Source organism: Micromonospora sp. NPDC000442 (assembly GCF_042898635.1).
Lineage (GTDB): Bacteria > Actinomycetota > Actinomycetes > Mycobacteriales > Micromonosporaceae > Micromonospora.
Window position 1 is genome coordinate 1 of the sequence record NZ_JBIAYZ010000017.1, and the last position, 57,671, is coordinate 57,671.

At 71.1% G+C, this 57,671-nt stretch carries 45 protein-coding genes and 3 pseudogenes (1 of these 48 running past the window's edge); 26 read left to right on the forward strand and 22 right to left on the reverse strand.

Going from position 1 to position 57,671, the window contains the following annotated elements:
* Positions 1–128 precede the first annotated feature (128 nt).
* Entirely contained in the window at positions 129–545 is a 417-nt protein-coding gene (locus ACFY2A_RS23515; protein ID WP_387174602.1) for a VOC family protein, read from the reverse strand.
* The gene (locus ACFY2A_RS23520) at positions 521–1,093 is read right to left on the reverse strand and encodes a cob(I)yrinic acid a,c-diamide adenosyltransferase (RefSeq protein WP_204010555.1); all 573 of its coding nucleotides are present in this window, start codon (positions 1,091–1,093) and stop codon (positions 521–523) included. The genes ACFY2A_RS23515 and ACFY2A_RS23520 overlap by 25 nt, the downstream gene beginning before the upstream one ends.
* Here ACFY2A_RS23520 and murA point away from each other — a divergent pair.
* Positions 1,092–2,534 (forward strand): UDP-N-acetylglucosamine 1-carboxyvinyltransferase, encoded by a 1,443-nt coding sequence (gene murA, locus ACFY2A_RS23525; RefSeq protein ID WP_387174605.1) that lies wholly within the window; start codon positions 1,092–1,094, stop codon positions 2,532–2,534. The genes ACFY2A_RS23520 and murA overlap by 2 nt on opposite strands.
* Before the next feature lie 73 nt (positions 2,535–2,607).
* Entirely contained in the window at positions 2,608–3,456 is an 849-nt protein-coding gene (locus ACFY2A_RS23530) for a 3-hydroxyacyl-CoA dehydrogenase family protein (protein ID WP_363924568.1), read from the forward strand.
* A 41-nt stretch (positions 3,457–3,497) separates the two neighbouring features.
* Here the strand turns inward: ACFY2A_RS23530 and ACFY2A_RS23535 are convergent, their stop codons facing one another.
* Positions 3,498–4,346 carry an ABC transporter permease gene (locus ACFY2A_RS23535; protein WP_363924569.1) on the reverse strand — a complete coding sequence of 283 codons (849 nt, stop codon included), beginning with the start codon at positions 4,344–4,346 and terminating at the stop codon, positions 3,498–3,500.
* On the reverse strand, positions 4,343–5,191 hold the full coding sequence (locus ACFY2A_RS23540) for an ABC transporter ATP-binding protein (RefSeq protein WP_387174607.1): 849 nt from the start codon (positions 5,189–5,191) through the stop codon (positions 4,343–4,345). The genes ACFY2A_RS23535 and ACFY2A_RS23540 overlap by 4 nt, the downstream gene beginning before the upstream one ends.
* A 107-nt stretch (positions 5,192–5,298) precedes the next feature.
* Here ACFY2A_RS23540 and ACFY2A_RS23545 point away from each other — a divergent pair, with 107 nt between their 5' ends.
* On the forward strand, positions 5,299–7,302 hold the full coding sequence (locus ACFY2A_RS23545) for a protein meaA (protein WP_387174609.1): 2,004 nt from the start codon (positions 5,299–5,301) through the stop codon (positions 7,300–7,302).
* A 39-nt stretch (positions 7,303–7,341) separates the two neighbouring features.
* Here the strand turns inward: ACFY2A_RS23545 and ACFY2A_RS23550 are convergent, their stop codons facing one another.
* Complete coding sequence (locus ACFY2A_RS23550) at positions 7,342–7,641, reverse strand: DUF1540 domain-containing protein (RefSeq protein ID WP_363924572.1); 300 nt, start codon at positions 7,639–7,641, stop codon at positions 7,342–7,344.
* Between the two features lie 84 nt (positions 7,642–7,725).
* Positions 7,726–8,346: a DUF4126 domain-containing protein gene (locus ACFY2A_RS23555; RefSeq protein WP_387174730.1), complete on the reverse strand. Its 621-nt coding sequence runs from the start codon at positions 8,344–8,346 to the stop codon at positions 7,726–7,728.
* 71 nt (positions 8,347–8,417) lie between these two features.
* Between ACFY2A_RS23555 and nucS the strand changes: the two genes are divergently transcribed.
* On the forward strand, positions 8,418–9,077 hold the full coding sequence (nucS, locus tag ACFY2A_RS23560) for an endonuclease NucS (protein WP_363924573.1): 660 nt from the start codon (positions 8,418–8,420) through the stop codon (positions 9,075–9,077).
* A 12-nt stretch (positions 9,078–9,089) separates the two neighbouring features.
* Here the strand turns inward: nucS and ACFY2A_RS23565 are convergent, their stop codons facing one another.
* Positions 9,090–10,586, reverse strand: a complete 1,497-nt coding sequence (locus tag ACFY2A_RS23565; protein ID WP_387174612.1) for an aldehyde dehydrogenase family protein — start codon at positions 10,584–10,586, stop codon at positions 9,090–9,092.
* A gap of 254 nt (positions 10,587–10,840) precedes the next feature.
* On the opposite strand from ACFY2A_RS23565, the gene ACFY2A_RS23570 reads away from it, so the two are divergent.
* The 5 genes and pseudogenes from ACFY2A_RS23570 to ACFY2A_RS23590 form a co-directional block, all read left to right on the forward strand.
* A complete protein-coding gene (locus tag ACFY2A_RS23570) occupies positions 10,841–11,305 on the forward strand; it encodes an FHA domain-containing protein (protein ID WP_387174614.1) in 465 nt (154 codons plus the stop codon).
* Positions 11,306–11,417: 112 nt separating this feature from the next.
* Positions 11,418–12,482 (forward strand): alpha/beta fold hydrolase, encoded by a 1,065-nt coding sequence (locus ACFY2A_RS23575; RefSeq protein ID WP_387174616.1) that lies wholly within the window; start codon positions 11,418–11,420, stop codon positions 12,480–12,482.
* A 161-nt stretch (positions 12,483–12,643) separates the two neighbouring features.
* Positions 12,644–14,536 (forward strand): 3-hydroxyacyl-CoA dehydrogenase family protein, encoded by a 1,893-nt coding sequence (locus ACFY2A_RS23580; protein WP_387174618.1) that lies wholly within the window; start codon positions 12,644–12,646, stop codon positions 14,534–14,536.
* Between the two features lie 74 nt (positions 14,537–14,610).
* On the forward strand, positions 14,611–14,898 hold the full coding sequence (locus ACFY2A_RS23585) for a hypothetical protein (protein WP_387174732.1): 288 nt from the start codon (positions 14,611–14,613) through the stop codon (positions 14,896–14,898).
* A 72-nt stretch (positions 14,899–14,970) separates the two neighbouring features.
* Positions 14,971–15,759 (forward strand): annotated as a pseudogene (locus ACFY2A_RS23590) (alpha/beta hydrolase); the annotation flags it as partial.
* Positions 15,760–15,837: 78 nt separating this feature from the next.
* Here ACFY2A_RS23590 and ACFY2A_RS23595 read toward each other — a convergent pair.
* The 3 genes from ACFY2A_RS23595 to ACFY2A_RS23605 form a co-directional block, all read right to left on the reverse strand.
* Positions 15,838–17,106: an AI-2E family transporter gene (locus tag ACFY2A_RS23595; protein ID WP_363924579.1), complete on the reverse strand. Its 1,269-nt coding sequence runs from the start codon at positions 17,104–17,106 to the stop codon at positions 15,838–15,840.
* A 189-nt stretch (positions 17,107–17,295) separates the two neighbouring features.
* Positions 17,296–17,478: a DUF397 domain-containing protein gene (locus ACFY2A_RS23600; protein WP_387174620.1), complete on the reverse strand. Its 183-nt coding sequence runs from the start codon at positions 17,476–17,478 to the stop codon at positions 17,296–17,298.
* Positions 17,469–18,269, reverse strand: coding sequence for a helix-turn-helix transcriptional regulator (locus ACFY2A_RS23605; protein WP_387174622.1), 801 nt, complete (start codon positions 18,267–18,269; stop codon positions 17,469–17,471). The genes ACFY2A_RS23600 and ACFY2A_RS23605 overlap by 10 nt, the downstream gene beginning before the upstream one ends.
* 251 nt (positions 18,270–18,520) lie before the next feature.
* Here ACFY2A_RS23605 and ACFY2A_RS23610 point away from each other — a divergent pair.
* Positions 18,521–18,718 (forward strand): annotated as a pseudogene (locus tag ACFY2A_RS23610) (hypothetical protein); the annotation flags it as partial.
* Positions 18,719–18,923: 205 nt separating this feature from the next.
* Here the strand turns inward: ACFY2A_RS23610 and ACFY2A_RS23615 are convergent.
* The 4 genes from ACFY2A_RS23615 to mce all read right to left on the reverse strand — a co-directional run bounded on the left by ACFY2A_RS23615 (position 18,924) and on the right by mce (position 25,012).
* Entirely contained in the window at positions 18,924–21,167 is a 2,244-nt protein-coding gene (locus ACFY2A_RS23615; protein ID WP_387174624.1) for a hypothetical protein, read from the reverse strand.
* Positions 21,168–21,352: 185 nt separating this feature from the next.
* Positions 21,353–22,639, reverse strand: coding sequence for a DivIVA domain-containing protein (locus ACFY2A_RS23620; protein ID WP_363924582.1), 1,287 nt, complete (start codon positions 22,637–22,639; stop codon positions 21,353–21,355).
* A 290-nt stretch (positions 22,640–22,929) separates the two neighbouring features.
* On the reverse strand, positions 22,930–24,285 hold the full coding sequence (gene ccrA, locus ACFY2A_RS23625; RefSeq protein WP_363924664.1) for a crotonyl-CoA carboxylase/reductase: 1,356 nt from the start codon (positions 24,283–24,285) through the stop codon (positions 22,930–22,932).
* Between the two features lie 253 nt (positions 24,286–24,538).
* Entirely contained in the window at positions 24,539–25,012 is a 474-nt protein-coding gene (mce, locus tag ACFY2A_RS23630) for a methylmalonyl-CoA epimerase (RefSeq protein WP_387174626.1), read from the reverse strand.
* A gap of 61 nt (positions 25,013–25,073) precedes the next feature.
* Here mce and ACFY2A_RS23635 point away from each other — a divergent pair, with 61 nt between their 5' ends.
* From ACFY2A_RS23635 to ACFY2A_RS23660, 6 genes and pseudogenes are all read left to right on the forward strand, one after another.
* Entirely contained in the window at positions 25,074–26,273 is a 1,200-nt protein-coding gene (locus ACFY2A_RS23635) for an acetyl-CoA C-acetyltransferase (protein ID WP_363924584.1), read from the forward strand.
* Between the two features lie 65 nt (positions 26,274–26,338).
* A complete protein-coding gene (gene meaB / locus ACFY2A_RS23640) occupies positions 26,339–27,274 on the forward strand; it encodes a methylmalonyl Co-A mutase-associated GTPase MeaB (RefSeq protein WP_387174734.1) in 936 nt (311 codons plus the stop codon).
* Positions 27,275–27,371: 97 nt separating this feature from the next.
* Positions 27,372–27,764, forward strand: coding sequence for an Asp23/Gls24 family envelope stress response protein (locus ACFY2A_RS23645; protein ID WP_387174628.1), 393 nt, complete (start codon positions 27,372–27,374; stop codon positions 27,762–27,764).
* Positions 27,765–27,868: 104 nt separating this feature from the next.
* On the forward strand, positions 27,869–29,557 hold the full coding sequence (locus ACFY2A_RS23650; protein WP_387174630.1) for a methylmalonyl-CoA mutase: 1,689 nt from the start codon (positions 27,869–27,871) through the stop codon (positions 29,555–29,557).
* A 99-nt stretch (positions 29,558–29,656) separates the two neighbouring features.
* A complete protein-coding gene (locus ACFY2A_RS23655) occupies positions 29,657–30,568 on the forward strand; it encodes a tetratricopeptide repeat protein (protein WP_387174632.1) in 912 nt (303 codons plus the stop codon).
* A 67-nt stretch (positions 30,569–30,635) separates the two neighbouring features.
* Positions 30,636–31,611 (forward strand): annotated as a pseudogene (locus tag ACFY2A_RS23660) (arginase family protein); the annotation flags it as partial.
* A gap of 411 nt (positions 31,612–32,022) precedes the next feature.
* Here ACFY2A_RS23660 and ACFY2A_RS23665 read toward each other — a convergent pair.
* Positions 32,023–33,978 (reverse strand): penicillin-binding transpeptidase domain-containing protein, encoded by a 1,956-nt coding sequence (locus tag ACFY2A_RS23665; RefSeq protein ID WP_387174634.1) that lies wholly within the window; start codon positions 33,976–33,978, stop codon positions 32,023–32,025.
* Between the two features lie 286 nt (positions 33,979–34,264).
* On the opposite strand from ACFY2A_RS23665, the gene ACFY2A_RS23670 reads away from it, so the two are divergent.
* Complete coding sequence (locus tag ACFY2A_RS23670) at positions 34,265–39,319, forward strand: NAD-glutamate dehydrogenase (protein WP_387174636.1); 5,055 nt, start codon at positions 34,265–34,267, stop codon at positions 39,317–39,319.
* Between the two features lie 125 nt (positions 39,320–39,444).
* Here the strand turns inward: ACFY2A_RS23670 and ACFY2A_RS23675 are convergent, their stop codons facing one another.
* Both ACFY2A_RS23675 and ACFY2A_RS23680 read right to left on the reverse strand, forming a co-directional pair.
* A complete protein-coding gene (locus ACFY2A_RS23675) occupies positions 39,445–40,146 on the reverse strand; it encodes a class F sortase (RefSeq protein WP_387174638.1) in 702 nt (233 codons plus the stop codon).
* Positions 40,130–41,158, reverse strand: coding sequence for a hypothetical protein (locus ACFY2A_RS23680; protein WP_387174640.1), 1,029 nt, complete (start codon positions 41,156–41,158; stop codon positions 40,130–40,132). Before ACFY2A_RS23680 ends, ACFY2A_RS23675 begins: the two co-directional genes overlap by 17 nt.
* A 533-nt stretch (positions 41,159–41,691) precedes the next feature.
* On the opposite strand from ACFY2A_RS23680, the gene ACFY2A_RS23685 reads away from it, so the two are divergent.
* A complete protein-coding gene (locus ACFY2A_RS23685) occupies positions 41,692–43,500 on the forward strand; it encodes a glycoside hydrolase family 6 protein (protein ID WP_387174642.1) in 1,809 nt (602 codons plus the stop codon).
* Between the two features lie 200 nt (positions 43,501–43,700).
* On the opposite strand, the gene ACFY2A_RS23690 is transcribed toward ACFY2A_RS23685, so the two are convergent.
* From ACFY2A_RS23690 to ACFY2A_RS23700, 3 genes are all read right to left on the reverse strand, one after another.
* Positions 43,701–44,081: a hypothetical protein gene (locus tag ACFY2A_RS23690; RefSeq protein WP_363924594.1), complete on the reverse strand. Its 381-nt coding sequence runs from the start codon at positions 44,079–44,081 to the stop codon at positions 43,701–43,703.
* Between the two features lie 153 nt (positions 44,082–44,234).
* The gene (locus ACFY2A_RS23695; RefSeq protein WP_387174644.1) at positions 44,235–45,170 is read right to left on the reverse strand and encodes a hypothetical protein; all 936 of its coding nucleotides are present in this window, start codon (positions 45,168–45,170) and stop codon (positions 44,235–44,237) included.
* Positions 45,171–45,180: 10 nt separating this feature from the next.
* Positions 45,181–45,777 (reverse strand): hypothetical protein, encoded by a 597-nt coding sequence (locus ACFY2A_RS23700; RefSeq protein ID WP_387174646.1) that lies wholly within the window; start codon positions 45,775–45,777, stop codon positions 45,181–45,183.
* 297 nt (positions 45,778–46,074) lie between these two features.
* Between ACFY2A_RS23700 and ACFY2A_RS23705 the strand changes: the two genes are divergently transcribed.
* The 7 genes from ACFY2A_RS23705 (at position 46,075) to ACFY2A_RS23735 (ending at position 55,100) form a co-directional block, all read left to right on the forward strand.
* The gene (locus ACFY2A_RS23705) at positions 46,075–48,948 is read left to right on the forward strand and encodes a nitrate- and nitrite sensing domain-containing protein (RefSeq protein WP_387174737.1); all 2,874 of its coding nucleotides are present in this window, start codon (positions 46,075–46,077) and stop codon (positions 48,946–48,948) included.
* On the forward strand, positions 48,948–49,367 hold the full coding sequence (locus ACFY2A_RS23710) for a roadblock/LC7 domain-containing protein (RefSeq protein WP_363924597.1): 420 nt from the start codon (positions 48,948–48,950) through the stop codon (positions 49,365–49,367). Before ACFY2A_RS23705 ends, ACFY2A_RS23710 begins: the two co-directional genes overlap by 1 nt.
* Complete coding sequence (locus ACFY2A_RS23715; RefSeq protein ID WP_363924598.1) at positions 49,357–49,746, forward strand: DUF742 domain-containing protein; 390 nt, start codon at positions 49,357–49,359, stop codon at positions 49,744–49,746. The genes ACFY2A_RS23710 and ACFY2A_RS23715 overlap by 11 nt, the downstream gene beginning before the upstream one ends.
* Positions 49,727–50,329, forward strand: coding sequence for an ATP/GTP-binding protein (locus ACFY2A_RS23720; protein WP_387174649.1), 603 nt, complete (start codon positions 49,727–49,729; stop codon positions 50,327–50,329). The genes ACFY2A_RS23715 and ACFY2A_RS23720 overlap by 20 nt, the downstream gene beginning before the upstream one ends.
* A 128-nt stretch (positions 50,330–50,457) precedes the next feature.
* On the forward strand, positions 50,458–51,492 hold the full coding sequence (locus ACFY2A_RS23725) for a lactonase family protein (RefSeq protein ID WP_387174651.1): 1,035 nt from the start codon (positions 50,458–50,460) through the stop codon (positions 51,490–51,492).
* Between the two features lie 145 nt (positions 51,493–51,637).
* On the forward strand, positions 51,638–53,401 hold the full coding sequence (locus ACFY2A_RS23730) for a substrate-binding domain-containing protein (protein ID WP_363924601.1): 1,764 nt from the start codon (positions 51,638–51,640) through the stop codon (positions 53,399–53,401).
* Between the two features lie 214 nt (positions 53,402–53,615).
* Positions 53,616–55,100, forward strand: a complete 1,485-nt coding sequence (locus ACFY2A_RS23735) for a sugar transferase (protein ID WP_387174654.1) — start codon at positions 53,616–53,618, stop codon at positions 55,098–55,100.
* Between the two features lie 12 nt (positions 55,101–55,112).
* On the opposite strand, the gene ACFY2A_RS23740 is transcribed toward ACFY2A_RS23735, so the two are convergent.
* A complete protein-coding gene (locus ACFY2A_RS23740; RefSeq protein WP_363924603.1) occupies positions 55,113–56,237 on the reverse strand; it encodes a PP2C family protein-serine/threonine phosphatase in 1,125 nt (374 codons plus the stop codon).
* Positions 56,238–56,329: 92 nt separating this feature from the next.
* Between ACFY2A_RS23740 and ACFY2A_RS23745 the strand changes: the two genes are divergently transcribed.
* Positions 56,330–56,881 carry a MarR family transcriptional regulator gene (locus tag ACFY2A_RS23745; protein WP_363924604.1) on the forward strand — a complete coding sequence of 184 codons (552 nt, stop codon included), beginning with the start codon at positions 56,330–56,332 and terminating at the stop codon, positions 56,879–56,881.
* Between the two features lie 70 nt (positions 56,882–56,951).
* Here the strand turns inward: ACFY2A_RS23745 and ACFY2A_RS23750 are convergent, their stop codons facing one another.
* Positions 56,952–57,671 carry the 3' portion of a PP2C family protein-serine/threonine phosphatase gene (locus tag ACFY2A_RS23750; protein WP_387174657.1) on the reverse strand. 960 nt of this gene lie beyond the right edge of the window, so only the last 720 of its 1,680 coding nucleotides appear in the window; its start codon lies off the right edge, out of view; it ends in the stop codon at positions 56,952–56,954.

Below are 57,671 nucleotides of genomic sequence, written 5' to 3' on the forward strand. Positions count from 1 at the left end.
CGCGGGGGTGGTCCCCCTGTCGGGGGGGGGGGCCCCCCCCCCCGGCCGCCCAACCCCCCCCCCCCCCCCGCCGCGGCCCCCGCTCGCCCCCAGCCCAAACCCGCAACCACCCAGAAGCGCAGGACAGCTCAGCCCGAGGCCACCAACTCGACCTCGTACCCCTGACCATCCGCCAGATACCCGGCGTACGTGTCGGGTCCGCCGGCGTAGGGGTGCCGGTCGGCGAAGAGCAACTCCCAGCCGTACGCCGGTGCCTGCTCGACCAGCCGGTCCACGGCGGCGGCCGAGCCGGCGTGGAAGGCCAGGTGGTTGAGGCCCGGGGCGCGCCGGTCGTGACGTCGGCCGGTGAGCGCGGGTGACGTCTCCAGCACCAGATACGTCGGGCCGAGTCGCCAGGAGCGGCCGACCGGCCACTGCTGGAACGACGTCCAGCCCAACTCACCGAGCAGCCAGCCCCAGCTACGCATTGCGGCGGTCAGGTCGGGTATCCAGACCTCCACGTGGTGCAGTGCACCGAGCGTCACCGGCCTCCGCCCGGCACCCATAGCACGTCTCCGTCCGGATTTGCCGTTCTTGACAGGATAAAGAGCAGATCCGAAAGACGGTTGAGATACTTTGCCGGGAGGTGGCTGGTCCGGTCGGGATCGTGTGCGATGAGCGCCCACGCCGACCGCTCGGCGCGCCGGGCGATCGTCCGCGCCGCGTGCAGCAGCGCCGCGCCTGCGGTGCCGCCGGGGAGGATGAAGGAGTCGAGCTTGCTCAGGCGCGCGTTGTACTCGTCGCACCAGCCCTCGAGGCGCTCGACGTACTCCTCCGTGACCCGCAGCGGCGGGTACTTCGGGTCCGGTTCGACCGGGGTGGACAGGTCGGCGCCCACGTCGAACAGGTCGTTCTGGATCGAACCCAGCACCCGGCGCAGTTCGTCGTCGAGTTGGCCCAGGGCGAGTGCCACGCCGAGCGCGGCGTTGCACTCGTCGACGTCGGCGTACGCGGCGATCCGCGGATCGTTCTTCGGCACCTGCTCGTTGTTGCTCAGCCTGGTCATGCCGGCATCGCCGGCCTTGGTGTAGATGCGCGTGAGGTGGACGGCCATGACGCACAGCCTACGGATACCGGACCTGACGATCCCGGCCCGGCCGGACGCCGGCACGGGTTGGCCTGCGGGCGTCGGCCCGGGTGACGCCGGTGACCCCGCGCTCGCCGACGTCGACGTCATCCGGGTACGCGGTGGCGCCCGGCTCGCCGGCACCGTGCACGTGGTCGGTGCGAAGAACTCGGCGCTGAAGCTGATGGCCGCCGCGCTGCTCGCTCCCGGCCGCACGGTGATCACCAACGTGCCCCGGATCACCGACATCGCCATCATGGGTGAGGTGCTGCGCCGCCTCGGCTGCGGCGTACGGTTCGACGCCGACGATCCGGTGGACCCGATGGTGGCGGTCGGCGGGGTGGCCCGGTCCCGTTCGGTCACCATCGACGTGCCGGAGCAGCCGGGCGTCGAGGCCGATTACGACCTGGTTCGCCGACTGCGGGCGTCGATCTGCGTGCTGGGCCCGTTGCTGGCCCGACGCGGGTACGTGCGGGTGGCCCATCCGGGCGGCGACGCGATCGGCTCGCGGGGTCTGGACATGCACATCTCCGGGCTGACCCGGATGGGTGCCGACATCTCCGGCGAGCACGGCTTCGTGATCGCCTCGGCCTCGGACGGACTGCGTGGCGCGGAGATCGTGCTGGACTTTCCCAGCGTCGGGGCGACCGAGAACCTCATCATGGCGGCGGTGCTGGCGGAGGGCACCACCGTGATCGAGAACGCGGCACGCGAGCCCGAGATCGTCGACATCTGCACGTTGCTCCAGCGGATGGGTGCGCTGATCGACGGCGAGGGCAGCTCGACCATCACCATCGTCGGCGTACCCCGGCTGAGTCCGGTCCGGCACGCCACGGTGGGGGACCGGATCGTCGCGGGGACCTGGGCGTTCGGCGCGGCGATGACCCGTGGCGACGTCACCGTGACCGGCCTCGACCCCGCGTTCCTGGAGGTCGCGCTCGACAAGCTGGTGACGGCCGGCGGCATGGTGGAGACCCGGGCGGACAGCTTCCGGGTACGCATGGACGACCGACCCCGGGCGGTGGACGTGGTGACGCTGCCCTATCCGGGCTTCGCCACCGACCTGCTGCCGATGGCGATCGGGCTCGCGGCGCTCAGCGAGGGCGCCTCCCTGATCACCGAGAACATCTTCGACGGCCGGTTCATGTTCGCCAACGAGATGATGCGGCTGGGCGCGGACATCAAGACCGACGGGCATCACGCGGTGGTACGCGGCCGGGAGCAACTCTCCGGCGCTCCGGTCCGCGCGACCGACATCCGGGCCGGTGCCGGGCTCATCATCGCCGGGCTCTGTGCCGACGGGGTGACCGAGGTGTCGCACGTGCACCACGTCGACCGGGGCTATCCCGACTTCGTGGCCGACCTGCGGGCGCTCGGCATCGAGGTGGAGCGGGCGACTGCACCGGAGGAACCCGAGCTGACCATCTGAGCGCCTTATTCATCGTTCAGGCTCGCCGACTAGGGTGCAGACAGACACTCATTCGCAGCGAGGGAGAAGCAGCATGGCGGGTCGACTCGCGGTCGTCGGTGCCGGTTTGATGGGGTCGGGTATCGCCCAGGTGGCGGCCCAGGCCGGCTGGCAGGTGGTGCTGCGGGATCTGGACGAGACGGCGACGAAGCGCGGTCTGGACGGCATCCGGCGGTCGCTGGCGAAGTTCGCGGAGAAGGGCAAGCTCTCCGACGAGGACGTCGAGGCGACGCTCGGGCGGATCACCCCCACCACCGAGCTGGAGGCGGCCGGCGACGCGGACATCGTGATCGAGGCCGTCTTCGAGAAGCTGGAGATCAAGCACGAGGTGTTCCGCGCGCTGGACAAGATCTGCAAGGCGGACGCGGTGCTGGCCACCAACACGTCGGCGATCCCGGTGACCCAGATCGCGACGGCCACCGAGCGTCCGGAGGCGGTCGTCGGCACCCACTTCTTCTCGCCGGTGCCGATGATGAAGCTCTGCGAGCTGGTGCGCGGCTACAAGACCAACGACGCCACCCTGGAGCGGGCGAAGTCCTTCGCCGAAGAGATCGGCAAGACCGTCGTGGTGGTGAACCGCGACATCGCCGGCTTCGTCACCACCCGGTTGATCTGCGCCCTGGCCATGGAGGCGGTCAAGCTGGTCGAGGCGGGCGTCATCTCCGCCGAGGACCTGGACACCGCCTGCCGGCTCGGCTTCGGGCACGCGATGGGCCCGCTGGCCACCGTCGACCTGACCGGTGTCGACGTGTTGCTGAACGCGACCCGCAACATCTACACCGACACGGCGGACGAGAAGTTCTTCCCGCCGGAGCTGTTGCAGCGCATGGCCACCGCAGGCGATCTGGGCCGCAAGACCGGCCAGGGCTTCTACTCGTACTGACGCCGCTGTTGGGGGAGGGCCCGGCCGGGCCCTCCCGTGGCTCAGCCGTCGCGGCGGGTGGTCCAGCGGAAGGTGGTCAGACAGAGCACCAGACCGATCACGCACCAGACGCCCAGCACCAGGGCGACGCGGGTCAGCTCGAACGAGCCGCCGGGCTCGTCCGCGCCGAAGCTCTCCGGCAGGAAAACCGACCGTAGCCCCTGGCACATCCACTTGAGCGGAAACAACGCCGCCACCTGCTGCATCCAGGGCGGCAGGTTGGTGAAGACGAAGAACACCCCGGAGATGAACTGAAGCACCAGCGCGACCGGGGTGACCACCGCCGAGCCGCTGCGGGCGGTCCGGGCCAGCGACGAGATGGCGATGCCGCAGAGCGTGCAGGCGGTCACGCCCAACGCACTGACCCAGCCGAAGGTCAACCAGGCCGTGGTGGTGGTCGGCAGGTCCAGGTCGAACAGCGTCACCGAAACCGCGAGCAGCAGCGCGGTCATCACCACACCGGTCACCAGCACCATGATCACTTTGCCGGCGAACCACACCCATTTCGGCATCGGCGTGCCCCGGTAGCGCTTGAGCACACCCCGGTCCCGCTCGATCGGGATCCAGATGCCGAGGTTCTGGAAGCTGACCGTCATCAGGCCGGTCGCGATCATGCCCGTGATGAAGTACTGCGTGTAGCTCACCCCGGGCGCGATCTCCTCGTCGAAGATCGACGCGAAGATCAGCACCATGATGAGGGGGAAGCCCAGTGTGAACACGACGGACTCGCGGCTGCGCAGGAACTGCCGGATCTCCAGGCGCCCCTGACGCAGGGCGAGGCCGGTCGGGCCGCTCCGACGGGCCGGGGCTGCCGCGCTGACCGGCTCCGCCGGTTTCGTCGTGGTGGTCATCGGTGTCCGATCATCGTCAGGTAGATGTCTTCGAGGGTGGGCCGGGTGACGGTCAGGCCGGGCACCTCACCGCCGAAGCGCGCGGCGAGTTCCGCCACCAGCGCCGTCGGCGTCGCGCTCTGCGCGCTGTCCAGCGTGCCGTTCGGGGTACGCCAGGAGACCGTGGCCAGCGCCTCCTGCCGGTTGCCGAGCTGGTTCGGTGCGGCGACCTCGACCAGCCGGCCACCGGCGATCACGCCCACCCGGTCGGCGAGCGCCTCGGCCTCGTCCAGGTAGTGGGTGGTCAGCACGATGGTGGTGCCGGCGGCGGCGAGATCGCGGATCAGCTCCCAGAACTCCCGCCGGGCCTCCGGGTCGAAGCCGGTGGTCGGCTCGTCCAGGAAGAGCAGTTCCGGACGGCCGACGATGCCGAGCGCCACGTCGAGCCGGCGCTTCTGGCCACCGGAGAGGGTGTGTGTACGGGCGCGGGCCTTGGCGGTCAGCCCGACCCGTTCGATCACCTTGTCGGGGTCGTCGGCGTCGGCGTAGAAGCCGGCGAAGTGGTGGACCACCTCGGCGACGCAGAGTTCGTCGAACTCTCCGGTGCCCTGGAACACGATGCCGACCCGCCCCCGCCAGTCGCGCGTCGGGTTGGCCGGGTCGACGTCGAGGACGCGTACCTCGCCGGCGTCGCGCTGGCGGTAGCCCTCCAGGATCTCGACCGTGGTGGTCTTGCCGGCGCCGTTCGGCCCGAGCAGGGCGAACACCTCGCCCCGGTGGACGTCCAGGTCCAGGCGGGCGACCGCGAGACTGTCGCCGTACGTCTTGCGCAGCCCTCGGACGCGGATCGCGACGTCGTCACTCATGCCGTCAAGTGTGCGGCCCGCCGACACCCGACGTCCGCACCGGGGGCGGTGGTGGCTGTGTGGTTTTGCACAGCCCGTTCTACTGGACGGTAACTTAAACTCCGGCCATGGACGAGAAGGCACTCCCGGGCCGGCTGCCGGAGCGCGACCGCCCCTGGGTGATGCGCACGTACGCGGGCCACTCCTCCGCCGCCGCGACAAACGCGCTCTTCCGCCGCAACCTGGCCAAGGGGCAGACCGGCCTGTCGGTCGCCTTCGACCTGCCCACCCAGACCGGGTACGACCCCGACCACGAACTCGCCACCGGCGAGGTAGGCCGGGTCGGCGTCCCGGTGTCGCACCTGGGCGACATGCGGGCGCTCTTCGACGGCATCCCGCTGGCCGACATGAACACCTCGATGACCATCAACGCGCCGGCGATGTGGCTGCTCGGCCTCTACGGCACGGTCGCCGCGGAGCAGGGCGTCGAACTGGCCCGCTGCGCGGGCACCACCCAGAACGACATCATCAAGGAGTACCTCTCCCGGGGAACGCACATCTTCCCGCCGGCCGCCTCGCTGCGACTGACCGCAGACGTGATCGCGTACACGCTGCGCGAGATGCCGCGCTGGAACCCGGTGAACATCTGCTCGTACCACCTCCAGGAGGCCGGGGCCACCCCGGTGCAGGAAGTGGCATTCGCGCTGGCCACGGCGGTGGCGGTGCTCGACACGGTGGGTGAGAGCGGCCAACTGCCGGCGCGGCGGATGGGCGACGTGGTTCAGCGGATCTCGTTCTTCGTCAACGCCGGGGTGCGGTTCGTCGAGGAGATCGCCAAGATGCGCGCGTTCGGCGCGTTGTGGGACGAGATCACCCGCGACCGGTACGGCGTGCAGGATCCGAAGCAACGCCGCTTCCGGTACGGCGTGCAGGTCAACTCCCTCGGCCTGACCGAGGCCCAGCCGGAGAACAACGTGCAGCGCATCGTGCTGGAGATGCTCGGGGTCACCCTCTCCCGCCAGGCGCGGGCGCGGGCGGTGCAACTGCCGGCCTGGAACGAGGCGCTCGGCCTGCCTCGCCCGTGGGACCAGCAGTGGTCGCTGCGCATGCAGCAGGTGCTCGCGTACGAGTCGGACCTGTTGGAGTACCCGGACCTGTTCGACGGCTCGCACGTGATGACCGCGCTGGTCGACGAGATCGTCACCGGTGCCCGGGCCGAGTTGGCGACGGTGCTGGAGATGGGTGGCGTGGTCGCCGCCGTGGAGACCGGGTACCTCAAGAGCGCCCTGGTTACCTCCCTGGCCGGTCGACGGCGACGGATCGAGGCCGGCAGCGACGTCGTGGTCGGCGTCAACCGGTTCACCGAGACCGAACCGTCACCGCTGACCGCCGCCGGTGCCGAGGCGGTCGTGCAGGTCGATCCCGCCGTCGAGGTCGCCGCCTCGGCGGCCGTACGCGCCTGGCGGGCCGACCGCGACGCGCCGGCCGTGGACGCGGCGCTGGCCCGGCTGCGTGCGGACGCCGCGACCACGACGAACCTGATGACAGCCACCCTGGAGTGCGTCCGGGCCGGGGTGACCACCGGCGAGTGGGCGGCGGCTCTGCGCCAGGTCTTCGGCGAGTACCGGGCCCCGACCGGGCTGGCGGGCGGTTCGGCGAGCGGCGGTGACGAGGGTCTGGCCGAGGTCCGCGCCCGGGTCGCCGCCACCGCCCGCGAGTTGGGCAGCGGGCGGCTGCGGCTGCTGGTCGGCAAGCCCGGCCTGGACGGGCACTCCAACGGTGCCGAGCAGATCGCGGTACGCGCCCGCGACGCCGGCTTTGAGGTGGTCTACCAGGGCATCCGCCTCACCGCCGGGCAGATCGTGGCCGCCGCGGTGGAGGAGGACGTGGACCTGGTGGGGCTCTCGGTGCTCTCCGGCTCGCACCTGGCGGCGGTACCGGCGGTACTCGACGGGTTGCGGGCCGCCGGCCGGCCGGATCTGCCGGTGGTGGTCGGCGGCATCATTCCCGCCCGGGACGCCGAGCACCTGCGCGCGGCCGGGGTGGCGCGGGTGTTCACCCCGAAGGACTTCGCCCTCACCGACATCATCGATGAGCTGGTCACCGTCATCCGGCAGGCGAACGACCTCTGACGCGCGGATTCCGCCGCGTGGGCCGGGACCCGCGGGGCGTCAGCGGTGGTCGTAGGTCATGCAGTCGGCCATGTCGGCGTCGGGGCCGACCCGGATCGCCGGTGCCTGGCACTCCAACTGCTCGTTGTGCCGGCAGTCGGCGCGCTGGCACGCCCCGACCTGGGCGATCTGCCCGTCGGCACCGGCCCGGACGGCAGGCATCTCGATGAAGGTGTGGCAGTGGGCGTGGTCCATGCTGCCGATGGTGATGGCGAAGGCGTGACAGTCGCCGGTGTGGTTGTACGCGCAGGCGGCGACCACACACTCCTGGACCCGGGGCATCTCCATTGCTGCGGTCATGACCCAACCTCCTCCGTTGATTGCCCCAATTTTAGGCTTTAGGGCGGGTTGAGGTGGCGCTTCGGCCGAGCCAGTGGTGCGCGGTCAGACGCGGAAGCCCGCCTCGCGTGCGGCCTGCCGCTCCCGACGCCGGTCCGCCCGGCGGCGCAACATCCACGGGAGGAAGAGCAGGATGCCGACCAGGAGCACCAACACCAGCACCGGCAGGATGATCGCGACGAGCGACATGGCCACGCTTGTGGCGTCCTCGGCGGTGCTCGCCACCGGCGCGCCCACGCCGGCCGTGGCCGCGTTGATCACCGGACGGGCGGTCGACTTCAGCAGGTGTACGCCGAGCGCGATGAGCACCCCGACCAGCACCGGCAACCACTGGCCGCCACTGGCGAAGAAGCTGTCCGGATCGCTCACCGTCACGGTCTCGGACGCGGACCCGGCCCCGAACGCCAGCCCGCCGGCCGTCGGTCGGACGACCGTCTGCACCAGGTCGTTGACGTGGTCCACCACGGGCACCTTGTCCGCCACGACCTCGACGACGAGCAGCACCGCGAGAATGCCCAGCACCCACTCGTTGCCGAGCCACTGCCACCCGCCAGGCAGGTCGATGACGCTTGTGTAGCGGGCCAGCGCACCCGTGATGAGAAGCGGGATGTAGGCGTTCAGCCCTGCCGAGGCGGCGAGGCCGGTACCGGTGAGCACTTCGAGCACCATCACAGCATGGCACCGGCACGCCAGTGCCGCTCGGTGGCGATGCCCGGTGACTCCGCTACCCTGCTCGGGTGCGGTTGGTGATTGCGAAATGCTCGGTGGACTATGTCGGACGGCTCTCGGCCCACCTCCCGCCGGCCACCCGGCTGTTGATGGTGAAGGCGGACGGATCGGTGTCCATTCACGCCGATGACCGGGCGTACAAGCCGTTGAACTGGATGAGCCCGCCGTGTCGGCTGGAGGAGGCCCCCGGCGTCTGGCGGGTGGTCAACAAGGCCGGCGAGGAGCTGCGGATCACCCTGGAGGAGATCTTCCAGGACACCTCGTACGAGCTGGGTGTCGATCCCGGGCTGCGCAAGGATGGCGTGGAGGCCCACCTCCAGGAGTTGCTGGCGGCCAACCCCGAGGCGCTGGGTGACGGGTACACCCTCGTCCGTCGCGAGTACATGACCGCGATCGGCCCGGTCGACCTGCTCTGCCGGGACGCCAACCAGGGCACGGTCGCCGTCGAGGTGAAGCGCCGGGGCGAGATCGACGGGGTGGAGCAGCTCACCCGCTACCTGGAACTGCTCAACCGGGATCCGCTGCTCGCCCCGGTCGCCGGGGTGTTCGCCGCGCAGGAGATCAAGCCGCAGGCGCGGGTACTCGCCACCGACCGGGGGATCCGCTGCGTGGTGGTCGACTACGACCGGCTGCGTGGCATCGAGCGCGACGAGCTGACGCTCTTCTAGGGAGTGCTGCGGTCACCGGCCGTAGAGCAGCTTGACCGCCTTCACCAGCCGGGCGACGTCGGCCGGGGTGCGCTCGAACGTGGTCGAGGGCAGCAGCGAACGACCCCGGCGGCGGGTGACGGCCTTGGCCCGGGCGAACTCGCGCAGCCCGTCCGCGCCGTGGATCCGGCCGAAGCCGGACTCGCCGACCCCGCCGAACGGCAGGGTGGACATGCCGGCGAAGGTGAGCGTCGAGTTGACCGAGGCCATGCCGGAGCGCAACCGCCGGGCGATCGCGACCGCGCGCTGCTGACCGAAGACCGAACCACCAAGCCCGTACGGCAGGGCGTTGGCCCGGGCGAGCGCCTCGTCGACGGTGCGGACCCGGTTGACCGTCAGGGTGGGTCCGAAGGTCTCCTCGCGTACGGCGGCAGCCTCCTCCGGCACCCCGACCAGCACTGTCGGGTACGCGTACGGCGGTTTCACCGCGTCCGGCCCGCCGAGCACCGCCCGACCGCCGCGGGCCACCGCGTCCTCGATGTGTCGCCGGATGACGTCGAGCTGACTCGGCATGGTGATCGGGCCGATGTCCGCGTCCTCCGGGCCGACGGTGAGCCGCCCCGCGCGCTCGACCACCTTGTCGACGAACGCGTCGAAGACCGGCTCCACGGCGTAGGCGCGTTCGATGCCGATGCAGGTCTGCCCGGCGTTGGTCATCGCTCCCCAGACACAGGCCTCGGCGGCGGCGTCCAGGTCGGCGTCGGCGTCCACGATCATGGCGTCCTTGCCGCCGGCCTCCAGCAGCACCGGGGTCAGCGACTCGGCGCAGGCCGCCATCACCTTCTTCGCGGTGGCGGTCGAGCCGGTGAAGGCGAGCTTGTCGACGCCGGCCCGGCACAGGGCCGCGCCGACGTCACCGAGGCCGTGCACCGCGGTGAGCACCGGGTGCTCGGGCACCACCTCGGCGAAGCTGTCGACGAGCCACTGACCGACGACCGGGGTGTATTCGCTCGGCTTGAAGACCACCGCGTTGCCGGCCGCGAGTGCGTACGCGATGGAACCGATGGGGGTGAAGACGGGATAGTTCCACGGGCCGATCACGCCGACCACGCCGTGCGGCTGGTACTCCAGGTGAGCCGAGAACTCGGCCAGGACGAGCCGCGAGCGGACCCGCCGGGGGCCCAGCACCCGCCGGGCGTTACGGGCCGCCCAGTCCACGTGCTCCACCGCCGTCACGATCTCGACGAGTGCGTCGGCGACCGGCTTGCCACCCTCGGCGTGCATCAGGCCGGCCAACTCTTCCATCCGCTGCGCGAGCAGCCGCCGCCAGCGCAGCAGCCGCTCCCGCCGCCCGGTGAAGCCGAGCCCCGCCCACCACTGGCCGGCGGCGCGGGCCCACTCGACGGCACGTTCGACGTCCACCGCGGCGGCGACCGGAACGCGCCCGGCCTCGTCGCCGGAGGCCGGGCTGGTCGAGATCAGGTGGTCGTCCTGGACCGTTGGGGTGCCGGGGGGTAGCACAGCCGTCATGGCGGAAGTCTAGACGCGAGAATTACTCGCCGGTAGGGGTGGGGAAACGGGCGAATCCTCCCGGCCGTCCGGGCGGTTGAATCGGACGAACCTCTCGTCCGGCTCGACAGTTCCGTTACTGGCAGCCGTGGAAGATGTGAACATAAAGCACCCGGACGGTTACCGGTACGCATCCGGCTGGATGGTGGAGGTGGGCACCCGGTGGTGACACGCTGACCCGGGATCGTCGCACGGGTGGAGGGGCTGAGACGTCCATGGAGGAACATCCGCAACTGATGCCGCTGCTGACGGTGGCCGCCGGGCCGATGCGGGGGCGGCGGTTCCGGCTGCTCCGCCGGCCGCAGGTGATCGGCCGGGATCCGGCGGTCGACATCGTGGTGCACGATCCGCACCTGAGCCGGCGACACGTCGAGATCTGGCGGGCCAGCGAGGGGACCGCCCTGGTGGATCTCGGATCCACGAACGGCACCTGGGTGAACGACCGCCGGGCCACCGAGGTCATCCACCTCAGCGACGGCGACGTGATCCGGATCGGCAGTACCGAGCTGAGATTCTTCGACCCGGGCGTGGCCCGGACGGACCCGGTGGGCCTGAGCTTCGAACTGCCCCGCCAGGAGCGGCGACCGATCCGACCGCTGCCCGCCACGGTCGCGACGCCGGTGGTGCCTGGGCAGGCCGGCACACCGGACACGGCAGCCGTGGTCGGCGTCCGCCGCTGACGACCGAGCCTCGATCACCACGCCGGCCAGGGAGGCGTGGGCGTCGGGCACCCACGGCGGCCCGGACCCGTGGGTGCCGACCATATGGACCAGCGGTGTCGATCGTGGCAGCATGCCGCGGATGGAGACCCAGCAGCAGGTCGTCACCGCGAACGGAATCACCCAGGCCATCCGGGTGGCCGGACCCGCCGACGGGGTGGCGGTGCTGCTCGTGCACGGCAACTGCTCCTCGGCCGCCTTCTGGGAGCCGCTGGTACGCCGCCTGCCGGAGACCTTGCGGGTGGTCGCGCCGGATCTGCGCGGCTACGGCGCCACGCAGACCGCCCCGGTCGACGCCAGCCGCGGCCTGACCGACTTCGCCGATGACGTGGCGGCGCTGCTCGACGAGCCGTCGCTCTTCGGCGAAGGTGCCCGGCCCGTGGTGGTCGGTCACTCGCTCGGTGCAGGAGTGGCGATGCGACTGCTGGCGGACAATCCCGACCGGATTTCCGGGTTGCTGCTCGCGGCCCCGGTTTCCCCGTACGGCTTCGGAGCCACCCGCGACCTGGCCGGCACCCCGACCACGCCCGACCTCGCCGGCTCCGGCGCGGGCACGGCGAGCGGCGACTTCACCGCCCGACTCGCCGCCGGTGACCGCAGCGCCGAGGCGCGGACCAGCCCGCGCAGTGTGCTGCGGGCCGCGTACGTGGCGGACCCCTCCTGCCTCGGCGACGACGAGGAACTGCTGCTCGACAGCGTGCTCTCCACGGCCACCGGGACGGACAACTACCCCGGCGACACGGTGGCCTCGCCGAACTGGCCGGGTAGCGCGCCGGGTGGTCGTGGCGTGCTCAACGCGCTCGCGCGCTTCCGGGTCGCCGAGGAACTGGTGGCCGTGACGCCCAAGCCGCCGGTCACCTGGATCCGCGGTGACGCCGACGTGATCGTCTCGGACACCTCGCTGTTCGACCTGGCGCAGCTCGGGGCGCTCGGCGTGGTGCCCGGCTGGCCCGGGCCGCAGGAGTGTCCGCCGCAGCCGATGATCGGGCAGACCCGCGCGGTGCTCGACCGGTACGCCGAGGCTGGCGGCAGCTACCGGGAAGTGACGCTGCCCGGCTGCGGGCACAGCCCACATCTGGAACGCCCGGCGGAGTTCGTCGCGGAGCTGCTCGCCCTCGCCGGGGTCGCACCGGTCTGACCAGCCCCGTCCACCCGTCGACCGACCGGGTGGGTAAACCGGGGCATCGGTGACATGTGCCACGGCGCCTCGACAACCGTGCGTCACGTGGCAGACTCGCGCGCATAACCTTAGCGGCCGTTCATGTTGGGCCGTGTCGTTGCGGACAGGGAGGCCGGGTCGTGGCGCGCGAGTTCACCAGCGTGGGTGTGGTGGGTCTGGGCACCATGGGTGCCGGCATCGTCGAGGTCTTCGCCCGCAACGGCATCGACGTGGTGGCCGTGGAGGTATCCGACGCCGCGCTCGACCGTGGCCGGGTGATCCTGACCGGCTCGACGGACCGGGCGGTGGCCAGGGGCAAGCTCGCCGAGGCCGACCGGGACGCCCTGCTGGCCCGGGTCACCTTCGCCGTCGGGCTGGACGCGCTCCACTCGGTGGACCTGGTGATCGAGGCGGTCCCCGAGCACCTCGACCTCAAGCAGCGGATCTTCGCCGAGCTGGACCGGGTCTGCAAGCCCGAAGCCATCCTCGCCACCAACACCTCGTCGCTGAGCGTGACCGAGATTTCCGTGGCCACCGCGCGCCCCAACCAGGTCGTCGGCATCCACTTCTTCAACCCGGCGCCGGTGATGAAGCTGGTCGAGGTGGTACGCACGGTGGTCACCTCAGCCGACGTGGTGGCCGACGTGGAGGCGCTCTGCGGGCGACTCGGCAAGGTCGACGTCACCATCAGCGACCGGGCCGGGTTCATCGCCAACGCACTGCTCTTCGGCTACCTCAACCACGCCGTCGACATGTTCGAATCCCGGTACGCCACCCGTGAGGACATCGACGCGGCCATGAAGCTCGGCTGCGGACTGCCCATGGGGCCGCTCGCGCTGATGGACCTGATCGGCTTGGACACCGCGTACGAGATCCTGGACACCATGTACCGGCGCGGCGGCCGGGACCGGCGGCATGCCCCGGTGCCGTTGCTCAAGCAGATGGTGACCGCCGGGCTGCTCGGGCGAAAGTCCGGCCGGGGTTTCTACACCTACGAGCGGCCCGGCTCGCCGAAGGTCGTACCGGACGAGCAGACGCCGACCACGACGGACCCGGCGCTTACCGACGCAGTCGTGACCAAGGTTGGCATCGGGAGCGCGAGGAGTGAGCTTGCGAGCCCCGCAGTCGTGACCAAGGTTGGCATCGGGAGCGCGAGGAGTGAGCTTGCGAGCCCCGCAGCCGTGACCAAGGTTGGCATCGTGGGTTCCGGGACGATGGCCACCGGGATCATCGAGGTCTTCGCCAAGGCCGGCTACGAGGTCGTCTCGGTGACCCGGGGTGCGGAGCAGTCGGCCAAGGTCTTCGAGGCGGTGCAGACCTCGCTCAACAAGGGTGTGGTCCGGGGCAGGCTCAGCGAGGCGGACCGGGACGCCGCGCTCGGCCGGATCAACTGGTCGGCGACGCTGGAGCACCTGGCCGACGTCGATCTCGTGGTCGAAACGGTGGTCGAGGAACTCAGCGTCAAGAAGGCCCTCTTCGCCAGCCTGGACGAGATCTGCAAGCCGGGCGTGGTGTTGGCGACCACCACCTCCTCGCTGCCGGTGATCGAGGTGGCGATGGCCACTCAGCGCCCGGCCGACGTGGTGGGTCTGCACTTCTTCAACCCGGCCCCGGCGATGCCGCTGGTGGAGATCGTCCGGACGATCCGTACCTCCGCCGAGACCATCGCCACCGCTCAGGCCGTCAGTGCCACGCTGGGCAAGACCGGTGTGGTCTGCGGCGACCGGTCCGGCTTCATCGTCAACGCGCTGCTGTTCCCGTATCTCAACGACGCGGTGCGGATGCTGGAGGCCAGCTACTCCACCACCGACGACATCGACCACGCGATGAAGCTGGGCTGCGGCTACCCGATGGGTCCGTTCGAGTTGCTCGACGTGGTGGGCCTGGACGTGGCGCTGGCCATCCAGCGGGAGCTGTACCTGGAGCTGCGCGAGCCCGGGTTCGCCCCGGCGCCGCTGCTGGAGCACCTGGTCACCGCGGGCTACCTGGGCCGTAAGACCGGCCGCGGTTTCCGCGACCACACCCGCCGCTGACCGGGTGCCGGCAGCTCGACCGTACGCTTGACGACGTGAGTCCCCGTCGCAACCGTCCCCGCCGTGACGACGCGGTGCACCTCGACACCGAGCACGCCCGGCACGGCGTCGCCGCGGTCCAACAGTGGCGGGACGGCGAGTGGCAGGTACGCGGCATCAGTGGCGGTGCGTCCACCAAGACGTACCGCTGTCCCGGGTGCGACCAGGAGATCCGGCCCGGCGTGGCGCATGTGGTGGCCTGGCCGGCGGACGGCCGGGGCGACCTGACCGACCGGCGGCACTGGCACACCGGCTGCTGGCGCGCCCGCGACCGGCGGGCCCCGGTGATCCAGCGCGGGCGCAGCGCCCCCCGTCACGGTTGACGACGCTGAGTCACCTTCGCGATCTTGGTCACGTGGCGGGCGGGGTGGTGGGTGGCACGGGACAATGGGCGGGTGAGTACACCGATCCGTGCCTCCTCGATTCTGCCGGGGCACCGGGAGGACATCGAGCTGCACACCGCGGATGACCTGCGGTTGGTCGGCGAGCTGGCCCGCCCGGTCCACCGGGAACCGGCCGCGACCCTGGTCTGCCTGCACCCGCTGCCCACCCACGGCGGGATGATGGACAGCCACGTGTTCCGCAAGGCGGCCTGGCGCCTGCCCGCCCTGGCCGACCTGGCCGTGCTCAGGTTCAACACCCGGGGCACCAGCAGTGTGCGCGGCACCAGCGAGGGCAGCTTCGACTCCGCCGTCGGTGAGCGCTTCGACGTCGCCGCCGCCATCGAGTACGCCGAGTTCCACGAGTTGCCGAACGTGTGGCTGCTGGGTTGGTCGTTCGGCACCGACCTGGTGCTGCGCCACGGCTGCGACCCGGCGGTGACCGGCGCGATCCTGCTCTCTCCGCCGCTGCGTTACTCCGGCCGGTCCGACCTCGCGCAGTGGGCCGAGTCGGGCAAGCCGCTTACCGCGCTGGTGCCGGAGTTCGACGACTACCTGCGCCCGGAGCAGGCCCGCGAACAGTTCGCGGCGATACCGCAGGCCGAGGTCGTCGGCGTACCCGGTGCCAAGCACCTCTGGGTCGGCGACGCCGAGACGGTGCTGGACGAGGTGGTCCGGCGGGTCAACCCGGCGGTGGCGGTGCCGTTGCCGACCACCTGGGACGGCCCGATGGAGACCGGCGACGCCAGCGCGTACGCGGACCGGACGGTCGCCGCGTTCGCGGACACGCCGGTGTCGGGTCCGCCGCAGCGCCGGGCCGACCGAGCTCCGCCTCAAGGTCGGGGCGACGGAGGCTGGTGCCGATCCGCTCTGGTCGGCAGGTCAGCGGGCATCCTGGCGGGGGAGGACCACCTCACGGAGGATGAGCTGGATGGCGGCCACCGTCGGGATGGCGATCAGCGCGCCGATCACCCCCACCAGCGACACCCCGAGCAGCGCGGCCACCAGCGCCGCGACCTCGTTGACCTGCACCGAACGTCGCATGATCTTGGGGTAGATGAGGTAGTTCTCGACCTGCTGGTAGACCACGAAGAAGATCACGCAGGCGATGCCGACCGAGAGGTCGGTGGCGAAGCCGACCAGGCTGACGATCACGGCACCGAGGGTGGCACCGATCTGCGGGATGAGGTCGGTCACCGCGACCACCACCGCCAGCGCGAACGGGTACGGCAGGCCGACGATCAGCGCGAACACGAAGGTGCTCGCCCCGGCCAGCACCGCGATGGCGAGCGCGCCGACCATGTACGCCCCGACCTTGGTCAGGATCTCGTCACCGATCAGTTGCACCCGCTGGCGACGGGAGCGCGGCACCAACGCGTAGCCGAGGTTGCGGAGCCGGTCGAAGTAGACCAGGAAGTAGATGGTCAGTACCAGCACGGTCAGCACCCGGAAGACGGTGCCGAAGACCAGTTGGGCGCCGCCGAGCACCCCGCCCAACGCCCGGCCGACCACATCCGCGCTGGCCGCCTCCTGGGCGCGGCGCATCAGGTCGAACTGCTCGACCAGATCGTTGACCGTCTCGTTTCGGCGTAGCGACTCCAGGTAGCTCGGCAGCTGCTCGATGAACTGCCCGGACTGGGTTACGATCGGCGGCACCAGCGCCAGCACCCCGGCGGCGAGCAGCGCCAGCACGATCAGTACGACTGTTGCCACGGCCAACCCGCGCGGGAATCCCCAGGATCGCAGCCGGACCACCGCCGGGTGCAGGCCCACCGCGAGGAAGAGCGCGATCACCACCAGGACCAGGATCCCGGCAGCGTTGCGCACCCCCAGATAGACCGCGTACGCGAGCAGCACGCCGAGCGCGCCGGTGAATCCGACCAGGAAACTGTTGCGCCTCAGCGGACGCCCGGGGGTGCCGAAACGATTGCTTTCCGTCCCCTCCGATCGCTGTGCCACGCCGGCCGTTGCGGTCTCCCCGGCTGGCACCGCGTTCTTCGTACCCCCGCCGGAGCCTGTCGCCGGCGCGCCCGGCGGCGTCGTCTCGCGGGTCTGTGTCGTGTCACCTCGACCTGCTTCGGGCTGTTCCGGCTCGTGCTGGTCGGGCTCGGCCGGCCTCGGCTCGGCCTCGTCGGGCTCGTGCTGTGCCATCCGGTCTCCCCGTCGGTCCTCCGGCGGTGCCGCCGGATCGTGCTGCCCCGGCCGGCGAGCCCTCTGCGCCGACCCGAGTTGGCGGTGCGGGCGCGTTGGCGGCGAGCCGCCTGCGTCGACCCGAGTTGTGGTGCCGGCACGCTGTCGAGCTGAGGGCGTGGGTGGCTCAGCGTGCGACGGTGCGGCGAATCATGGTCGCTTGACCTTGTCGACGAAGGACCGCCAGGTCGACGGGGTGAACGCGAGCACCGGACCCTGCCGGTCCTTGCTGTCCCGGACGGCCACCACGCCAGGCAGGTTGTCGGCCACCTCCACGCAGTCGGTGTTGCCGCTGCGGGTGGAGGTGCGCCAGGTCGCGCCGTTCAGGGCCATGACTTCACCATCTCGTTGAGGAGTGCGATCGACTGCTGGCGGGACAGTGCCTCGTTGCGCACCGTCTCCCAGCGCGCCAACAGGGTAGCCAGATTCGCCTCGTTGTCGGTCGGTGACGCGGTCAGTTGGGTCTCCTGGCTCGCCACCCAGCCACCGTCCACACCTCGGGCCAACGAGAACGAGCCGGAGAGGCCGATGTGCAGCCCGACGCTGAGTGGCACGACGTGGACGCTTACGTCCGGGCGCTCAGCGTAGGCGATCAGGTGCTCGATCTGGTGCGCCATGAGCGTCCGGAGACGCTCCTCCCGCCGATGCAGGATGGCCTCGTCGACGACAGCTATGAGCTGCGGCGGGTCGGGCTGGTCGAGGATGGCCTGCCGGTCCAGCCGAGCGGCGACCCGCTGCTCCACCTCCTCGTCGCTGAGCAGGTCGTCGCAGCGGATCACCGCGCGGGCGTAGCCCTCGGTCTGGAGCAGCGCTGGGACCAGCGTCGGCTGGAAGACCCGGAGCTGCCGGGCCTGGCGTTCGGCGTCGAGCCAGGGCAGGAACCAGGACGGCTGCCCTTCCCGCTCGGCGATCCGCAACAGCGACGCCAGCAGCCCGCCGGAGGTCAGCACCTCGTCGGCCCGGGCCAGGAGCTGACGATCGTACGGCCGGGCGCCGGTCTCGACGGCGGAGACCATGGACGCCGAGTAGTGCACCAGTTTCCCGAACTCCTCCTGGCTGTGCCCGGCGGCGACGCGTAGCCGGCGTAGCTGTGACCGGATCAGATCCGCCGTCGTCTGCTCCACACTGCCTCCACAATCACCTGCCGAGAAACACTCGGCGTCCCTCGGCGGCCTCCGGGTCACGCACCAGGGCCACCACCAGCCTCGATGCCTTCCGACAGTAGTGGTCCCGTCACCAAACTGTCAGCCATGCCGGATTCGTTCGTTGCCCGGAGGGCGCGGACGGGTTCAGGCGGGGGCCGCTCGCAATCCCCCTGCGAGCGGCCCTACCCAGACCCGCTCCGGTGCATCTGGTGCCACTCCGGTGACACCAGATGTGTCCGGAGCCCTCCTCGCCGGAGCTTGATGTGTCAAATGCGCACGCCGCCGTGCCGGCTCGACCACCACACACTCCGCTACGGCCGACCTGGTGCTGCCGCACCGACGGGCAGCCCTGGCCCTGCGGGGAGGCGCGACTACTACTGCGGGCGGAGTACGAACACAACCTGACCGGCCTGTCGATCCACCTCGCCGCCCGCCGCCACCCCCACCGACTCGTCGATCTTGCAGTTGTGGTCGCTGATTCGTCCACTAACACCCGATATGCCCCGACCACAACTGCAAGATCGCGGGTGCGGGGTGCGGGGCAGCGTCCTCGACAACGGCGAGCCGGCCTCGGCGGCGGCTCGCTGTTGGGGGTGGGCCGTAGGTGATCCGGGCCCAATCTGGGGCGAGGTGTCAGTCGGAGGTGACCTTGCTGGGCTTGGCGCTGCGCTCGTCGGTGGTCGGCTTGGTCGGGCGCTTGCCGTTCTCGCCGGTGCTGGTGATCTTCGTCGGGGTGGCGCCTCGGCCGCCCTCGCCGGGTACCGCCGCCACCGTCGGCTCGCCGTCCAGTCCTTCGCTCGCGGTGCCGCCGTCGACGCTTGTCGGCTCGGCCACCGGCCGGCTCGGCGCGGGATCCTCGACAGTGGTGACCGGTTCCGCCACCGGCCTCGTCGCCGGCCCGGCATCGTCCCCGCTCGGCCGGTCACCGGCTCGGCCGCCCCCTACCGGGGCGTCGTCGCCGGGGCGGCTGGCAGCGCCGCCGGAGGGAGTGACCGCCGGCGTGTCGCCGGAGGGTTGAGTGCCGTTCGTTGAGGCGCCGGTAGGACGTGCTCCGTTGGTGGACGCGCCGGCAACCGCCGGGGCGGTGGAGCCGTCGGGCGCCGATGTGGCCTGTAGCCGCAGGCCGAGCAGCTTGCGCTCCAGATCGTCGGACTCCTGTCGGGATTTCCACGTCTCCTGCCGCAGGTCGGCGAGCTGCTGCTGGGCCTTGGCGATCTCCAGCATCACCTGAGCGAGTTGCTGCCGGCTGGCCGCCGCCTCCTGCTGCGTGGCGGCGAGGTGCTGCTGGGTGGTGGCTAGGTGCTGCTGGGTGGTGGCCGCGTACTCCTCGAACTGGCGGCGGGACGCGGCGACGTACTCGTCCGCCTCGCGCCGAACGGCGGTGACGTGCTCGTCCGCCTCCCGCCGGGTGGTTTCGGCGTACTGGTCGGCGTCGCGGTGGGTGCCGGCCGCGTACTCGTCGGCCTCGCCCCGCACGGCGGAGACGTACTCGTCGGCCTCGCGTCGCTTCGCGGCCGACCCGGTCTCCGCCTGACGCAGCAGCTCACCGGCCTGCTCCTCGGCCCGCCCGCGCACCGTGGCGGCCTCCTGCTCGGCGGCCTGGCGGATCTGGTCGGCGCCCTGCTCGATCTCGTTCTTCCGCGCCGTGTACTCCGACTCCAGCTGGGACCGGCGGCTCTCGAAGCCTGACTCCAGCTCGGCGGTACGGGTGCGGATCCGCTCGTCCAGCTCCGCGTTGCGGGTCTTGTACTGCTTCTCCAGCTGATCGCGGCGGGCGGTGAACTCGCGTTCGGCGGTCGCCTTGCGCTCGGTCAGTTCCCGGTCGGCCGCCTCGCGTCGGCTGTTGACCTCCTTCTCCACCCCGGCCCGCCAGGCACCCAGCTCCTGCTGTGCCTGTGCCCGAGCGTGCTGCACGTACGCCTCGGTCTCGCCGCGCATGCGCTGGGCGTACGCCTCAGTCTCGGCGCGGGTGCGCTTGGCCGCCTCGGTCGCCTGGGTGCTCAGCCGCTCGGCCTCCTGGCGGGCCTTGTTGCGGGCGGCCCGGCCGGCCTCGGCGGCGTCGTCGATGATCTGCTTGGCCTCCTGCTGGGCCTTGGCATGGGTGGCCCGGCCGGCCTCGGTGGCCTGATCGACCAACCGGCGCGCCTCCTGCTGGGCCTTTGCGTGCACCTCCTTGGCGGCATCGCGAAGCTGGGTCGCCTCCTGCTGGGCGGTGGCGAGCGCCTCGCGGGCCGCGTCGCGCAGCTTGGTCGCCTCCTGCTGGGCCCGGCTGTGGATCTCCTTGGCCGCGTCCCGTAGCTGCGTCGCCTCCTGCTGGGCCCGGGCCAGGGCTTCCTGAGCGGACTTGCGCAGCCGGGCGGCCTCCTCCTTCGCAGACTTCGCGGCGGCCTCCGACTCGGCCCGGCGGGCCGCGGCCTGCCGCTCCTCCTCGGCCCGGCGGGCGGCCAGGGCGATCTCGAAATCCTTGAGCGCGGTGGCCGCCGCGACGCGGGCTTCCTCGATGATGTGCTCGGCGGCGGCCCGGCGGGCTTCGATCTCCTCGTTGGCGGCGGAGAGGATGTCCTCGGCCTGCTCCTCGGCCAGCGTGAGGATCTGCTCCACCCGCGGCCCGAGGTGCCGGAAGGCGGCCCGGTCGACGACCCCGACCTGCTTGCGAACCTGGGCGAGGTCGCGTTGCAGCACCTCGACCTGACCGGCCAGCTTGTGGATCTGGGTGTACGCCTGTTCCCGTTCGGCCGCGAGCGCGGCGATCTCGTGCTCCGCACGAGCGACGTATCGGTCGACCTGTCGTTTCTCGTACCCCCGCAGGGCGGACTCGAAGCTGGGCTCCGTAGTCACGTCCCCGCCGAGTGCGAACAGTTCCTCGCCGTGCGACATGCTCCCATCCTCACACGCATCGGGCCCTCCTGGGGCGATACGGACGCCCCTGTTGGGACCTACTTCACGGCTCGGGGAAGGCGACGCTGGTAGCCGGCCAGGCCCCGCAAAACGCAGGGCGGCGCGGGGTGTCACCGGTCACCCGATGTCACCCCGCGCCGTGGATCATGCCCCGGTGTACCTGGTCAGCTGGACGTTTCCGCGGCCACCTTGCCGTCCGCCCCGTCGGCCCCGTCCGCGCCGTCCGCCTTCTTGGCCGCCGGCTTGTCCGCCCCGGCAGCGGCGGCGTTGTTCGGCACGCCCGGAACGATGCCGGCCAGGCCGGAGAGCATCTGCCCGAGCTGCGAGGTGACGGCGTCCTTCTGCCGGGTGAGGTCCTCGACCTCGCGGCGCGCCGCCTGGGTGGTCAGCTCGGCCTCGGTGCGGGCCTCGTTGAGCAGGCGCTGCGACTCGGCGCGGGCCTCGCTCAGCGTCCGCTCGGACAGCGCCTTGGCCTTCTCCACCGTCTCGGTGGCGGTGCGCTCCGACTCGACCCGGCGGGCCTCGGCGCGCTGCTCGATCTCCTTGGCCCGGTCCTGCGCGGCGCGGGCCCGCTGCTCGGCCTCGTTGACCAGCTTCTGGGTCTGCGCGACCTGGGCGGCGTGCCGCTCCGACTCCTCGCGCTCGGCCTTCTCGCGCCGCTCCGCGAGCTGCAGCTCCAGGGCCTGGAGGTCCTTGTCGCGCTTGTCGCGGGCGTCGGTGAGCAGCTTCGTCGCCTCGGCGCGCTTCTCCTCGGCCTCGCGGGCGGCCTTGGCCCGCTGCTGGGTGATCTCGCGTTCGGCGGTGGCACGCAGGGTGGCCACCTCGCGTTCCACGGTGGACTTCAGCTCGGCGACCTCGTGGGCGGTCACCGTACGCAGCTGCTTGGTCTCCCGATCCGCGTCGGCGCGCAGCGTGTCGGCCTCGCGGCGGGCCTGGACGCGCACCTCGGCGGCCTCGCGCTCGGCGGCGGTACGGACGTTGCCCGCCTCGCGCTCGGCGGTGGCCTTCATGGCCGCGGCCTCGGCGCGCGCCTTGTCGGTGATCTCCCGCGCTTCGAGGCGGGCGGCCGAGAGGATGCCCTCCGACTCGCGCTTGGCCTCGTTGCGGTGGTCGTTGGCCTGCTCCTCGGCGAGCCGGAGGATCTGCTCGACCCGGGTGCCGAGGCCGGACAGCGTGGGCCGGCTGTTCTCCTCCAGCTGCTTGCTGGTGTCGGTGAGCTTCTGCTCAAGGGCAGTGAGTCGCTGCTCGGACTGCCGGAGCCGGCGCTGCGCGTCGTTGAGCGCCTGCTCGGCGTCGGCGCGGTCCTTGTTGGCCTGGCTCAGCGCTGCGTTGAGCCGGCCGATGAAGTCGTCGACCTGACCGGTGTTGTATCCGCGCAGGCCAACCGTGAAATCTGGCTGCGAGTTCGCGTTATCGAAGAACGCGAGAGGGGAGGACTGCTGCTGGGGCATTGGGACATACTGGCAGACTCCCTGGGGTGCTTCGCAAGAGCGTGCCGCCCTTTGCCGTCCGCATTACATGGTCAACTCCGGGTGGTGGTCGACCACCGGCGCGACATGCGATCTTGCCAGCTCCGGGGCGAGCCGGATGGCACGGAGCGTGACATGGAAAAGGGCCGTGGCGCGGTGGCGCACGGCCCTTTGTTTCCGGTGTCGCCCTCTCGCACGAATGGGCGTCGGGCCGCCCGTGTGGAAAGCCAATCGGCGATCACCGAATGGCCATCGGTGCCTCGGCCGTCAGGTCAGCGCCCACGGAACCGGTTGATGGCCTCGGCGTGGCGGGCGCGCAGCTCGGGGTCGCGTACGCCGAGTCCGTCCTCTGGGGCCAGACAGCGGACGCCGACCTTGCCCTGGTGGGCGTTGCGGTGCACCTCGTACGCGGCCTGGCCGGTCTGCTCCAGCGCGTACGTCCTCGACACCGTGGGGTGGATCTTCCCCAGCGCCACCAGCCGGTTGGCCTCCCACGCCTCACGGTAGTTGGCGAAGTGGCTGCCCACGATGCGCTTGAGATGCATCCAGAGGTAGCGGTTGTCGTACTGGTGCAGGAAGCCGCTGGTGGAGGCGCAGGTGACGACGGTGCCGCCGCGCTTGGCGACGTAGACGCTGGCACCGAAGGTCTCCCGGCCCGGGTGTTCGAAGACGATGTCCGGGTCCTCGCCGCCGGTGAGTTCCCGGATCCGCTCGCCGAAGCGGCGCCACTCGTCCGGATCCTGGGTCTGCTCGTCGGACCAGAACCGGAAGCCCTCGGCGGAGCGGTCGATGACCAGCTCGGCGCCCATCCGCCGGCACAGCTCCGCCTTCTCCGGCGAGGAGACGACGCAGACCGGGATGGCGCCACCGTTGAGCGCCATCTGGGTGGCGTAGCCGCCCAGGCCGCCCGAGGCGCCCCAGATCAGCACCACGTCGCCCTGCTTCATGTTCGCGCCGTGGTGCGACACCAACTGGCGGTACGCGGTCGAGTTGACCAGCCCGGGGCTGGCCGCCTCCTCCCAGCTCAGGTGTGCCGGCTTGGGCATGAGCTGGTTGGCCTTGACCACGGCCAGCTCGGCCAGGCCGCCGAAGTTGGTCTCGAACCCCCAGATCCGCTGCTGCGGGTCGAGCATCGTGTCGTCGTGACCGGCCGCGTCCTCCAGCTCGACCGACAGGCAGTGGGCCACCACCTCGTCGCCGGGGCGCCAGCGACTCACCCCGGCACCGACCCGTAGCACCACCCCCGCCGCGTCCGAACCGACCACGTGGTACGGCAGGTCGTGCCGGCGGGCCAACTCGGAGGTGCGGCCGTAACGCTGGAGGAACCTGAAGGTGGACAGTGGCTCGAAGATGCTGGTCCAGACGGTGTTGTAGTTGATGGCGCTGGCCATCACCGCGACCAGTGCCTCGCCCGGGCCGAGTTCGGGGGTGGGCACCTCCTGGAGGTGCAGTGCCTTGCGGGGGTCCTTGTCCCGGGTGGCCAGGCCGTCGAACATCCGGGTCTCTTCGGCCCGGACGACCACACCCCGGTAGCTCTCCGGTACCGGCAGTCCGGCGACGCCGGCCAACTCGCGCGCCGGGTTGACCGACCCGTCCGCCGCCATGATGGCTTCGAGGATGTCGTGCACGGTGACCTCCGGTTCTCGCCGCGCCAGCGGCGGGCCTGGGGCTGCCATCGTCGACGCTTGTCGGCGGCGATCACCATGTCGGCCGCCACCACATCCCGCGTCTTCGGGCTACCTGTGAGGCCGGAGGTTACTGAACGGTAGCTAGGGTCGGAAGCCTCCTGTGAAAAAGTGCATCGGCCGCTGCGCGGAGGTGCATGCTCGTTCCGGTAAGCGCACACCTCCGTGCTCGCGGCGGCCGTGCCCGGCCGGCGAGTCAGTGGGACGCGGCCGGTTGCACCAGCTCGATCAGCACGCCGCCGGCGTCCTTCGGGTGCACGAAGTTGATCCGTGAATCTGCGGTGCCACGCTTCGGGGTCTCGTAGAGCAGCCGTACGCCACGTTCGCGCAGCGCCGCGCAGGCCGCGTCGATGTCGATCACCGTGTACGCCACCTGCTGAACGCCCGGGCCGTTGCGGTCCAGGAACTTCGCGATCGTCGACTCCGGGGTCAGCGGCGCGAGCAGTTGCACGCAACCGCCCTCGGTGCTCGGGCCGACCGCCAGCATCGCCTCCCGGACACCCTGCTCGGTGTTGATCTCCGTGTGCACGCAGCGCATCCCGAACGTGCGCTGGTAGAAGTCGACGGCGGCGTCGAGGTCGGGTACCGCGATCCCGACATGGTCGATGCGGCGCAGCCCGATGTCTGTGACATAGTCGGCAGCGGGCTCGACAGGGGAGTTCTGAGGCATGACGTTAGTCTGGCCGAACAATCGTTAAGGCGTACAGGTCGGCACCCCCTCGGAGGCAGGTATGGCTTCGGTGATCGTCAGCGGCGCGCGGACCCCGATGGGGCGCCTGCTGGGCAACCTCAAGGACCTACCGGCGACGAAACTCGGCGGCATAGCGATCTCCGCCGCGCTCGAACGGGCGGGAGTCGCACCTGACCAGGTGCAATACGTGATCATGGGGCAGGTGCTCCAGGCGGGCACCGGGCAGATCCCTGCCCGGCAGGCGGCCGTCGAGGCGGGCATCCCGATGTCCGTACCGGCCCTGACGATCAACAAGGTCTGCCTCTCCGGGCTCGACGCGATCGCCCTGGCCGACCAGCTGATCCGGGCCGGTGAGTTCGACATCGTGGTGGCCGGCGGGATGGAGTCGATGACCAACGCCCCGCACCTGCTGCTCGGCCAGCGTGGCGGCTACAAGTACGGCGATGTGGTGATCAAGGACCACATGGCGCTCGACGGGCTGACCGACGCGTGGGACTGCTGCTCGATGGGGGAGTCCACCGAGCGGCACGGCAGCACCCGGAGCATCACCCGTCAGGAGCAGGACGAGTTCGCGGCCAGCAGCCACCAGCGCGCGGCCGCCGCCCAGAAGAACGGCCACTTCGCCGAGGAGATCACCCCGGTGGTCATCCCGCAGCGCAAGGGTGACCCGCTGGTGATCAGCGAGGACGAGGGCATCCGGCCGGACACCACCGCCGAGTCCCTGGCCAAGCTCCGTCCGGCGTTCACCGCCGACGGCACCATCACCGCCGGCAGTGCCTCACCGATCTCCGACGGGGCCGCCGCCGTGGTGGTGATGAGCAAGGCCAAGGCCAAGGAGCTGGGCCTGGCCTGGTTGGCCGAGGTGGGTGCGCACGGCAACGTGGCAGGCCCGGACAACTCCCTGCACTCGCAGCCGTCGAACGCCATCCAGCACGCCCTGCGCAAGGGCGGTCTGGCCGTCTCCGACCTGGACCTGATCGAGATCAACGAGGCCTTCGCGCAGGTCGGTATCCAGTCGACCCGTGATCTCGGGATCAGTCCGGACAAGGTCAACGTCAACGGCGGGGCGATCGCGCTCGGCCACCCGATCGGCATGTCCGGCGCCCGGCTGGTGCTCAGCCTCGCGCTGGAACTCAAGCGGCGTGGTGGCGGCACCGGCGCGGCAGCGCTGTGCGGGGGTGGCGGCCAGGGTGACGCACTGATCATCCACGTTCCCGACCCCAGCGAAACCGATCTGTGAGCGAGTCGAACACCCGCGTTCCGGCGACGGCCACCGGTTCGGTGCGCCGCAGCCGGGACGTACCGATGCTTGTCGAACGGGCCCGCGACGGTGACCCTCGCGCGGTCGCCCGGCTGATCACCCTGGTCGAGTCGGGCGACGAGACCGTGCCGGCCATCGCCGCGGCGCTCGCCCCGTACACCGGACGGGCCCAGGTGGTCGGACTGACCGGCTCGCCGGGGGTGGGCAAGTCCACCACTACAAACGAGTTGGTCCGGGCGCTGCGGGCCCACGGCCACCGGGTCGGCGTGCTGGCCATCGACCCGTCCAGCCCGTTCACCGGCGGTGCGATCCTCGGTGACCGGGTGCGGATGCAGGACCATGCCACCGACCCGGGCGTCTACATCCGCTCCATGTCCAGCCGGGGGCACCTCGGCGGGCTGTCGGCGGCGACCCCCCAGGCGGTGCGGGTGCTGGAGGGCGCCGGCTGCGACGTGGTGCTGGTGGAGACCGTCGGGGTCGGGCAGGCCGAGGTCGAGGTCGCCTCCCTGGCCGACACCACGCTGGTGCTGCTCGCGCCGGGCATGGGCGACGCGATCCAGGCGGTGAAGGCCGGCATCCTGGAGATCGCCGACGTCTTCGTGGTCAACAAGGCCGACCGGGACGGTGTCGACGCCACCGTCCGGGACATCCAGGGCATGATCGCCCTCGGCGAGCGCGGGCCGGGTCAGTGGCGTCCGCAGGTGGTGCGGGCGATCGCCGCCCGCGGTGAGGGCATCGACGATGTCGCCGCCGCCATCGACAAGCACCGCGCCTGGCTGGTCGAGCACGACGAGTTGCGGCGTCGGCGCGAGGCGCGGGCCGCCGCCGAGGTCGAGGCGATCGCGCTTGGCGTGCTCCGCGCCCGGATCGGCTCCCTGCGCGACGGTACGCAACTGCCGGCGCTCGCCGCCGAGGTGGCGGCCGGTGCGACCGATCCGTACGCCGCAGCCGAGGCCCTGCTCGCTCAGCTCTCCGGCTGACCGCGTCCACTGCGGACCGCCGGGGACGGTTAGGCTCGCACCGCCGCGCGGGTGCGCGGACACTGCGACGGCCGCTGGGGGACGCATGGACCACGAGATGACGCAGGAGTTGGCGATGACGCCAGACGCGGTGGCGGGCGGGCGTACGCACATCTCGGACGAGGTGGTGGAGAAGATCGCGGTGGCCGCGGCGAAGGCCGTGCCCGGCGTGGTCGAGCTGGGTGGCGACATCGCCCGGTTCTTCAACGCCGTGCTGGACCGGGTGGGGCTCGACCAGGTCGGCGACGCGCGCCGGGGCTGCTCGGCGCACGTCACCAACGGCGGTGCCGTGATCAACCTCGTGATCGTGACGGACGCCGGGCATCCGGTCCCCGAGGTGACCACGGCGGTGCGGGTCGAGGTGACCCGTTCGGTCGAGGCGTACGGACTGCGGGTCGACGAGATCAACATCCGGGTGGACGACGTGGCCATCGACGGTCCCGCCGCCTGAGTTCGCGCAGCTCGGGTTACCGGGCGGTACGAACTGCCTTATCGATCGTTCAGGTAAGGGCTCTACACTCGATTGCAGTCGAGGACTCGAGGAGGAGCCCGGGGATGAACGCCGACGACATCGCGGCCGGGCGGGCCCGCTGGCAGGCCCGCTACGACTCTGCGCGCAAGCGGGACGCCGACTTCACCACGCTCTCCGGGATGCCCGTCAAGCCGGTATACGGTCCGCCGGAGGGCGCCGCGTACCCGGGCTTCGAGCGGATCGGCTGGCCCGGGGAGTTCCCCTACACGCGGGGCCTCTACCCGACCGGCTACCGGGGGCGGACCTGGACCATCCGGCAGTTCGCCGGGTTCGGCAACGCCCGGCAGACCAACGAGCGCTACAAGATGATCCTGGGCGCCGGTGGCGGCGGCCTCTCGGTCGCCTTCGACATGCCCACCCTGATGGGGCGCGACTCCGACGACCCGCAGTCGCTCGGCGAGGTGGGCCACTGCGGGGTGGCGGTGGACAGCGCCGCCGACATGGAGGTGCTCTTCGACGGCATCGACCTGGCCGGGGTCACCACGAGCATGACCATTTCCGGCCCGGCCGTGCCGGTGTTCTGCATGTACCTGGTCGCCGCCGAGCGTCAGGGCGCCGACCTGTCGAGCCTGGACGGGACGCTGCAGACCGACATCTTCAAGGAGTACATCGCGCAGAAGGAGTGGCTGTTCGACCCGGAGCCGCACCTGCGCCTGATCGGCGACCTGATGGAGTACTGCGCGGCGGAGATCCCGCGCTACAAGCCGCTGTCGGTCTCCGGGTACCACATCCGCGAGGCCGGCTCGACGGCCGCGCAGGAACTGGCGTACACCCTGGCCGACGGCTTCGGCTACGTCGAGCTGGGGCTCTCGCGCGGGCTCGACGTCAACGTCTTCGCCCCCGGGCTGAGCTTTTTCTTCGACTCGCACGTCGACTTCTTCGAGGAGATCGCCAAGTTCCGTGCCGCCCGCCGGATCTGGGCCCGCTGGCTGCGCGACGTCTACGGCGCCACCAGCGAGAAGGCGCTCTGGCTGCGGTTCCACACGCAGACCGCCGGCGTGTCGCTGACCGCGCAGCAGCCGGTCAACAACGTGGTACGCACCGCCGTCGAGGCGCTCGCCGCCGTGCTCGGTGGCACCAACTCGCTGCACACCAACGCCCTGGACGAGACCCTCGCCCTGCCCACCGACGAGTCCGCCGAGATCGCCCTGCGTACGCAGCAGGTGCTGATGGAGGAGATCGGGGTGACAAACGTGGCCGACCCGCTGGGCGGCTCCTGGTACGTCGAGGCGCTCACCGACCGGATCGAGGCCGAGGCGGAGGAGATCTTCGCCCGGATCCGCGCGCTCGGCGGCGACGGCCCGCACCTGATCGGGCCGATGACCTCCGGCATCCTGCGCGGCATCGAGGACGGCTGGTTCACCGGACAGATCGCCGAGGCCGCGTTCGCGTACCAGCAGGCGCTGGAGAAGGGCGACAAGAAGATCGTCGGCGTCAACTGCCACACCGGCACGGTCGCCAAGGAACTGGAGATCCTGCGCATCTCGCACGAGGTGGAGCTGGAACAGCGCCGGATGCTGGCCGAGCGCAAGCACGGTCGGGACGACGCCCGGGTACGTGCCGCGGTCGAGGCGATGGTGGCGGTGAGCCGTACCGGGGAGAACATGATCCCGGCGATGCTCGACGCCGTCCGGGCGGAGGCGACCCTCGGCGAGATCTGCGACGCGCTGCGCGCCGAATGGGGCGTTTACCGCGAGCCCGCACGGTTCTGACCTTCGCCCCACCGGCGCGGCTGGGCAGGGGTGACAGTGGCAACTGTGCGGGCCGAGGCTGATCCGAGTTCGGCGAACTGCGTGCGAGACTAGATAACCATGAGCGACCCACGGATCACCTCGTCGATCTTTACCCGCGGCGCGGTCGACCTCAGCGCGCTGCGCACCCCTGCCCCCAGTTCCACACCGGCTCCGGTCCAGGCCGGCCCGCCCGCCGGGGCACCCGGTGGTGCCGTCGGCGGGGTCACCGTCGTCGACGTGACCGAGGCGACCTTCCAGTCGGAGGTCCTGGAGCGCTCGTTGACCACACCGGTCGTGGTCGACTTCTGGGCTGAGTGGTGCGAGCCCTGCAAGCAACTCTCTCCGGTGCTGGAACGGCTGGCGGTGGAGGGCGGCGGTGCGTGGGTGCTCGCCAAGGTCGACGTGGACGCCAACCCGCGGCTCGCGCAGATGTTCCGGGTCCAGGGCATCCCAATGGTGTACGCGGTGGTCGGCGGGCAGCCCGTCGACGCCTTCTCCGGCGTGGTACCCGAGGCGCAGCTTCGCCAGTGGATCCAGGCCGTGCTCAAGGCCGGCGGGGTGAGCGTGGCCGAGCCGGAGGACCCACGGCTCGACGAGGCGGACGACGCGCTGATGAGTGGCGACCTGGACGCCGCCGAGCAGGCGTACCGGAAGATCCTCGCCGAAACCCCGGCGGACGCTGCGGCCGAGGCTGGGCTGGCCCAGGTGGGACTCGCCCGCCGGGTGGCCGGGGCGGATCCGCAGGCCGCGCTCACCGCTGCGGCGGCCGACCCGGACGATGTCGACGCCCAACTGCTCGCCGCCGACATTGAGGTGCTCAGCGGCCTGGCCGATCAGGCGTACCAGCGCCTGGTCGGGCTGGTCCGCCGCACCGCTGGCGACGACCGCGAGAAGGTCCGTCAGCACCTGGTCGGCCTGTTCGCCATCGCCGGGCCAGAGGATCCCGCAGTCGCCTCGGCCCGCCGGGCCCTGGCCAGCGCCCTGTTCTGAGTACCTGCCACGCCAGCGCGGGCCGGCGTGTCGCCGGCCCGCCTTCACACCACGAGGACGGGAGCCCATGATGCGCCGGATCGCCGTCCTCGACGCCCCGAGCAACCTCGGTCTGCGCCCGCCCACGCCTACCTCCGTTCCGGGCTGCGGGAAGGCGCCCGGTGCGCTACGGGACCAGGGGCTGCTGCCCCGGTTGCGCGCCCGTGACGCGGGTTGCCTGACCCCGCCCCGTTACGACGCCGGTGACTGGCGACCCGGCGACGGTGTCTGCCACGCGCGGGACATCGCCGGCTACTCGGCGGCACTGGCCGACCGGATCGGCGCGATCATCGACCGGGGCGAGTTCCCGGTGGTCCTCGGCGGTGACTGCTCGATTCTGCTCGGCTCGGCGCTGGCCATGCACCGGCTGGGTGAGGCGGTCGGCGGCCGGATCGGGCTGGTCTTCGTCGACGGCCATTCCGACTTCCGGCACCCCGGAAACGCCTCGTACGTGGGTGCGGCGGCGGGTGAGGATCTCGCCCTGGTGACCGGTCGGGGCCAGGCCGACCTGGCGGCCATCGAGGGCCGGCGACCCTACTTCCGGGACGTCGACGTGGTGGTGCTCGGCATCCGTGCCCAGGATGAGTACCGGCTCGACCTGCAGGCCGCCGGGATCATCACCCGACCGGTGCCGGCGCTTCGCGCCGAGGGCGCGGCGCGTACCGCCCAGTGGGCGCACGAGCAGCTGGCCGACTGCGCCGGCTACTGGGTGCACGTCGACGTGGACGTGCTCGACCCCGCCGTGATGCCGGCGGTCGACGCACCCGATCCGGGGGGCATCGCCTTCGCCGAGCTGGAGATTCTGCTCGCCGGTCTGGTCGACACCCCGCACTGCCTCGGTGTCGAGCTGACCGTCTTTGACCCCGACTACGACCCGGATGGCGCGTACGCCGCAGAGATCGTCAACACCGTGGTATCCGGCCTGCGTCCGGTGACCGCCCCCGGCTCGGCGCCGCCCCGGCTGCGTCCCGAGGAGAGGCCCCGCCCCACCCCCGGCCCGCGCCGGAGCATCGACCAGCTCGCCCCGGCGGCTGCACCGGCACCGCTCGACCTCGGCCAGGTCTACGGCGATGACCCGAGCGGCGATGACCCGAGCGGCCGTCGCCCGACCGGGGGTGAAGCGGGCGGCGGTCGTCCGAGCGGCGGTGGCGTGGGCGGCGGTGGCGCGGGCGCGGACGGCGGTGACCTGGTCGAAGGGGGCCTAACTGACTGTGACCTGGCCGATGGTGGTGTAGCCGATGGTGACCTGGGCGGCGCCGGTGTCCCGACGGAGGCCACTCGTCCGGCGAACGCCACCGGCGGTCCGGCCGCCTGACCACCCACGACCGCTTCCGGCTGGCCGCGCTTTCCAGCGGTTGCCGTTGGGCCTTTCTTGCGGGCGGACCGAGGCGGCAGGGCGCGAAGGGGTGCGGCGTTCAGTCGGCCAGAGCGCGCAGGAAGCGCTCGGCGATCGGTACCGCGGTGCCGCTGCCCGAGCCGCCCTTCTCCACGAAGACGGCGAACGCCACCCCGCCCTGCCAGCCGACGAACCAGGCGTGGGTGTTCTCCGGGTTGTCGTCGTACTCGGCGGTGCCGGTCTTGCCGTGCACCGGCTCGCCCGGCACGTCCCGCAGCGCCGTGCCGGAGCCGCTGGTGACCACCTCGCGCATCATGTCCTGAACCGCCGCGACCGCCTCGGGCTTCAACTGCGGTCCCGGCCCGGCGGCCGGGGTCGGCGCCGGATCCGACAGCAGCTTCGGCGGGACGAACTGGCCCCGGGCCACCGCTGCGGTCGCCGCCGCCATGGCCAGCGGGCTGACCACGGTCGTACCCTGGCCGATCGCCGCGGCGGCCTGTTCGGTGGCGCCGCCGCCCGCCGAGACCTTGCCGGTGAACGCGTCGAGGCCCAGGTCCCCCCACTCGCCCTCCAGACCCAGGGTGCGTCCGGCGGCGGCCAGACCATCCGCGCCCAACTGAGGGGCGAGCGCGGCGAAGGCGGTGTTGCACGACTCGGCGAAGTCGGTGCGGAACGGCACCTCGCCGAGGGCGAAGTCATCGGAGTTCTTGAAGGAACGTCCGTCCACGACGAACCTCTTCGGGCAGGCGACGGTGGTGTCGGGGGTCACCGCTCCGCGTTCGATCAGCCCGAACGCGCTGACCATCTTGAAGGTGGAGCCGGGTGGCACCTGCGCGGTGAAGGCCAGGTTCTCCCCGGCGGCACCGGGGCCGTTGGCGGCGGCGAGCACGGCACCGTCGGTGACCCGTACGGCCACCAGGGCGGACCGTCGGCGTTCCCCGCGCAGCGCCCGGTCGGCGGCGTTCTGGGTGGCCACGTCGAGCGTGGTACGAACCGGCTGGCCGGGCTGGGGCTCACTGCGGAACACCTCGGTGCCGGTCGGCTCCACCGTGCCGTCCGGCCCGGCGCGGTTGATGACGACGGCCAACCCCGGTACGCCGCGTAGCCGTTCGTCCCAGCGGCCCTGCAATCCACCGTGACCGACGAGGTCGCCGGGGGAGTAGCGGTCTGGATGGTTGGTGAGGTCCTCGGCGTACGCCGGGTCGACGCTGCCGAGCACCGCCCGGGCGAACTCGCGGGTCGGTGCGAGGTCCAGCGTGTCGGTCGGGAACTTCGTCCCCGGCAGGTCGTAGATGCGTGGCTTGATCTGCCGGTACGCCTCGTCGCGCAGGGTGACCACCTCGACGAACGCGTCCGGTTTCGCGTCCTTCAGCCGTTTGGGGAGGTCCGACAGGTCGACCGGCGGGGTGATCGCCGGCCGGATGGCGCGGAACGCGGCGTCCAGCTCGCGGACCATCGCCTTGACGTCGGTCACCTCGCTCGGCCGCAACCCCACCCGGACCACGTCGCGCGGCGCCACGATCGGCTCGCCGGCACCGTCGAGCACGGTCGCCCGGGGCGCGCGGTCCCGCCGCAGCCCCAACCGGTCGCCCCGGGTCAGTTGTTCCTGGACGATCTGGGGCTCCCAGATTACCTGCCACTGGTCGTCCTGGCCCTGGGTGAGTCGCACCGGCCGGTCGTACGCCCAACTCGTCCCGCCCGGCAGCGTCCACTCCGCCCGGATGCTGGCGGTGGCGGTGTCCCGGACCACCTCGGGATCGCCCTGACGGGTCAGCGCGAGCGGAGCGTCGACAAGTTCGCCGGAAAGCTCGCGGATCTCCCGGACGACGTTGGCGGCGGAAATCTTCGCGCCGGTCGCGTCGACGAAGCCGACCGAGTTGAGGTCGCCCTTGCGCCAGCCGTCGAGGAAGGCGTCGACGGTGCGCTGCGGGCCGTCCTCGCCGGAGCAGGCCACCAGACTGGTCGCTAAGACCAGGCAGGCGACGGCGACGGTCAGTGGCGACCGGCTGTGGCGTTGTCGGCGCGGAACGTACATCTGGTGCTTCCTCCTGGTCGGCTGCTCCGCACGCTAGTACGGCGAGGCGACAGCCACTGTCCCGGCCGGGCCCGGTCAGGTGAAAAGACGGTCTCGTGACGGTGTGATGAACAACATCAGGCGGGGTACTCCGAACCCGGCCGAACCTCGTACCGCAACGGGTGAAAGGACGACGTCGGAGATCCGGATGTCCGGCCGGTGGTCCGCTGACGGAGAAGCCGATCGGTCGGCCTAGGCTTGGCGGCAGAGTGACCCACAGCGTTGTGGGTCGAGGGGAGTGGCACCGATGGACCGGCGTCCGGCGATCAAACCGGAACCCGACCTCCGGCAGGTTGACACCGGCCGGGACGACAGTTTCGACACCACGACCGACGGGGACGGTTTCGGTCGGCTAGACACGGGTGCGACCGGGATGACCGGTTCGAGCATCGACACCCTCTACGATCTGGGACTACCGCCGGAGGCGCTTGCCGGCGACGTCGAGGACGCCGAGTTCGACGAGCCGGTGCCCAACGCCGAGCGACTGGTGGCCCAGGCCGTGTTGCTGGCTGGCGACGACCACGACGCGGCGACCCTGGTGGGCAGGTTCTGGCGGTTCGCGCCGGACGAGGAACTGATCGGGTTCACCGCCGAGGAGATGCTCGACGCCGCCCGCGCGCACCGGGAACTGGCCCGGCAGCGGGTGCCGGGTGAGTTGAAGCTGCGAATCCACTCACCCGACGCCGAGCAGCACCACAGCGTCATCGAGATCGTCACCGACGACATGCCGTTCCTGGTCGACTCGGTCACCGCCCTGCTCAACACCCACCATCTGGACGTGCACCTGCTGGTGCACCCGCTGGTCGTGGTGCGTCGGGAGCCGTTGGGTCGGCTGGTCGAGGTCGCCGCCGACGTGGAGCCGGACGACGCGATCTCCGGCGACCTGGTGGAAAGCTGGATGCGGATCGAGATCGACCCGGTCCGCGATCCGGAGGAGCGGGACAAGCTACGCCGGGAACTGCAACGGGTGCTGACCGACGTGCGGGAGGCCGTCGAGGACTGGCCGAAGATGCGCCAGAGTGCCCTCGCCCTCGCCGACGAGTTGGCCGCCGCGCGAACCAGTGACAACCGGCCACCGGTCCCGGAGAAGGACATCACCGACTCGGTCGAGCTGTTGCGCTGGCTCGCACACGACCACTTCACCTTCCTCGGGTACCGGGAGTACCGGCTGGTGCCGAATTCGGCCGAGGGCGGGCCGGCGCTGGAAGCGGTGCTCGGCACCGGCCTGGGCATTCTGCGTCAGGACTCGCCGGAGGCGCGGGCGCTGTCCTCGATGACACCCGAGGCGCACGAGAAGGTCACCGAGAAACGCCTGCTGATCATCACCAAGGCGAACTCGCGGGCCACCGTGCACCGCTCGGCATACCTCGACTACATCGGCTTCAAGATCTTCGACGAGAACGGCGAGGTGGTGGGCGAGCGGCGCTTCCTGGGCCTGTTCTCCACCGCCGCGTACCGGACCAGTGTCCAGGAACTGCCGGTGGTCCGACGCAAGGTCGCCGAGGTGCTGGACCGTTCCGGGCTGAGCCTGCGCAGTCACTCCGGCAAGGATCTGATGCAGATCCTGGAGACGTACCCGCGCGACGAGCTGTTCCAGATCAAGACCGACGACCTGTACCACGCGGTCATCGGGGTGCTGCGGATGGCCGGCCGCCGGCAGTTGCGGGTGTTCCTGCGCCGGGACGCGTACGGGCGGTTCATCTCCTGTTTGATCTACCTGCCCCGGGACCGGTTCACCACCCAGAACCGGCTGCGTATGCAGGACATCCTGCTGCGCGAGCTGAACGGTGTCGGGGTGGACTACACCACCCGGGTGACCGAGTCGATGCTGGCCCGGGTGCATTTCATCGTGCGTACCGACCCGACCAGCCCGCCCGGCGACATCGACGCCGACCTGCTCGCCGAGGAGTTGGCCGACGCCACCCGGTTGTGGGACGACGACTACCGGCTGGTGCTGGAACGCAAGCTCGGCGACGAGCAGGCCAAGCACCTGTTCGGCCGGTACGCCGACGCGTTCCCGGAGGGCTACAAGGACGGGCACACGCCGTACGAGGCGATGAAGGACCTGGCCAAGCTGGAGCTGCTGGAGGAGCCCGGCCAGCTGGAGATGCACCTGTTCCGCAAGCAGTTGGCGCCGCGTGCCGTTGGCCGGGGTCCGGACGTCGACGAGTCGATGGACGTGCGGTTCAAGGTGTATCGCTACGGCGAGCCGATGATGCTCTCGGCGGTGCTGCCGGTGCTGCACTCGCTCGGCGTGAAGGTCGTCGACGAGCACCCGTACGAGGTGGAGCGGGTCGACGGCCGGATCTGGCTGTACGACTTTGGGCTACGGCTGCCGGAGGGGCACCAGGAACTGGCCGAGGTGCGTCCGCACGTGGAGAACGCCTTCGCGGCGGCGTGGCGGGGCGAAGCCGAGGTGGACCGCTTCAGCGAGCTGGTGCTGCTCGCCGGGCTGACCTGGCGCCAGGTGGTGGTGCTGCGGGCGTACGCGAAGTACCTGCGTCAGACCGGCACGGTGTTCTCGCAGGACTACATGGAGTCCACCTTCATCGCGTACCCGCACCTGGCCACGTTGCTGGTGCAGCTGTTCGAGGCGCGGTTCGAGCCGGGCCCGGTCGACGCCGAGCAGCGCCAGCGGCGCGGCGCCGAACTGGTGGCCGAGATCCGCGCCGCGCTCGACGACGTGGCCAGCCTCGACCAGGACCGGATCCTGCGGTCGTACCTCTCGTTGATCCAGGCCACTCTGCGGACCAGCTTCTACCAGCGGCCGGTGGGCGGGCGGCCGAAGCCGTACGTCGCGTTCAAGCTCGACCCGCAGGCGATACCCGAGCTGCCCGCGCCGCGACCGAAGTTCGAGATCTTCGTGTACTCGCCCCGGTTCGAGGGTGTGCACCTGCGGTTCGGGCCGGTGGCCCGGGGCGGCCTGCGCTGGTCCGACCGGCGGGAGGACTTCCGTACCGAGGTGCTCGGCCTGGTCAAGGCACAGATGGTGAAGAACGCCGTGATCGTGCCGGTGGGCGCGAAGGGCGGCTTCGTGCTCAAGCAGAAGCCGGGTGACCGCGACGAGGCCGTGATCTGCTACAAGGAGTTCGTCTCGGCGCTGCTGGACGTCACCGACAACATCGTGGCCGGTGAGATCGTGCCGCCGGAGGACGTGGTCCGGCACGACGGCGACGACCCGTACATGGTGGTGGCGGCGGACAAGGGCACCGCGACCTTCTCCGACATCGCCAACGAGATTTCGACGGCGCACAACTTCTGGCTGGGCGACGCGTTCGCCTCCGGCGGTTCGGCCGGCTACGACCACAAGAAGATGGGCATCACCGCCCGGGGTGCGTGGGAGTCGGTGAAGCGGCACTTCCGCGAGATGGGGCACGACACCCAGAGCCAGGACTTCACCGTGGTCGGGGTCGGCGACATGTCGGGTGACGTCTTCGGCAACGGCATGCTGTTGTCGGAGCACATCCGGCTGGTGGCCGCCTTCGACCACCGGCACATTTTCCTGGACCCCGACCCGGATGCGGCCACCTCGTACGCCGAACGGAAGCGGCTGTTCGAGCTGTCCCGGTCCACCTGGGAGGACTACAACGCCGAGCTGATCTCGGCCGGTGGCGGGATCTACCCGCGTACCGCGAAGTCGGTGCCGGTGTCACCGCAGGTCCGTGCCGTGCTCGGGCTGGACGACGCCGTCGACCAGCTCAGCCCACAGGAGCTGATGAAGGCCATCCTCACCGCGCCGGTCGATCTGTTCTGGAACGGCGGCATCGGCACCTACGTCAAGTCGTCCAGCGAGACCAACGCCCAGGTAGGCGACAAGTCCAACGACGCGATCCGGGTTGATGGTCGCAACCTGCGCTGCCGGGTGGTCGGCGAGGGCGGCAACCTGGGCTTCACCCAGCACGGTCGGATCGAGTACGCCCAGGCGGGCGGCCGGATGTACACCGACTTCATCGACAACGCGGCCGGGGTGGACTGCTCCGACCACGAGGTGAACATCAAGATCCTGCTGAACACCGCGGTCGCCGACGGCGAGCTGGCCCTCTCCGAGCGGGACGAGCTGCTCGCCCGGATGACCGACGAGGTCGCGGAGCTGGTGCTGCGGGACAACTACGACCAGGCCCGGGCGATCAACAACTCCCAGGCCCAGGCGACCTCGTTGCTTCCGGTGCACCGCCGGATGATCACGGAGCTGGAGCGTGCCGGCGTCCTGAACCGGTCGCTGGAGGCGCTGCCGCCGGACGAGGAGCTGGCGGTACGCACCGAGTCCGGGTTGACCGCGTCGGAGTTCGCCGTGCTGCTGGCGTACGTGAAGATCGCCTTGGAAAAGGAGATCCTCACCGACGGGCTGCCCGACGAGGAGTGGACCGGTGACGTGCTGGTCAACTACTTCCCGACGCCGATGCGGGAACGGTTCGCCGACCGGATGAACCGGCACCGGTTGCGCCGCGACATCGTGACCACGGTGCTGGTCAACGAGGCGATCAACCGGGGTGGTATCTCGTTCGTCTTCCGGGTGGTCGAGGAGACCGCCGCGACGGCGGCGGACGTGATCCGGGCGTACGTGGTGGTCCGCGAGGTCTTCGGATTGCGCGAGCTGTGGGACGCGGTCGAGGCGCTGGACAACCGGATCGATCCGGAGTTGCAGACCAGCGTCTATCTCGACACCCGGCGGCTGCTCGACCGGGCCGTGCGGTGGCTGGTGACCAACCGCCGCTCGCCGATCGACGTGCCGGCGGAGATCGCCCGACTGCGGGACGGGATCACCCGGCTGCTGCCCCGGATGGAGACGCTCTTCTACGGCAGCGAGCGTGAGTCGATCGTGGCGCACATCGACTCGATGACCGAGCGTGGGGTGCCGCGTGAGCTGGCCGAGCGCAGTACCCGGCTGATGTACAGCTTCGGTCTGCTGGACGTGGTGGAGACCGCCGCCGGCACCGGGCGGGACGTCGGCGAGGTCGCCTCGGTCTACTTCGTGCTCTCCGACCGGTTCCGGGTGGACTCGCTGCTGTCGAAGATCTCCCTGCTGCCACGCGAGGACCGGTGGCAGACGCTCGCGCGCATGGCGCTGCGGTACGACCTGTATGCCGCACTCGCCGCGCTCACCGCGGAGGTGCTGGACTCCACGCCGGGCGATCTTCCGCCGCAGGAGCGGGTACAGCAGTGGGAGCAGTCGAACGCCACCTCGATCCACCGCGCCGAACGGGCGATGGGCGAGTTCGACGAGTCCCGGGCGGACCTGGCGGCCCTGTCGGTGCTGCTACGCCAGATCCGCACCCTGGTCCGCACCTCCGCTGCCACCTGACCGCTCCAACCGTCGCGATCATGCAGTTGTGGCGGTCCGAACCCGTGGAAACGCGGCTTTCGTTCGGTGCCACAACTGCATGATCGGCTAGCGCGGGCGGAGTGGTGGGTCGCGGCCTGGTGGGGTCAGGCCACGAGGGAGGCGAAGACGATCACGTTGTCGGGATAGTCGCCGGTCGCCTCGTCGAACTGGCCGCCGCAGGTGATCACCCGCAGACCCGGCCGGTCGCTGGGGCCGTACACCTGCTCGGTGGGAAAGGCGTCCTTCGGGTACGAGGCCACCGAGTCCACCCGGAAGGTCGCCGCCCGGCCGTCGGCCCGGTCGACGGTGACGGTGTCGCCGGGTTGCAGGGCACCGAGGGAGAAGAAGACGGCGGGACCGATCGCGGCCGAGTCGACATGGCCGACGATCACCGAGTTTCCCGGCTCGCCCGGGCTCGGGCCGGGCTCGTACCAACCGGCGAGCAGCGCCTGGTCGAGCGGGGGCACCTGGACGGTGCCGTCGGGGTTGGTGCCGAGCGTCATGATGCCGGCGCGGACTCCGATGCGGGGGATGGTGATGGTGGTGGGAGTGGCCCGGGGGAGTCCCGTCGGTACCTGCTGGGCGCCATTGAGGTCGGTCTCGGCGAACGGACTGTTCGGGGACGGATCGCTCGTCCCCGCCACGGGCTGCGGTGGGCGCGGGGAGTCGGTGGTCTTCAGCGAGGCGCCGATGAGGCCGGAGCCCATCATGGCGAGCAGGACGACGACGGCGGTGCCGACGGCACGCCACGGTCCACCGTGACGGCCGCCGGCCCGTCTCGTCGTCGCGTCAGGCCGCGAACTCATCGGCCCGACGACGGCGCATCAGCACGAGGCCACCGAGGGCGGCCGCGCCTACCAGGCTCGCCCCGGCGGTGGCCAGGCCACGGTCGGCACCGGTGGCGATGCCACCGTCACCGCCGTCGACCCCACCGTGCGGCAGGACGACCAACTCGCCCGTGCCGCAGGAGCCCTCCAGCTTGTACGTGCCGGGCTTGGCGTCCCGGGCGACGCGGGCCTCGCCGTAGTAGACGAAGTCCTTCTTGTGCTCCCAGCTGTCGGCCTTGCCGCGCTCGTCGGCCTCGTCCGCCGCCCAGTCGCGCTTGCCGGACCAGTCAGCCTCGCCGGAGCGGTCTTCGCTCCCGCCGGACCAGTCGCGCTTGTCCGACCCGCCCGACCAGTCGCTCTCGCCGGACCAGTCGCTCTCGTCCGAACCGCCCGACCGCTCGCCCTTGCCGGACCAGTCGTGCTCGGCGGAGTCCGAGCCGTTCTCGTGCCGACCGGACCAGCCGCCGGTGGACTCCTCATCGGCGGATTCGCCGTTCGCGTTCTGGCCCTTCCAGTCCTTCTTCTCGTGGTCCTTCGAGTCGCGGCCACCCTCTGCGTCCTGGCCGTGCTCCTCGCCCTTCCAGTCGTCGCGGACGTCAGCGCCGCCGCCCCAACCACCCTCGGACTCGCCCTCGGCCGGCTGCGAACGCTCGTGGCCGGACCAGCCCTCGCTGTCCGTGCCGCCTTCGGCGGCGCCGTTCTCCTCGCGCCAGTCCTTGTGGTCGCCACGCGAGTCGCCGCCCCGAGCCGGTTCGAGCTTCACCTTTCCGGTGACCTTGGACCAGACGAAGGGGTGCTCCTGGGGCTCGGTGCAGATCTGCACGAGCTTGACCTCTTCGCCGGCCTTGACCGCGTGCGGCTTGGCGAAGACCTTGCCTTCGTCGGTCTGCGGTTGGCCGTCGGCGTACGCGGCCCCCGGCGCGAACACCAGCAGCGAAGCGCTGCCGAGGGCAGCACCCGCAACAACCTTCCCCAGCATCTTCTTAGCCATGACCTGTGTCACTCCATCCCTGTTGTCCTGCGGCCGGCAACAACCGAGCCAGAACCGACGTTAGACCGTTTCATGACTTATGCAGGGAAAAATTCGTGTTCTGGCATTAGTTCGGTCTGCCGGGTTCTGCTGGTCCACCTGGCCGGAGAGTGCCGGCCTGTCCGGCACCTGGTGGGATGGGTGGCGCGGCGCTGGCCAGGGTGGTCCGCTGACGGTTGCTGGGGAGATGGGGCATTTGCCCGGTAGGGTTTCGAAAATATCGAACCATTGCCATGGAAGCGCTCCCATGCAAGAATCGCTGCACGCGGTGAGCAGAGCCACATCGCGTAGGCAGGTGTCGAGGGCATCCGGTTCGCCGGACGACCACCTGGCCGCCGACCGGTGACGCCGGTCGTCGCACCACCACCAACGCCCGTCCGGGTCGGGCGCTCCCGAAGAATCCCGTTGGCACCGGCGGTCGTCCATGCAGGACGCCCCTCGGGCCACGTGCCGGGCCGTACGCGGATCCGGTCTCGCCCAAGGAGATCAGTGGCATGAATGTGTGGAGAAGGCTGTCCGGTCGACGCCGGGCCGTCGCGCTGGCCGGCGCGAGCGCGCTGGTCGCGGGCGGTTTGGTGACGCTACCGGTGACCGCGGCGCACGCGGCGACGCAGTGCGACGTCGCGTACACGACCAACGACTGGCAGGGCGGCTTCACCGCCAACGTCACCATCAGGAACGTCGGCGACGCGCTCAGCAACTGGACGCTCGGCTTCACGTTCCCCGACGCCAACCAGCGTCTCGTGCAGGGCTGGTCGGCCCGGTGGAGCCAGTCGGGCCGCAACGTGACCGCGCAGAACGAGTCGTGGAACGGCAACCTGGCCACCGGCGCCAGCACGAGCATCGGCTTCAACGGCTCGTGGAGCGGCAGCAACCCGAAGCCCACCTCGTTCACCGTCAACGGGGTGACCTGCAACGGCGGCACGCCGCCGACCAGCACGCCGCCGACCAGCACGCCGCCGACCAGCACGCCGCCGACCAGCACGCCGCCGACCAGCACGCCGCCGACCAGTACGCCGCCGACCAGCCCGCCGCCGCCCGGTACCAGGGTGGACAACCCGTACCTGAACGCCCGGGGCTACGTGAACCCGGAGTGGAAGGCCAAGGCCGAGTCGGTAAGCGGTGGCAACCGGGTGTCGAACATCTCGACCGCGGTCTGGATCGACCGGATCGCGGCGATCGAGGGCACCGACAACAGCCAGTCCAACGGTCCGATGGGGATCCGGGACCACCTGGACGAGGCGCTGCGGCAGAACGCGCAGTACATCCAGTTCGTCATCTACAACCTGCCCGGCCGCGACTGCGCGGCGCTCGCCTCCAACGGTGAGCTGCAGGCGGACGAGCTGCCCAAGTACAAGGCCGAGTACATCGACCCGATCGCGGCGATCCAGGGTGACGCGAAGTACCGCGACATCAGGATCATCAACGTCATCGAGGTCGACTCGCTGCCGAACCTGGTGACCAACACCTCCGGCAACCCGGGTGGCACCGTCATGTGCGACACGGTCAAGGCCAACGGCGCGTACGTGCAGGGTGTCGGCTACGCCCTGGCCAAGCTGGGCGCGTTCTCGAACGTCTACAACTACGTGGACGCCGGACACCACGGCTGGCTCGGTTGGGACAGCAACTTCACCCCGACCGCCCAGATCCTGAAGGAGGCCGCGACGGCCTCCGGCAGCACCGTGAACCACGTGCACGGCTTCATCACCAACACGGCGAACTACTCGGCCCTGATCGAGCCGTACGCGAAGGTCACCGACTCGGTGAACGGGCAGACGGTGCGGCAGTCCGACTGGATCGACTGGAACCAGTACAACGACGAGCAGAGCTTCGCTCAGGCGTTCCGCCAGGAACTGGTCCGGCAGGGCTTCCCCAGCAGCATCGGCATGCTGATCGACACCTCCCGTAACGGCTGGGGCGGCCCCAACCGGCCCACCGCCGCGGGACCGACGACCAACGTGAACACCTACGTGGACGGTGGTCGGGTCGACCGTCGTATCCACAAGGGCAACTGGTGCAACCAGTCCGGTGCGGGTATGGGCGAGCGGCCGAAGGCCGCGCCGGCGTCCGGCATCGACGCGTACGTCTGGGTCAAGCCCCCGGGCGAGTCGGACGGCTCCAGCCGCGAGATCCCGAACAACGACGGCAAGGGCTTCGACCGGATGTGCGACCCGACCTACACCGGTAACGACCGCAACGGCAACAGCATGAGCGGTGCGCTGCCGGACGCCCCGATCTCGGGTGCCTGGTTCGCGGCACAGTTCGCCGAGTTGATGGCCAACGCCTACCCGCCGCTGTCCTGACGGGCACAGGCATACCCGCCGCCGACAGTAGGTGAGGCGCTGCGGCGGCAGGTCACCCGGGCCCCTGGTCCGACCGCACCGGTCGGACCAGGGGCCCCTCGCGCCGCCTGCGTCACGGTTGCCGTCACCCGCCCGACGGCTTCGGTACGCCGCAACCGGCTACCGCCGCCTCGGCGAGGGCGCACCGTGGCGCGGGCGGATCAGGGAACCGTCTTCTCGACCGCCGCGCGGCCGGTCTCGTCCAGCTCGCGCCGGGCCCGCTCGATGTTCTCGGCGGTGAGATCCTGCCCCCGGGCCATCACCAGGTCCTCCGGCTCCCAGGGCTGCTCCGCGCCGGTGCGGATGTTGTCCCCACCGGCACCGGTGCCGGTCCCCGTCGCGCCGGTCCCGGCGGCGTACGGATCGGCGATGATGTCGTCGGTCGACCCGCTTCCGGTCCGATCATCCGGTTCGGCGAACGCCGGATCGTCCCGGTCGGGACCGCCTCCGGTCATCAGCTGAGGAACGGTGCTGTCGTCGTCGACCGCCGCGGCCGCCTCGGGGCGCTCCTCCAGCGGTCGTTGCCGATCACGGTCCGTCATCGCTGCTGCCCTCCTGTCCGCGGCGCTCTCCGGCCCTGTTGGGCGTACCCGCCCCACCGGTGGCCATGCCTGCCGGTGGTACGCCGAAGGCGGGTGCCCCGGATCCGGGGCACCCGCCTTCGGGGTGGGGTCGTGGTGCTGGGCTGCCGCGAATCAGCGGCCGAGTACCCGGTCGAGGAAGTCCCGGTACTCGCGTACGGCCACCCGCAGCTGCTCGGTGTCGGCGGAGCCGGCCTCCTGCCAACCGCCGAGCTTGTTGCGGTGCTCGGCCAGCGCGGCCGAGAGCGCCTCCATGGCCTCCTCCACCAGCGACTGCGCCTCGCCGGCTGCCGCCCGGGGGTCGTCCACGAAGCGCAGCTGGACGTCGCGCCAGCGGTCCCGGAAGCCCTGTGCGGTCGCGTCGTCGAAAAGCGTCGCCGCCCCGGCCGGAACCGCCGCCCCGGGGCTGGCCGTGCCCTCGCCCGAGGTCTGCGTGTCGGGGTCGACCATCGCGGGGGTGGCGCTGCCGTAACCGGCCCCGCCCGCCGCCGCCGTGTCGTCGTCCACCGTCGTCAGTCGGGTGTCGTCGTCCGTCGCCCGGTCCACGTCGACGGGGTCGTCGGTCAGGCGGTCGGCCGCCGTCCCGTCGGCGGGGGCCGAAGCCTCGACGTCGTTGTCGTCGAAGTCGTCGTCGACCTCGTCGTCGGTCCGGTCGAACTCGGCCGTCGGGTCCGCCCGCCGTCCCTCCCGCTCCCCGTCGACCGCGCCGTCACCAGGTCGGGCAGTGTCCTCCTCGCGCGGGTCGCGCTCGTCCTCGGGGCGCGGACTGGCCAGGGCGGACGCGGCGACCGCGCCACCGACCGTGGTGGCGCCGAAGGCGGTCGGCACGGGACCCGGCTCGTGGAACTCGGCCCGCTCGCTGTCGGAGCCGGGGCGGTCGTCCCAGGGGCGGCCCCGGTCGGCCTCCGACCGGTCGCGGTCCGTCGGCTCGTCGACGGTGTCGACCCCGTCGCCCGACTCCCGATCGTCCTCAGTGGCCGGCACCGCCACCGGGGAGGAATGGACGTTCTCCGGGTGGTCGTTGTTGAGCTGCTGCTCTTCCTGCCGCATGGTGATCTCCTCAGCGGTTGGTGGCGTCGTGGGCGGCGTCGGGCTGGCGCTGTTCCGGCGTCCCCGCAGCGACCGGCGGCTGCTCGCCGAGCAGATCGCTGAAGAGGGCGCGGTAGTGGACGACGGCCTGGCGGAGATCCTCGGTGCTGGCCTCGCCCCGGGAGTTGCGCAGGTGGATCTCGTGCGCGTCGCGGTAATGACTCAACGTGCGTGCGTGCTCGACGGAAAGATGGGCGATCTGGTCGTCGAACTCACCGGTGGGGTATCCGCGTTCGGCGATGAGCCGGCTGACCAGTTCGTCGGCGTGCCCGACGGTCTCGGCGGGGGAGTCGACGAAACGTACCTGAAGCTCCTCCCATGCCTCGGTGTACCGGGCACGGGATTCGGGGGTGAGCGGGACCAGTTCGAGTTCGGCGTGCCGGCGTTCCCGGTCCCGCAGCTCGCGCTCGCCGGCGCTGCGGCTGTCCTGCTCGGCGACGACGTGGTCGTACTCGGGGCCGAAACGCTGCCGGAGCGCCCGGCGGCGGCCGGCCACGACGACGGCGGCGGCGATGGCGGCGACCACCAGGATGACGAGGACGGTGACGACTATCTGCGTGGGCGACATGGCTCCTCCTTCGCCCGCAGGTATTCCCGCCACGCACTGATCGCCAATCCCGTTCCGGAGCGTTTTCCTGGCCCGACTTCTTGCCGGAGGGGCGGAACGCGACAGGTGGTTCGTCACCGGGACGTTCGGCAACGTACCGGTAGTCTCGACGGACGGTAGTGCGACCGGCGCGGATTACGTATCCTGCCCAAGGCGCCCGAGCCGGCGTCCCCGGCGGGACGACCGGGGTGCGCCCCGGTGACGGCGCTGCCCGGCTGCGCCGGAGCCCTTCCAGCCACCCTTCCGGGCGAGGTCCGATTGAACACCCGCGACTGGCCGATCCGCTCGAAGCTGACCGCGTTGGTCGTCGTGCCGGTGACCGCGCTGCTGGCACTGTGGATCTTCGCGACCACGCTCACCTTCGGGCCGGCGCTCGACCTGCTCGCCGCCCGTACTCTCCTGTACGACCTCGGCAGGCCCGGTGAGACCGTGGTGGCCGAGTTGCAACGGGAACGACGGCTCTCCGTGGTGCATCTCGCCTCGCCCCGCACCGAGTGTGGACAGCCGCCGGCCAACTGCGTGCTACCGGCCCTGGTGGAACAACGGGCCCGCACCGACGCGGCGATCGTCGAGTTGCGTCGGCGGGTCGACGGGGAGCAGTTGCGGGACGCCGCCGGAGAGCTGCTCGAAGCCCGGCTTGATCGGTTCATCGGCGAGCTAGACGCGCTGCCGGCCGGTCGCGGCTTCATCGATCGTCGGGATCTCGACCGCGCCGGTGCGGTCGGCCTCTACAGCGGAATAATCGCCTCCGCCTTCCAGACCTTCACCGCCCTGGCCAACCTTCCGGACCACGACCTCAACCGTGAGGCGTTGGCGCTGACCAGCCTCGGTCGCTCGCGGGAACTGCTGGGCCAGACCGACGCGCTGTTGGCCGGTGTGCTGACGGCCGGCAGGTTCGCCGAGGGTGAGCACATCCTGCTCGTGCAGGGCATCGGCAATCAGCGGTTCCTGGCCGACACCGCGGTGGCCGACCTGCCCGAGGCGGACCGGACCGCGTACCAGCGGCTGACCGAGCAGGAGGCGTTTGGTCGGCTGCGGGCGATGCAGGACGACATCGTGGCGGCGGATCCGTCGGCCCGTCCCCGGCTCGACCCGCAGGCGTGGCAGACGAGCTACGACACGGTGCAGCAGTCGCTGCGGGAATTCGAACTGTCCCAGGCGGACGGACTGGCCGACCGGTCCGTGCCGATGGCGGTACGGACCATGGTGCGGCTGGCCGCCGCCGGACTGCTCGGCCTGATCGCCGTCGTGCTCTCGCTGGTGGTGGCGGTCCGGGTCGGCCGCTCCCTCGCGCAACGGTTGACCCAGGTACGCGGCACCCTCGCCGATGCCGAACGGCGCCTGCCGGAGGTGGTGGACCGGCTGCGCAACGGGGAGCAGGTCGACCTGGCGCGGGAGGCATCGGTGGCCGACCGGGGCGCCGACGAGATCGGCCGGGTCGCGCAGGCGTTCACCGAGGTGCACAAGGTCGCCATCCGTTCGGCCATGGTCGAGGTGAGCCTGCGACGCGGCCTCAACGACGTCTTCCTGAACATCGCGCGGCGCAGCCAGGGGCTCGTGCACCGGCAGTTGGCCCTGCTCGACCGGCTGGAGCGCGACGCGGAGGACCCCGATCACCTGGCCGAACTGTTCCGCGTCGACCACCTCGCCACCCGGCTGCGTCGGCACGCGGAGGATCTGGTCATCCTCGCCGGTGCCGCACCGGGACGGGGCTGGCGTAACCCGGTCGCCATGGTGGACCTGATCCGCGGGGCGATCTCCGAGGTCGAGTCTTACGACCGGGTCGACATCACCACCGTGCAGCCCGCCGGCACGGTCGGCCGGGTGGTGGGCGACATCATCCACCTGCTGGCCGAGCTGATCGAGAACGCCACGACGTTCTCACCACCCGATTCCCGGGTCGAGGTCTCCGGCGAGCACGTGGCCCATGGCTACGCCCTCTCCGTCACCGACGAGGGTCTCGGCATGAGCGAGACGGCCATCGAGGAGGCGAACCGGAAGCTGGCCCGGTCGCCGGAGTTCGATCCCAGCGAGACCGCCCGGCTGGGGCTGTTCGTGGTGGCGCGACTGGCCGCCCGGCACGACGTCCGGGTGCGACTGCGTCGGTCGGAGGGCACCGGCCTCACCGCTGTGGTGCTCATCCCGACCGAGCTGATCACCGAGGAACCGTCGCCGTTGCCCGGCCCGGAGGCGCTGGCCGGCGACGACCGGGGTACCACGCCGGAGCAGCGGAGGTTGGTCCGGGCGACGCGGCTGACCACGGTGCCCCGGCCCCGGACCCGCACCGTCGAACGCGGCACGGCGGTATCGTCCGACGGCCCGGCCTCCGGCGCTCCGACGTCCGGCTCGGGTGTCCGAGCTCCGGGCGGACGCTCGACGGTCGGGCCGGCGGAGGCCGACGGCCTGCCCCGTCGGATCCGTCGCCGCGATCCCGCCACCGCCACACCCACCGCCGACTCATCGGGCCCGCCGCCAGTGCCGGACACCGAGGCTGCCACCGTCGTCCGGTCCGGTACCGAGGTGGCTCCCGCTGGCCCGCCCACCGCCCGGACCGGGACGGAACCCCAGCGGGCACCGGCGCGGCCACCCGGGGCCGATTCACCCGGACCTGGGGCCGAGGCATCGGCCGGACCGGTCGCCGCCCACCCACGCAACGGTGGCCGCGGGCTGGACGCGCCCACCGTTCAACTGCCGGCGATGACCGCGCCGCCCACGCGGACGGCCGCGATCGACGGTCCGACCGTCCGACAACCGCTGGTGACGTCCCGGACGACGGCCCGGCCGCACCGTGATCCGACACCCCGAAGCCCGGAGGAGGCACGTCGGGTCATGTCGGCGCTACAGGCGGGCACCGCGCGGGGCCGGCGTGACGCCGCTCGCACCTCGAACCCGGAACCGGGTGGATCCCCACCCGAGAACGCGACCGACCAGGCCGTGCCGACCCCGGCGGAACCGAACCACCAGGTCGGCGCGGCTGCCGTGCGCCCGACCGACCAGGCCGGGTCATCGGTGGAGGTTCCCGACCGGACCGGGGCAGGCCCGGTGGACCAAGACCGGACCACCGTACCGCCCGGCTCCCCGCCGGGCACCGCACCGGTGGATTCCCCGACCGCGACTGAGAGGGACGCCTGATGCAATCGACGAGGCAGAACGCAGATCTCGACTGGTTGCTGGACGATCTGCTGGAGCGGGTACCGACCGCGCGGCACGCCGTGGTGCTGTCGGCGGACGGGCTCCTGTTGGGCTCCTCCGCCGGCATGGACGCCGCCGATGCCGAGCACCTCTGCGCGCTGGCGTCCGGCCTGTCCAGTCTCGCCCGGGGCGCGAGCCGGCACCTCACCGGTGGACCGGTCCGGCAGACCGTGGTGGAGATGGAGTCCGCGTACCTCTTCGTCACCGCGGCGGGGCAGGGCGCGTGCCTGGCGGTCGCCAGCGACGCCGACGCGGACATCGGTCTGGTGGCGTACGAGATGGCGATGCTGGTGACCCGGGTGGGCGAGAACCTGCAAGCGCCGGCCCGAGCGTCGGCGGGTGCCACCGATGCGGACTGACTTACCCGAGCATCGACACGAGTGGCTCGACGACGATGCCGGGCCGGTGGTGCGGCCGTACACCCTCACCGGGGGGCGCGTCCGTGCCAGCACGGACGGATTCGACCTGGTCGCGTACGTGTTGGCGAAGCCGGACCCGGACCTCGCGGCCTACCCGGAGCTGCATCCCGAGCACCGGCTGCTGGTGGAACTGGCCGGCCGCGGTACCCCGGTCGTGGAACTCGCCGCCGACCTGGACCTGGCGGTCGGCGTGGTCCGGGTGCTGCTTGGTGATCTGCTGTCCCGGGGACTGGTCGCCGTGCACCAGCCGCCGCGCGCCACGTACCTACCCGACAACGACATCCTCAAGGCGGTGGTCGATGGACTCCGTGCGTTATGACGGCGAGCAGCGGGGGCATCGGGTTCCCATCGCGCTGAAGATCCTCATCGCGGGTGGCTTCGGTGCCGGCAAGACAACGCTTGTGAGCGCGTTGAGTGAGGTCCGGCCGTTGCAGACCGAGGAGATCCTGACGGGTGCGGGCGTCGACACCGACGACCTCTCCGGGGTGGAGACCAAGTCGACCACCACGGTGGCGATGGACTTCGGACGGATCACCATCAACGAAGACCTTCAGCTGTATCTCTTCGGTACGCCGGGACAGGACCGGTTCTGGTTTCTCTGGGACGAGCTGGCGTTCGGTGCGCTCGGTGCGGTGGTGCTCGCCGACACCCGACGGCTGGCCGACTGCTTTCCCTCGATCGACTACTTCGAGCAGCGGGGCATTCCGTTCGTGGTGGGGGTGAACTGCTTCGACGACTCAAGGCGGTTCAGCCTGGAGGCCGTGCGTAGGGCCCTCGATCTGGACCCGGACGTGCCGATGGTGCTCTGCGACGCCCGGGACCGGCAGTCCGGCAAGACCGTGTTGATCTCCCTGGTCGAGCACGTCGCCCGGCATCGGGGCGAGCCGGTGCCGACGGCCTGAGTTGACCGGCCGGGTGGCGGTCGGCGTGGCAACGGGCGGGTGGGTCGCGGTGGGGAGGTCTAATCCGCCGGTGTCGGGGGAAGGCTTCTGAGGTGGGTTCGACGGAAACGAGCGGAGGGCGGCAACCGGTGGCAGGTCGGGGCGAGATCGTTCACATCGGCGGGTACACCGCGCCCAGCGGAGGGCGTGGCACCGGCATCGTCGCCGCCCGGCGGGAGCCGCGCACGGGCGAGCTGACGTCGCTGGGCACCGTCGCGGTCACCGCGTCGCCCTCCTTCCTCGCCCGCCACCCGGCGCGGCCCGTGCTGTACGCGGTCAACGAGCTGCCCGACGGCCAGGTCAGCGCGTGGCAGGTCGGGCCCGACGGTGACCTGTCGCCCCTCGGCTCGTGGCCCACCGGCGGTGCGGAGCCGTGCCACCTGGCGGTCGCGCCCGAGGGCGGGCACCTGTTCGTGGCCAACTACGGTGGCGGCAGCCTGACGGTCTTCCCGCTCGACGCCGACGGAGTGCCGGGCGAGCGCACTGACGTGGTGGAGCACCAGGGGCACGGGGCCGACCCCGACCGCCAGGAGCGTGCGCACGCTCACATGGTCTCGCCGGGCACGGGCGGGTCGCCGTTGCTGGCGGTCGACCTGGGCACCGACTCGATCTACCGGTACGACCTTGACGGCGCCACCGGGCGTCTGGTGCCACGAGCGCCCCGGGTGCGAACCGCGGCCGGGGTGGGCCCCCGGCACCTGGCGCGGCACCCCGACGGGCGGCGTTGCTACGTCTCAGGTGAGCTGGACGGTTCGGTGCTGGCCTACGACCTGATCGACGGGGCGCTGCACCAGCGGGGCCGGGTCGACGCCAGCGACCGGGGCGGGCATGTGCAGCCGTCCGAGATCGGAATCGGTCCCGACGGCCGTTTTCTCTACGTCGCCAACCGGGGCGTCGGCACGGTGACCGTCTTCGCCCTCGGTGCGGGCCTGCCGGAACTCGTGGCGGAGGTGGAGACCGGCGGCGAGTGGCCCCGTCACTTCGCGCTCATCGGGGAACACCTCTACGTAGCCGACGAACGGGCGGACATGGTGCGCACTTTCCGGGTCGACCCGGCGACGGGTGTGCCGGTGGCGGTCGGCGAGCCGTTGCCGATTGCGAGCCCAACTTGCGTTCTGCCCTGATCGTGGGCCTGGGGCATAGATACATCCACATTGCGGCGCTGACTCATCACTCAAAGTTACGGAATCGGGGTAAACTGTTTCTCCTCTGTAACTTTCGTCCGAACGGCCATGGCAGTACAACGGTCGGATACGCAAGATGGTCTGCGTGTCAGCAGGCCGCCATCGCATGCGTTCAAGTATTCACGGTGCCGCCGCCGCAGCAGCGGTCGGCGTACTCGTCGTCACCGCTGGTGGGTGGGTGGGGTATCGCCAACTCGCCGGTCAGGACTGCTCGGGCAAGATCGAGCTGTCCGTCGCGGTGGCGAGCGAGCTCGCCCCGGCGGTCGACGAGGCGGCCACCGAGTGGGAGGAGAAGGGGGCCGCAGTCGATGGAACGTGCATCGATGTGACGGTCGCTGCCTCCGACCCGGTCGAGGTGGCCGCGGTGGTGTCCGCCAAGCACGGCGCGATCCTGGCCGGGGTGGGCCAGGCCAGTGGCACCGCGGTGAGCCCGGATGTCTGGATCCCGGACTCCTCGACCTGGCTGCTCCGACTCAAGACCGGCGGCGCGGCGGCCTTCGAGCCCGGCAACGGCTCGTCCATCGCGAGCAGCCCGGTGGTGGTCGCCATGCCGGAGCCGATCGCCACCCGGTTGGGCTGGCCGCAGCAGGAACTCGGCTGGACCGACCTGCTGACGCGCCTCAACAGTGACCGGCCGCTGAAAACCGGCATCGTGGAGCCGACCCGCGACGCCGCCGGGCTGTCCGGCCTGTTGTCGATGATGACCGCCGCGGCATCGACCGGTGGCGAGACCGCCGAGCAGGAGCGCGTCGGCGCGTTGCGCGCGTTGGCCTCGGGTGCCTCGGCGCTGCGCCAGGATCTGCTCGCCAAGTTCCCGACGGCCACCGACGCCACCACCCTGGCCAGCGCCCTCGGTGCGGCGGCGCTGTCCGAGGAGGACGTCATCCAGTACAACGCCCGGAAGCCTCCGGTGCCGTTGGCTGCGCTCTACCTGAAGCCGGCGCCGCTGCCGCTGGACTACCCGTACGCGGTGCTGCCCGGGATCGAGCCGGCCAAGGCGTCCGCCGCCGGGGTGCTGTTCGAGGCGCTGACCACGGCGTCGTTCAAGGACAAGCTGGCCGCGCAGTCGCTGCGCGCGCCGGACGGCAACTGGGGCGCCGGTTTCAACGCGCCGCAGGGCGCGCCGAGCCCGGCCGGCGGGGACGCCTCCGTCGCACCTCCGGCGCAGGGCGGCGTCGCCGCCGGTGGGCTGGCGCCGGACGCCGTGGAGCGGGCGGTCTCCAGCTGGTCCATCGCCACGCTGTCCGGCCGGATGCTCTGCGTCATCGACGTCTCCGGCTCGATGAAGGCCGAGGTGCCGACCGCAAACGGGGCGACCCGACAGCAGGTCACCACGGAGGCGGCCCGGCGAGGGCTGAACCTGTTCGACGACTCCTGGTCGATCGGTCTGTGGGTCTTCTCGACCAACCTGGTGGGCTCGCGGGACTACCGGGAGCTGGTGCCGATCGCGCCGCTGTCGCGGCAGCGCAGCGAGTTGGAGCGGGGCCTGGACCGGGTGGTCTCGTCGAGCGGCGACACCGGGTTGTACGACACGCTGCTGGCCGCGTACAAGGACGTCCAGGCGAACTGGGAGCCGGGCAAGGTCAACTCGATCGTGCTGTTCACCGACGGCAAGAACGAGGACGCGAACGGCATCTCCCAGAAGGCCCTGCTCGCCGAGCTGAAGCGGATCAAGGACCCGGAGCAGCCGATCCAGGTGATCATCATCGGCATCGGCACCGAGGTCAGCAAGTCGGAGTTGGACACCATCGCGAAGAGCGCCGGTGGCGGTGCGTTCGTCGCCACCGACCCCACCAAGATCGGCGACATCTTCCTCCGGGCGATCGCGCTGCGGAAGGCACCCGCCTGACCTGAGACACCACGAAAAGGGGCCTGTGGTACCGGTTTCGCCGGTACCACAGGCCCCTTTCTCGTTGTCCTACGCCTTGGAAACTGACGGCAATACGTCGGAAGCAATTGGTAGTCATGGTTGTCGGGGCAGGATGTCGTCGTGCATCGGCAGACCCGGCCCATCCGGCCGGGCCCGTGCCGTCGGCGAGCGAAGTGGGGAAGTGGGAGGGCTGGTGACCTCGGCGACGCTGTTGACCCCAGTCAGATCGTCATCGCGACCGCACGACCCACCGCCACCGGGGCGACCGGTGCGCACCGACCAGCGGGCGTACGTCCGGACCCTGGTCGTGCTGGACGCCGCCGTGCTGGCGGTGGCGGTGCTGGTCGGCTACGCCGTCCGGTTCGGTGAGGCCGCGCCCCGCGGCCCGGTGCCGTACGTCCTGGTCGCGCCGGCGCTCGTCCTGGCCTGGTTGGTCTCGCTGAAGGCGCTGCGCTGCTACGACGACCGGGTGGTGGGCTACGGCGCGGACGAGTACCGACGGGTGAGCATGGCGAGTCTGCGGCTGGCCGGCGCCACCGCGATCGCTGGCTACGTCGCCGACGTCGGTGTCTCCCGAGGATTCCTGGCCATCACCTTCGCGGTGGGCACGATCGGTCTGGAGGTGGCCCGGTTCGCTGCCCGTAAGCGTCTGCACCGCGCCCGGTCGCAGGGAGCAGGCTGGTCACGGCAGGTGCTGGTGGTCGGTGACACCGCCCATGTGCTGGAGTTGGTGCACACCCTGCGCCGTGAGCCGTACGCCGGCTACCAGGTCGTCGGTGCCTGCATTCCGGACGCCCTGCTCGCCCCGGTCGCCCAGCGGCTCGGCGACGTGCCGGTCGTCGGCTCGTTCCGGGCCATCCCGGAGGCCGCCGCCGCGATCGGTGCGGACACGGTCGCCGTCACCGCCTGCGGCGAGCTCACCGCCACCCGGCTGCGTCGGCTCGGCTGGCAACTGGAGGGCACCGGCATCGACCTGGTGCTGGCTCCGGCGCTTACCGACGTGGCCGGCCCGCGCATCCACACCCGGCCCGTCGCCGGCCTGCCGCTGATCCACGTGGAGGCCCCCGAGTTTCGCGGCGTCCGCAAACTGGTCAAGGGGTTCGTCGACCGGTCGATGTCGCTGATCGCGCTGGCCCTGTTGCTACCCCTGCTGGCGGCCATCGCGTTGGCCGTGAAGCTGGACAGCCGGGGCCCGGTGCTGTTCCGGCAGACCCGGGTCGGGCAGGGTGGCCAGGAGTTCGGAGTCTTCAAGTTCCGCACCATGGTGGTCAACGCGGACGTGCTGCTGGCGGAGTTGGCCGCCCGCAACGAGACCGACGGCCTGCTGTTCAAGATGCGGGACGACCCCCGGGTGACCCGGGTCGGCCGACTGTTGCGCAAATGGTCGCTGGACGAGCTGCCGCAACTGGTAAACGTCCTGCTGGGGCAGATGAGCCTGGTCGGCCCCCGGCCGCCGCTGCCCTCCGAGGTCGCCCGCTACGACGGAGACGTCGCCCGCCGGCTGCTGGTCAAACCGGGAATGACCGGGCTCTGGCAGGTCAGCGGACGGTCCGATCTGAGCTGGGAGGACGGCATCCGGCTCGATCTCTACTACGTGGAGAACTGGTCACTGGCCGCCGACCTGACGATCCTGTGGAAGACCGTCGGCGCGGTGGTCAACAGCCGCGGCGCCTACTGACTCGGGAGGGGTTCACGGCTGCGGGCCGAGCCAGTCCAGGCAGACCACGACGGCGTCGTCGGTGAGATCACCGGCGACGAACGCCCGTAGGTCGCCGAGGAGGGAGCGGACCGCGTCCAGCGATGACATCGGTGTGGTGCGGCGCAACATCCGGTCCAGCGCCGTCTGGCCGTACCGCTCGGCGCCCCCGGTCGCCTCGATCACCCCATCGCTGATCATGAACAGTCGGTCGCCGCGCTGGAGCTGGACGAACTGCTCACGGTAGTTGGTCCCCTCGAACATGCCGAGCGGGAACTGCTCCTCCAGCGGCTGGATGCTGACCTCGCCGTCGCGCAGCAGGACGAGCCGGGGCGAGCCGGCGTCGACGGCGGTGAGCAGCCCGGTGCGCAGGTCCAGTTGGAGCAGCAGGGTCGCGACGTACTGCTCACCCCGGTGCAGGTCGAATATTGCCTGGTCGGCCAGGGCGGCCTGGTCGGCCAGGGAAATGCCGGCCCGGCGGGCGTTGCGCAACGCGCAGGTGGCGAGGGTGGTGAGCATCGACGCGACGACCCCCTCGCCCATTCCATTGATCGTGGCCAGCCAGACCCGCTCACCATCGTCGGACCAGTCGAAGCTGTCGCCGCGCACCGCGTACGCCGGCTCCAGCTGACCGGCGAGGCTGAAGGAGGGACGGAGCCGGCTGCGTCCCGGCAGCAGCTCCCACTGCACCTCGGCGGCGAGGGTGAGGCGGCGACTGCGGCGAGCCACGCGGTACACGTCCGTGCCGGCGTCGACAGCGGCCAGTTCGTGGGCCAGCGCGGTGGCGACCTCCGCCAGCTCGGCCAGTAGGACGTCGGTGACCGGCGTCACCCGGAGTACGCCCCGCCGTTCCCCACGCATGCTCACCGGCAGGTACCCGACGCCGTCGGCGTGGGTCGGGCTCTGGTGGTCGAAGCAGCGCCACGCCGGGTGTCCGGGCGTCGTCACCGCCTCGCCACCGCCCAGCGGCAGCAGCGCCGCGAGCCGGTAGTCGACCTGGAAGAGCTCCGTACCGGTGATGCCGTACTCCTGCTCGAACAGCTCCCCGACGCGCGTCACGAGGAGGTCCACGGGGGCGGCGGTGATGGCCGCGCGGCCCTTGTCGACCGGCTCGGTCATGGTCTCTCCTTGATCACAAGCCCAACCGCCGACGGAATCGGGGTACGCTCAGGCGCACCATGGCGGAACTGCATGGTCCACCGGGACCCGAGATGAGTATGGCTGCCGAGCTGGATACCGCGGCAGGTGCCCTGCTGACGGTCTGGGACGGTGCGCGGGAGCGGGCAGCCAACCGTATCTCCACCGCCCAGCTTCGCGCCGTCATGCTCGTCGAACGGCAGGACGGGATCAACCTGCGCCGCCTCGCCGCCGGACTGGACATGCTGCTCTCCTCGGCCAGCCGACTCTGCGACCGGCTGGTGGCCGCCGGGATGCTAGAGCGGGAGCCGGGGCGTGCCGACCGGCGGGAGATCTCGCTGCATCTGACCGCGGAGGCCCGCCGGTTGCTGGCCGAGCTGCGCGACGACCGCCGGCAGCAGCTGGCGGCGATCCTGGCCGACATGACCCCCGAGGCCCGGGAGGCGCTGCTGCGCGGGCTGCGCGCCTTCGACGAGGCCGCCCGCGCGCGGGTGGTGCGTCCGGTGTCGCCGCTCGTGCCGCAGGCCGAGGAACCACGTGTGGAACAGGTGGAGGGCCGGGATACCGTCGAGGCGGCGTCGCGTGGCTGGGCGGCGGGGGACGCCTCCGTCTTCCGGACGGCCTGACGACCGCACCGGATCGGGCACCGTCGGTGCGCCGCCGTCAGTGGTGCCGCTCAGCCGGATGACCGTCGGATCAGTTCCCGGCCGGGCCGATCGCCAGCATCGCGATGTCGTCGTGGCGGTGCCCGGCACACCACGTGTCGACCTCTTGGAGTACGCGGTCGACGACGGTCGCCGGGGGCAGCCCGACGCCGGCCGCGAGCGTCCGGCGTAGCCGCTGTTCGCCGAAGATCTCTGTGCCGCGCGGACCGCCCCGGGCCTCGGCGACCCCGTCGGTACGAGTGAACAGCAGCTCGCCAGGACTCAGCCGAACGTCGACGGTGGCGAACCGGGCGCCGGGCAGCGCACCGACCGGCATTCCGCCCACCCGGATCGCGGTCACCGTGCCGTCGGCGCGGATCACGAGGGGTGCCGGATGTCCGCCACCGGCGATCCGCACCCGCAGCCCACCCTCGGGTCCGACGCGCACGGTGCCCAGCAGCAGGGTGGTGAACTGGCCGCGTCGGGTCGCGTCCGGAGTGTCGAGCAGCGCCCGGTCGAGCAGCCGGAGCAGTTCCCGCGGCTGCTGCTCGACCAGACGTAGGGTCTGCAACGATTGGCGTACCCGGCCGGTGAGCACGGCCGCACCGACGCCCTTGCCGCAGACGTCCCCGACGGCGAACAGAGCGCCGTCTCCGGTCGGCAGGACATCGTAGAAGTCGCCACCGATGCGCAGGCCGTCCCCGGCCGCGCGGTAGCCGCCGGCCATGCGCATCCCGGCCACCTTGGGCAGCCTCGGCGGCAGCAGGCTGTC

Coding starts and splice junctions, on each gene's coding strand:
- ACFY2A_RS23515 (WP_387174602.1), bottom strand. CDS start 545: ATGGGTGCCGGGCGGAGGCCGGTGACGCTCGGTGCACTGCACCACGTG.
- murA (WP_387174605.1), top strand. CDS start 1,092: ATGACGCACAGCCTACGGATACCGGACCTGACGATCCCGGCCCGGCCG.
- ACFY2A_RS23520 (WP_204010555.1), bottom strand. CDS start 1,093: ATGGCCGTCCACCTCACGCGCATCTACACCAAGGCCGGCGATGCCGGC.
- ACFY2A_RS23530 (WP_363924568.1), top strand. CDS start 2,608: ATGGCGGGTCGACTCGCGGTCGTCGGTGCCGGTTTGATGGGGTCGGGT.
- ACFY2A_RS23535 (WP_363924569.1), bottom strand. CDS start 4,346: ATGACCACCACGACGAAACCGGCGGAGCCGGTCAGCGCGGCAGCCCCG.
- ACFY2A_RS23540 (WP_387174607.1), bottom strand. CDS start 5,191: ATGAGTGACGACGTCGCGATCCGCGTCCGAGGGCTGCGCAAGACGTAC.
- ACFY2A_RS23545 (WP_387174609.1), top strand. CDS start 5,299: ATGGACGAGAAGGCACTCCCGGGCCGGCTGCCGGAGCGCGACCGCCCC.
- ACFY2A_RS23550 (WP_363924572.1), bottom strand. CDS start 7,641: ATGACCGCAGCAATGGAGATGCCCCGGGTCCAGGAGTGTGTGGTCGCC.
- ACFY2A_RS23565 (WP_387174612.1), bottom strand. CDS start 10,586: ATGACGGCTGTGCTACCCCCCGGCACCCCAACGGTCCAGGACGACCAC.
- ACFY2A_RS23570 (WP_387174614.1), top strand. CDS start 10,841: ATGGAGGAACATCCGCAACTGATGCCGCTGCTGACGGTGGCCGCCGGG.
- ACFY2A_RS23575 (WP_387174616.1), top strand. CDS start 11,418: ATGCCGCGGATGGAGACCCAGCAGCAGGTCGTCACCGCGAACGGAATC.
- ACFY2A_RS23595 (WP_363924579.1), bottom strand. CDS start 17,106: ATGGCACAGCACGAGCCCGACGAGGCCGAGCCGAGGCCGGCCGAGCCC.
- ACFY2A_RS23600 (WP_387174620.1), bottom strand. CDS start 17,478: ATGGCCCTGAACGGCGCGACCTGGCGCACCTCCACCCGCAGCGGCAAC.
- ACFY2A_RS23615 (WP_387174624.1), bottom strand. CDS start 21,167: ATGTCGCACGGCGAGGAACTGTTCGCACTCGGCGGGGACGTGACTACG.
- ACFY2A_RS23620 (WP_363924582.1), bottom strand. CDS start 22,639: ATGCCCCAGCAGCAGTCCTCCCCTCTCGCGTTCTTCGATAACGCGAAC.
- mce (WP_387174626.1), bottom strand. CDS start 25,012: ATGCCTCAGAACTCCCCTGTCGAGCCCGCTGCCGACTATGTCACAGAC.
- ACFY2A_RS23635 (WP_363924584.1), top strand. CDS start 25,074: ATGGCTTCGGTGATCGTCAGCGGCGCGCGGACCCCGATGGGGCGCCTG.
- meaB (WP_387174734.1), top strand. CDS start 26,339: ATGCTTGTCGAACGGGCCCGCGACGGTGACCCTCGCGCGGTCGCCCGG.
- ACFY2A_RS23645 (WP_387174628.1), top strand. CDS start 27,372: ATGACGCAGGAGTTGGCGATGACGCCAGACGCGGTGGCGGGCGGGCGT.
- ACFY2A_RS23650 (WP_387174630.1), top strand. CDS start 27,869: ATGAACGCCGACGACATCGCGGCCGGGCGGGCCCGCTGGCAGGCCCGC.
- ACFY2A_RS23655 (WP_387174632.1), top strand. CDS start 29,657: ATGAGCGACCCACGGATCACCTCGTCGATCTTTACCCGCGGCGCGGTC.
- ACFY2A_RS23665 (WP_387174634.1), bottom strand. CDS start 33,978: ATGTACGTTCCGCGCCGACAACGCCACAGCCGGTCGCCACTGACCGTC.
- ACFY2A_RS23670 (WP_387174636.1), top strand. CDS start 34,265: ATGGACCGGCGTCCGGCGATCAAACCGGAACCCGACCTCCGGCAGGTT.
- ACFY2A_RS23675 (WP_387174638.1), bottom strand. CDS start 40,146: ATGAGTTCGCGGCCTGACGCGACGACGAGACGGGCCGGCGGCCGTCAC.
- ACFY2A_RS23680 (WP_387174640.1), bottom strand. CDS start 41,158: ATGGCTAAGAAGATGCTGGGGAAGGTTGTTGCGGGTGCTGCCCTCGGC.
- ACFY2A_RS23685 (WP_387174642.1), top strand. CDS start 41,692: ATGAATGTGTGGAGAAGGCTGTCCGGTCGACGCCGGGCCGTCGCGCTG.
- ACFY2A_RS23690 (WP_363924594.1), bottom strand. CDS start 44,081: ATGACGGACCGTGATCGGCAACGACCGCTGGAGGAGCGCCCCGAGGCG.
- ACFY2A_RS23695 (WP_387174644.1), bottom strand. CDS start 45,170: ATGCGGCAGGAAGAGCAGCAGCTCAACAACGACCACCCGGAGAACGTC.
- ACFY2A_RS23700 (WP_387174646.1), bottom strand. CDS start 45,777: ATGTCGCCCACGCAGATAGTCGTCACCGTCCTCGTCATCCTGGTGGTC.
- ACFY2A_RS23710 (WP_363924597.1), top strand. CDS start 48,948: ATGCAATCGACGAGGCAGAACGCAGATCTCGACTGGTTGCTGGACGAT.
- ACFY2A_RS23715 (WP_363924598.1), top strand. CDS start 49,357: ATGCGGACTGACTTACCCGAGCATCGACACGAGTGGCTCGACGACGAT.
- ACFY2A_RS23720 (WP_387174649.1), top strand. CDS start 49,727: ATGGACTCCGTGCGTTATGACGGCGAGCAGCGGGGGCATCGGGTTCCC.
- ACFY2A_RS23740 (WP_363924603.1), bottom strand. CDS start 56,237: ATGACCGAGCCGGTCGACAAGGGCCGCGCGGCCATCACCGCCGCCCCC.
- ACFY2A_RS23745 (WP_363924604.1), top strand. CDS start 56,330: ATGAGTATGGCTGCCGAGCTGGATACCGCGGCAGGTGCCCTGCTGACG.